A 57,671-nucleotide genomic window follows, 5' to 3' on the forward strand; every position below is an offset into this window, starting at 1 on the left:
CGCAGATAGTGCAGAAGGTGAAAGAAAGTGGCAAGATAGGCAATCTGCGCTGAGCAACGCCGATTGCGGCGTCATTTACACGGCTTTATACACGTCGGGGTAGTTGCGCCCCAGTCCGTCGTAATCAAGGCCGTAGCCTACAATAAAATCGTTAGGAATCGATAGCCCTACGTATTCCACTGCCAACTCATGCTCTAAGCACTCGGGCTTCATGAACAGCGTAGCCACCTCCAACGACGCCGGTTTTTTGGCCGCTATAGTATCCAGCAGCATCCGCATGGTGTGGCCCGTATCCACAATATCTTCCAGGATAATCACATGTCGGTCAGCAAGTTCCTCATACAACCCCAGTACCTCTTTCACGCTACCTGTGCTGGCCGTACCGGCATAGGATGCCACCCGGATGAACGTCACTTCGCAGTCGATGGTCATGTTTTTCAGCAGGTCGGCTGTGAACATGAACGCGCCATTGAGCACCGACAGGAACAGGGGCTGCTTGCCGGCGTAATCTTGATTGAGGCGGGTGGCAAGCTGCTGAATGGCCTGGGCCAGTTCGGCGGCCGACAAATACGGAGCGAACTGCTTGTTGTGCAGTGAAATTGTGGACGTAGCCATCCAGAAAGAGTTGAATACTGTGCAAATGCGCCAGCAAAGGTAGGGGGTGAAACGTTGAGTGTTGAGTTTTAACCGTTGAATTGAAACTGATTACTCCACTGACCGAGATCGAAATCCCGCTGTCGATCCATTGAACTATAGCCGTTACGAAGCGGCAGTGCGATTTCAACCTCGACCAGTACGACACCTGCTTTTGTGGTTAAAACTTAGTATTCAGCCCTTCTTTCACTGGGGTATAGCTCGCGAAGCGTACACCTTGATGAGCGCCTAGTTCGGTTTTTGGTACCGAGAGAGCCGGTGTCAGGCTGCGAGTTGCACCGCCGGGTGCGGCAATGTGTGGGGCAATCACCAGCGACACAATGCTCATGAGCTTGATGAGGATGTTCATGCTGGGGCCCGACGTGTCTTTGAACGGGTCGCCTACTGTGTCGCCCGTCACGGAGGCTTTATGTTGTTCGGAGCCTTTGTAGACCATCACGCCATCAATCAGCACGCCTTTCTCGAAGGACTTCTTGGCGTTATCCCAGGCACCGCCAGCGTTGCTCTGAAACATGGCCATCAGCACCCCGCTCACCGTGACGCCGGCCAGCGTGCCGCCCAATACTTCCGGTCCCAGCGTGAAGCCGATGAGGACGGGCACGATGAGGGCAATAGCACCCGGCAGCATCATTTCCCGAATAGCAGCCGAGGTAGAAATAGCCACGCACTTTTCGTACTCAGGTCGGCCAGTGCCTTCCATAATGCCTGGAATTTCGCGGAACTGCCGCCGCACTTCCTGCACCATGGCCATAGCCGCCCTACCCACCGCTGAAATAGCCAGGGCCGAGAAGATAAACGGAATCATGGCGCCCACAAACAAGCCCGCCAGCACGCGGGCATTGCTGATATCAATAACCGAAATATTGGCCGTACCCATAAACGCCGCAAACAGCGCCAGCGAGGTAAGCGCAGCGGAGGCAATGGCGAAGCCTTTGCCGGTGGCAGCGGTAGTATTGCCCACAGCATCCAGAATATCGGTCCGTTCGCGTACTTCCTTGGGTAGCTCACTCATTTCGGCAATACCGCCGGCATTATCAGCAATAGGCCCAAAGGCGTCGATGGCGAGCTGCATGGCGGTGGTAGCCATCATGCCCGCGGCAGCAATGGCTACCCCATAGAGGCCGGCAAACTGATATGACAGGATGATGCCAGCGGCCAGCACAATAATGGGTAGTACGGTGGACTCCATGCCTACTGCCAGCCCGCCAATAACGGTGGTGGCGTGCCCGGTGCTACTCTGCTGCACGATACTATTGACGGGCCGCTTGCCCATGGCCGTGTAATATTCGGTGATGATGCTCATCAGCGTGCCCACTACCAGCCCTACCACCACAGCGTAGAACACATCGGTGGCAGTGAAGGGCGCGGCGCCCGGCCGGCCAATGACGAGCGTACCCACGGGCAGCATCCAACGGATGATAAAGAACGAGGCAATGCCCGACACGATGACCGAAGCATAGTTGCCAAAATTGAGCGCCGCCTGCACGTTGCCGCCTTCCTGTACGCGCACCAGCAAGATACCCACCAGCGAGGCCACAATCCCTACCCCGGCAATAACCATGGGCAGCAGAATGGGCGACAGGCCGTTGAATTGATCATTGGTCGCCACTACCTCGCGGCCCAGCACCATGGTAGCTAGGATGGTCGCCACGTAAGAGCCGAATAGGTCGGCGCCCATACCGGCCACGTCGCCTACGTTGTCGCCTACGTTATCGGCAATGGTGGCGGGGTTGCGGGGGTCGTCCTCAGGAATGCCGGCTTCCACTTTACCCACGAGGTCGGCGCCCACATCGGCGGCTTTAGTGTAGATGCCGCCCCCTACCCTAGCAAACAGCGCGATGCTCTCGGCCCCCAGCGAAAAGCCAGTAAGCACCTCCAGCGCAGTTTCCATCTCGATGCCGTTGGCCCCGCCCCCTTTGCTCACCACAAACAGCTGATAGAACACAATAAACAACGACCCCAGCCCCAACACCGCCAAGCCTGCTACCCCCATACCCATCACCGACCCACCCGAAAACGACACGCTCAAGGCCTTACTGAGGCTGGTACGTGCTGCCTGGGCCGTGCGTACGTTGGCTTTCGTGGCAATCTTCATCCCGATAAACCCCGCTAATGCTGAGAATACTGCTCCAATGATGAACGCCAGCACAATTACGGGACTGGACTTCTCGCCGGTGCTACCTAAGTAGAATAGAAAAGCAGAGGCAATCAGCCCAAATAACGTCAAGACGCGGTACTCAGCTTTCAGAAAAGCAATGGCACCATCGGCAATGTAGCTAGCTATGGTCCGCATACGCTCGTCGCCGGCGTCTTGCCGGCTCACCCAGCCCGAACGCAACCAGGTGTACAGTAAAGCCAACAGCCCGAGGCTGGGCACTAGGTAGAGAAACAGCATAGTAGGTGGGATGAGAGGGTAGGAAGAAAAGAACAACCCGCCGGCTGAAAGCCAAACGGGTTGTTAAAATACCTTTTATCCCTTAATAATCAAGGCTTCACATCCGTTTTGACCCCTACTCTACAATTCCCGCATCAGCACCTATTTACGGGTTCTAATATCGATTATATCCTTCACGGTATCCGAACACTTGTCAAATCTAATATAGACCACTCATAAACTTCTTGATTTTAATTTTCTACCCTATGCCTTACGGGAGTAATTGACGCTAATTCGTTCCGAAACCCAATATAGCACATAGCTAGCTACAGTCACTAACGGCACGGCCAGCCAATAATAGCGAACATAAAAAACGGTTTCGCCAGTAAAATATACAAGCCCTGCATAACACAGGAATAATAGTGGAAAGTGGTATAGATATAGCGAGAAGCTGAACACACCCAACTTATGTAATATGCGCACTAATAAGTTATCGTGCCGCACTCTACCAGCCAGCATCAGCGAAATACTAATTACTGCTAAAATTGTTGCTACTAATCCGGACAAAATTTTAAACTTAAGTATTGCCAGCCCCAGCAGACTAGCAAATAGCAGAAGTACTAATATAGTTAACCCCCATCCTGATATACGCCCGAACCAAGTTAGCCAAGCCGTCCGAGTAACTATATCGTATAGTATCGCTCCAATAGCGAAATAAAAGTTATAAATAAATAGATAATCGATAAGCGGGCTAACAGAATTTAGATCCCAAACTGCCCCCGATGCATATAAGAATACGGAAATAGCATAATAAAAATGCGCCCGCCAGAAAGCTAGTGGCACTAAGAGATAAAATAGAGCTTCAGGTAGTAGCGACCAGTAAACACCATTGTATCCGATAAAAATCTCGCGGACAGGCATAAAACCTAGTGTGCGGATCAGACCGATTATATCGAATGTATGCAACTCCTGCCAGGCAAGTGCCAGCTTAATATTTAACTCTCGCCCATTCGCGAAATCTAATGCCTCTGGAGCTACCCGCGCAACACCCCATAAACATATAGCTGCCAGCATGCTGGCAAATAAGTAAGGCGGATAAATACGGACAATGCGGTTGACATAGAAGGCTCGCAACTTACGGTATTTTCTTGACTGAGCGTACCGGATAAAAAAGCCTGATAATACAAAGAAAAATATCACCATCTCATAGCCAGCCGAACTTAACATATCAAACAGAAAAGCTCCGTAATCAAGTGGCGACCAACCAGTCCGCGGAAAAACTGCTAAAAATTCGCGGCCGCCCGACCACAAAATATACTTTGCATGGTAGATGACAACGTAGAATGCACAGAAACCTCGTAAAGCATGTAAAATATCAAGTTCCTTATACGAGAGGGGGACGCCTGATTCTTGACGTAAGTATTTGGCGATAGGTGATGTAGAGGAAAGCAACAGTAGAGATGTTAAATATTACGCTGCAAATATCCTGTAATTTATGTTTACAATTCCCTCATCAGCACCTGATACAGCGCCAGCATGCTTTCGATATCGCGCTTATCCACGATTTCGTCGGGTGAGTGTACGTTGTCTTCCGGGGCGCCCACGAAGCACCAGTCCCAGGGCGCATCAGCGCGTTGTAGCTCTTTGGCGTCGGAGCCGCCGGCACCTTCTACTTCCAACTGATGCGGTATGCCGGATTTCGCCGCAATCTGCCGGATACGGTCCACGTAGGCACGGCGCGGAATCAAGGAGTCGCGCAGCGAAATGGCTGCGCCCTCGCCCGGTCGCACGCCTTCCGTAACCCAGGTGATGTCCGAAATCAGGGCTTGGCGCACGCCGTAGGTTTCGTAGATGTACTTGGCCAGGTAGGCCACCGAGCCACCGTCGTGCTCCTCCCAGCAGCTAAACGCCACAATGCCGTGCTCCAGCGTCTCGCACAGGCGCAGGGCATTCCACACACCCAGGCGGTTGTCGAGGTAGCAGCTTTGCACGGTGGTATCCGTCTCGCGAAAGTCACACTGAAAGGTCAGCTCCGTACCGCGCTCAATATCACGGGTGAACTCATAGCCCAGCGCGCCGGTTTCTTCATCAACTGTAAGCGTGCATTCGATAGGTCCCTGGGTATCCTCGCCTACCAGCTGGTAGCCGGTTTCGGCATCGGGGCCGCCAATGCGCACTAGTTGCCGGCCGTAGCGCACCGTGAAGCCGATGCTGTCGAGGTGGGCAAAAACTGCCGTGCGTGGCTGCCCGAATACCAGGACAATACAATCCTGAAATTGCTCACCGGCAAGCACTTGTGGGGTAGCGCGCCAGTTTTTTTGCTCGGTGGCAATGTAATGGAGCAAAAATTTGGTCAGGCGTGTTTCGTGGCCAGAAGGTGCCTGTATGTGGCACAGAGTTCGTAGAAGTTGCATAGAGAGTACGTTCTTACTTCGAAACTAGGGCAAAAGATATACTTTAGCTTATTCGTTGAATACTGACTGACTGGTTTGCCGTACCCATTGTCTGTGTTCGTATCCGTGCCCATGACCCACCAACGCTGTTTTCTGCTGTTGCTGCTACTGTTGCCCTTCCTGGCCTCGGCGCAGCGCCCCGACACTTCCCGCGTACCAAATCCTATCCGCAACATCCAGGTAGAAAACGTGGACGTGCTACCCGGCGCCGTGGATACCAAAGGCTGGCTGTTGCTGGACCGCGACATCCAGTTGGAGCTGGAGGGGGCCATCCAGAATATGTACAACTTCAAGTACGATAAGGCCGAAAAGCAATTCCGCTCGCTACGGCGGCGCTACCCCAACCATCCCATGCCCTATTTTTTGATGGGCCTGAGCACATGGTGGAAGATAGTGCCCACCAACGTGCAGAGCACGCAGTACGATAAGCTATTCTTCGCCTACATGGACTCAGCTATTACGGTAGGCGAGAAAATGTACGAGGCTGATAAAAAAAATTACGAGGCCTGCTTTTTCCTGTCGGCTGCCTACGGCTTCAATGCCCGCCTGCATGCCGAGCGCAAGGACTGGCGCAAGGCCACCTTCAGCAGCAAACACGCGCTGGACTACCTGCAAATTAGCAAAGAAGCCAACGGCCTCAGTCCCGAGTTTTTGTTCGGACAGGCTTTATTTAACTACTACGCCGTCTGGATTGCGGAGGAGTATAAGCTGTTGCGTCCCGTTTTACTGTTCTTTCCAAAGGGCGACCGGGCGCTGGGCCTGAAGCAGCTGCGTAGCGTAGCTGACAACGGTTTCTATACGGGCACCGAAGCGAAGTTTTTCCTCATGAAGATTCTCTACAATGAGGAAAACAGCCCCAAAGAAGCCCTACCCCTCTCCCGCTACCTCGCCACCAACTACCCCGACAACGGCTATTTCCAGCGATTCTATGCGCTCAATTGCTTTAATCAGGGCGAGTTTGTGGAAAGTGAGCGGGTAAGCCGGGAGATTCTGAATAAGATAAACCGCGGCTTTCCAGGCTATGAATTTATCAGTGGCCGATACGCCACGTATTTTCTAGGCTATCTGATGCAGAACAAGTACAACGACCCAACAAAGGCCAAGGACTATTACCAGCGCTGCATTGTATTCGCGGAAGGTACCGGCGAAACTTCGGGCGGCTTCTACATCTATTCGCATATCAATCTGGCCCGCATGGCTGACAAAGCCAAGGATGTGACTGCAGCCAAAAAATACTACGGAGTGGTAGTAGACAAGGCCAGTCGTAAATCAGATCAGTACCGCGAGGCCAAGGCCTACCTGAAAAAGCACAAATAATCTTGTTGGTATGGAGCTGAAGGATTTATTGCTTACCCCCATCTACCTGGCTATTTTCTACGGCATTGCCTTTTCAATGCGTAAGAAATACACCAATGCACTGACAAAAAAGTATTTTATTCCAGCACTGTCGTTGAAATTCCTAGGAGCTATTGCACTAGGACTTATTTATCAGTTCTATTACGGTGGGGGCGACACATTTAATTATCATTACCACACGAAGATTATTCACCAGGCTTTCAGCGACTCATTTCCGTTAGGCTGGAAGATTATTATGGCTAATGGTGAACGGCTACCGGAAATCAGCCGGTATACGGCTGGAATGTTCTGGTGGCAGCCGAACAACACCGAAATGTTTGTTGTTAAAATTGCTAGTATAATAAGCTTATTTTGTTTTAACACCTACAGTATAATCAGTTTAGTATTTGCCGCTATAAGTTTTTGTGGCATATGGGCTATGTATATAACGTTTGTAAACTTATATCCATTGGCCTATAAAAAAATAGCTATTGCCGTATTTTTCCTACCCTCCGTATTCTTTTGGGGCTCTGGCCTTGGGAAGGACTCTCTTTGCATTGGAGCACTAGGATGGTGCTTCTATGGCTTTTACCATGTATTTATTGCTCGAAAGAATATAGTGCAAGCGGGTATATTGGGTGCACTGGGCGCTTATATTCTTATCTCAGCCAAAGTATATATTTTATTATCCTTTATGCCGCCGGCCCTTTTTTGGGTTTTTAACGAAAATAGCAGCCGCATCAAATCAGATTTACTGCGCTTGTCATTAAAACCCCTTTTTATTATAGCAGGAGCTGCAATTGCCTTTTTTGGAGCCACTAATCTTACTGCTGGTGATGAGCGCTTCGACGTAGAGAAAATCGGGGAACGCAGCCGAATAACGCAAACATACCTTACCGAGTATGTGGCGAGTGGCTCTGTATATCATATTGGGAAGCTAGACGGCTCGCTAGCATCCATTGTAGCGGTTGCACCGCAAGCTGTCATTGTATCGTTGTTCCGCCCGTTTTTATTTGAGGCTCGCAACCCGGTAATGCTGCTATCAGCAATGGAGGCCACTTTATTCCTTTGGCTCACCATTACGTTATTCTATCGCACAGGTTTATTCAAAGGACTGCTTTTAATTGCCAGAACTCCTGTGCTATTATTCAGTTTTCTATTCACTATAATCTTCGCCATTGGTGTAGGCGTCAACAGTGGCAACTTCGGCACTTTGGTACGTTATAAGATTCCTCTGATGCCCTTCTATTTATCTGCGCTGTATATTATGCAATCGATGGCGCAGTCCCGGCGGCGCTCCAAGGTCTCTGCTCAATCGAATAGAGCAAGAAAAGTAGGCCGATTAGCTGTCACAGAATAACGTTGCTCTACGGTCTGCCGAGCGGCTTGCCCCATACGAGTACGTAAGTCCGGATCTTGTAATAAGCGGCGCAGGGCCACTTCCCATTCAGCGGGTGTTGCACAGATATTGCCATTTAAGCCATCTGTCACTACTTCCGTGTTCATACCTACCGGCGACACCAGGGCTGGCTCGCCTAAAGCCATGTATTGCAAGGCTTTGAAGGCGCACTTTCCCTGTGCCCACTTATCATCTTCCAGCGGCATCAAGCCCACGTGAAACGCGAGCAGATCCGCAATTTCCGCTTCCTTACGCCAGGGTTGATATACCAAACTACGCAGCGGTAGAGTGGGTGGCTGATTTGATATCACCCGAAATTCAAAGTCGAATTCCTTTTCCAGCTTCGCCAACACAGGCACCACCTGCCAAATGTATTTCAGCGTGGAGTGTGTACCCGTCCAGCCGATAACTAGCCTACCCTCTGCCTCTTGGTTGCGCACCCGATTATGCAGATGCACTGTATCAATGGTTGTGGGATTGATAATGGCATTCGGATTGAATTGCTGCGCATACTCGCGCAGGTAGGCATTGCCACAGCTTACCTTGTAGGCCCAGCGGCAGATACTACCCACCTTGTGGTGCCATTTGATACCTGCCACCACTTTATTGGCTGCCGATGTATTGGGTATCCAAATGGCATCATCAAAATCGTAGATGATTTTTTTCTTCCACACCTTCGCCAGCAGCCATTCAAATAACGGTGGCCCAATAGGAGACGCTTCTCGGTGAACAAACACATAGTCATATCTATGCGCCGTGAATAATTGAATTGCGCGTCGTAAAAATCCTTTTAGTATTCCCCAAGCCTTTTGTACATGATGGCCAGGCAAGTACAAAATATTCCAGGTGGTTTCTGAGATAAAGGGTGCTACCCGATACTGATAGCCAGCGGCCGCAAGGGTCTCAAAATATTGCTCGAAGCGAAAACGCTGTGAAGGAGCCCGGCCCAGTGGATAAGGAACGAGAAAAAGAATGTTCAAGAGTCAGTAGCTGATTGCGTGAGGCGACTTTTATATTTTTGCCAATGGTATACTGCAACGGTTGGAAAAGGCCTACCCTGGCTAAACCGTTGCTTGGTTTCCTACCTTCCATCATGCAAGCAAACGAGAAGCTAGCGGTTGCCTACCCGTCTAATTTATGCAGTTTTCTTGCTTATGTGCTGAGCAGCATAGTGTAGGCTTGACGGGCGCGCTCGAGACTCCGGTAACGCGCAGCCAGCTCCCGAATCCGAATCCGGAGATTCGGTTCGGTTAGCAGCTGCCTCAGATGTTGCACGCTTTGCCTGACACTTTCCGGTTTGCGCAGATCAAATACGGCCCCGCCTGCTTCAGCTTCAATAATGGCCGAATCATCACCCACACCGGGTGTCACCAATACGGGTAAACCGCTTGCCCAATACTCGCCAATCTTAATAGCGGAGCAAAACAACCGGCACGGCGCAGGTTTGATGGTAGCAAACGCAAAGTCAGCGGCCGACAAGTAGTCGGGCACCTCAGCATGGGGCGCTTTGGTGACGAAGAACGAATCCGACGGCAATCCGGCAGCAGTCAACTTACACTGTACTTCCTGCTCAGGATCAGGCGTGAGGATAATTAGTCTGAAACCAGAGCCAAACTGATCAGCAGCAGCCCGAAATACCTGAAAAGCCTCCTCATCGTAATAGATGCCACCAAATTTCCCTACATAGATGCCCACTAGAGCAGTAGAAGCGAATCCTAAACGCTGCCGGATGCGTTGTCTGGCTTCGTCCTCGAAAGCAAACTGAGTGATGTCGACCGAGCAGGGTACGGTAGCAATGCGAGCAGCCGGCACCCCTTCCTTGATGAGTTGCCGACGATAATTTTCGGCTACCGGCATTAGTCCGCTGGCTAGCCGTTTCTGTTTTTTTTCCCAGTGTCGCTGAAACAGATAGCGCGGATCGTAGCGCCGCCATACGCCCGACTCGAGCATATAGTCAGCATGCGGCTCAAACGACTCAACGTAAAATGGCAGCTTTATTTTCTTCCATACTAAGTATGCCAATGCACCAGCTGGGGCGCCACGCGCTAAGATAAAATCAGGTCGAAATTCAGCAGCCTGCCGCACAAGCTCGTCTGGAAACCGCGTGAAATCCTCAATTTTCGTAAGAATAACATTTTGGCCAGGCTTTGATCGAAGCGGCAAGAAGGTGATTTTGGGGGTAAGGTAGCCTGGCGCAAATGTTAATTCGGCTTGCGCCATTGCACCCCGCTCAATCGTAACGAGCCGGATAGCTTCTACATCGGAGCGCTCCTGCAACACGCGCAAATGGGGAAACACCGTGCTGGTGGTTAGGCCATCATTCAGGCTCCAATATCCTAAGAATAAGATTCGCATAGGGCTCTTCAGCAGGAAGCCAGTATATATAATTGGATAGGCAGCTTATCTTTTGAGTAAGCTTATCAACTGTGGGCCGGCCAACACCCGCAGCAGAAGTATCACAGCTGCTTTACGACTCAACCCTGGGGCAGCGCGACGAGCAAAGCGCCAGGCCTGCGCCCGGTAGCCATCGGCATAGGCATGAATAGCACAAAGGTAGTACACTCGCCCGAGCAGGCGCCGCTGCTGATCGGGGGTAAGCGCTAAGTGCCGTTGCATCCAGCCAGCGGCCAGGTCAAGCCGGCGGATCAGTCCCTGATTATCGGCTCGCATGGAGCGTTGGTCGTGGTCGTTCATCGTGAGCGTTACAGCATCTACTAGCTGCACTGCCTCACCGTGCTGGGTATTCTGCAGCAGAAACAGCCAGTCCTCCACGGCTGCGTAGCGGCGGTCTTCCTCAAAAAGATAAAGCTTGTCGTTTTTCCGCCGCACGCAAACATTACAGGCCAGTGCATTGCCTGTGATAAACGTTTCAAACCCTAACGGCCCGGCAGGTATTGAAGCCAGGTCGCTCGGCCGGCGCTGACCATCCCGGTCAAAATCGTACTTGGTAGCAATGAAATTTGGTTGGCTCAGTCCCTGAATTTTTTCGTGTAACGTAGCGAGGTGCTCAGGATGAAGTAAGTCATCAGAGTCTAAAAACAACACGTAATCCCCCTTGGCGAGGGCAAAACCGTAGTTGCGAGCTGCGCCTCGCTCACCATTATTTTTTGGCAGATACTGAATGCGCGGGTCAGTGAATTGCGCTACTACCGCTGCTGTATCGTCGGTACTACCATCGTCAACTACCAGCACCTCATACGCCGTAAAGGTTTGATTGAGTACTGAATACAACGTACTTGCGATAAAAGTAGCGCGGTTGTACGTTGGGATGACAATGCTAAAAAACGGAGCAAACATGCAGACAGGATGAAAAGCGAAGTGAGTTGCTCATGACGCTGCACAATTCTACGCACGTCGCTGGGCATTACTAGCCGGCCTTCAAAGATAATGGGCTGTTGGTTACCGGAACCAAGCAGAGTTTCCAGCGGTCAGCAGTATAGAGGGTACGTCAGATACGCTTGTCTAGTACTCATCAAGTACGTCCCGCAACGCGCCATTATACAGGCCACAACGATGGCACGCATGATCATACCTAGGCTGGTCAAGAGACGCAGCCCAGTTTGATCAACCGGCCTATACCGTGGGCAGCCAAATGAGTGGAGGTATAAGAGCCATAGATGCTTATGATTCGCAAGCAACGTACAGAGCTTCATTGGCTATTGAGCTCTACTCGAGGCGCATTAAGGCCTGGGCGGTCGCAAGACGGCTACGGGCCAATGCTTGTGGAAGGCCCTACTACGTCGCGCCTAGTACCGCACTACTGTATAAAAGCTCTACTGGCACGTCCTACCCCATACCATCCACCGGGTTAGGCACACCAGTGCTGCGTCGTTCGCGCGCTTTGCTCCTCTAACCGCTCCTTAGTCATGCACTACGTACCCATTTAACTGCTTAAGCAAGCACAGCCTACGATGCCCTATCGTCCAGACTGCTACCCTATTGTACATCTCTATTTCACTGCTGCTAAATCAGCAAGCATTACCACTGCTATTCGCTTGGCATTTGCTTCCGAGCCGAACTTGGCCTGCTCTACTCCTTGTACAAAATCACCGATGGCCTCGATATGGTTCATGTAAGCGGCGTAGGACATATTTTTAATAAACTCATACACCTGCGCGTCAGAAGCAAAATTTCTTCTGTCAATAAAGCATTGAGCTGGTATAAACCGCTCTATCTCCGCTTCGCCCAGATAGATAGGCACGCAGGATGCGGCAAAGCAGTCGAATATTTTTTCGGAGATGTACCCGGCCAGCACGGTATTTTCGTAGCAAATGGCAAACCGGTAGTTGCGGAAAGTCAGGATTTTATCATTCGGGGGCACTGGTCCTCTGCCTACTGCCTGGAAGTGCCGCTGCCGCCGCTTGACAACCACATCAACCACTTGGTTGACCAATGGTGCCGGCAGGAATTGCTGCAATACGCCCAGGCCCCGGAAGCTCTGCAACAACCGGGGATTGATGCCGCGGCTATACAATGAGAAATCCTCCGGGTGGTGATGGGCAAACCACTTCACCGTTTGGTAGCGCGTGTACAGCAACGACGAGGAGCCTGCCTTGGGCTTGGTCATCTGAAACATGCCGGCCATAAGCACGCACAGCTTCCGGCGCTGAAACTCTTCCTCGGAAACTGAGGTGAAAGCAGGCAGCCCTTCCAGGTCAATGGCGAAATAGTGATGAATGTATTTGTTGCCGTCGGCCAGCGTGTAATCGTAGGTGAATATCCGGTCGAACACTGTATGATTCTCCTTTTTCCACACTTCAGGATAATAGGTAGCGGGCTCGTTCAGCAGCAGATACACTAGCTGCTTGGGCTGGCGTTGGTAGGTTTGAAAAAAATCCACCACATCCAGCCCAATTACCATGGTTGAATTCTCGGGTGGGTGAATATCCTGGGTTGCCAGGTCAATGCCTTGTGCGGCCAGCTGTCGGCGAAGCTCGGCAAACATGTAGCCGTAATTTTTGATACCGTTGATAGGCAAATCAGAAAAAATTCTATTTTGCAAAAAATCAGGCTCATTAAGAACAACTAAAGTGGCTTTCATTGTACAGCTTAATAAATTACTGCGTCTGATACGATTTTTTCTACCGCGCTTCTTTTACCAGAAAATCCTTCAGGTGGCTCACTTCAACGGTTACATCGTAATTATTTCGGTGAACCTGAGCGGCGTGTAGCGGCGCACAGGGAATAACCCGGTAGTCTATTCCAAGATTCGCGCACATATTGAAATAGCAGAGGTTCGGATTTTCCGCGTCCATTAACTCAACAACCTGCGCATGCTCCGGCAAAAACAGCAGGTTGGTCATATTCGCGCCGTGCAGGCCTACGAAAATACTCGTGGCCTGCATCAGCTGAATTTGCTGCTCCAAGGTGTATTCTTCGAAGTAAACCACCTCAAATCCGTTGGCCAGCAACAGCGGTAGCAGCTCCTCTTCGTTTAGAAGCCGCCGCGTTTTTTGCCGACTTCGCGACGCATACACGCGGCGACTGGCAGCAACCGGGGGCTGTGGGGCTAGGGCCGCCAGCAGGCGGCGGCGCACCTCCAGCAGCAGCGCCTGGTCCTGGCGGCCAACGGGGGCCGTGTGCCCCGGCATAACTAGGTCCATCCCGCGCGCGAAGGCCAGCTTCTCAACAAACTGAAACCGGGAAAACCCCAGGGCCCGAGCCGTTGTCAGCAGATACTCCGGCGCGGCGGCTGGCAGCAGCAGCGCACAGTTGGGGCTTGTTTCCCGGAGCAGCAGCAAGCGGGGCAGGGCATCGGCCAGCCAATGGTAGTAGTTGTTTACCGACCAGTAGTCGTGTACCAGGCCAAAGCGGCCGCTGAGCCTTACCACCGGGTTACCTACCCACTGCCGCAAGCCATACGCCCCCGTAAACTCGGCGGCGCTTTCATGGTAGGGCAGGCTGGGCACAAACACCTGTAGCCCGCGCAGCACCACCCCGTGCCAGGATACGGCGGCTCGTGGCAGCGTATACACCACCTTCGCCGGGCTGGCTACCGCCTCGTTGAACAGCGCCCGAAAAGCCGGGGACAGCTCCGCAGCGTTGCAGGGAGGCCGGGGCACGTAATCGGGGCCGGCTGGCCCTACTACCTGCTGCGTGAAGGCCGGCGGCCGCACCACCGCGGTGCCTACCCACCCCACTACCCGATTTAAGGCCTGCCGCACAAATGACTTCACCATACTCAGCGAGATTGGGAAAGCAGCCGGGTTTTCAGCCAGTACGGAATGCTTTTCAGGTAGTAGCCGTAGCGCCCGGTCTGGCGCGCCAGCTTCCAATAGCCTCTGATGCCGGCTGGTATGCTGCCTGTGGTCAGATTGTGCCGGGCCAGATTGGCAGCACTACGAACAATGGCGATTTCGTTGATGTCCACGGCGCGGGCAGCCCCAATGGCCTGTAGCTGCGGCGTCAGCTGCCGCCGCACCTGCACTTCCTTTTCGTGCATGCGGTAGGCATTGTGGCTGGTGCTGGTGGGGTGCACGCGCACCAGGGCCCAGGCTTCGGGGCGTGGGTCGAAGAGGAAGTGTGCCCCGGCCATGGCGCACCGAATCCAGTATTGCCAGTCTTCCACCCAGCGCAACTCCTCGTCGAACACGCCTACCTTTTTGAGCAGCTTCATGCGTAGCAGCGGCGCGTTGGATACCATAATATTGCCTTCCAGCAGGGCATTCAGCAGCTCTTCGCCCTGGCCCTGCACCCCGTGCACCCACGCTTCGTCCTGCATATTGGCTGAGCGGCTGAGCGTATCCGGCGCGCCGTGCCGGAAGTAGCGCATGTCGCCGTACACCAGATCAGCTTCCCGATGGCTTTCCAGCAAGGCTACCTGGGTTTGCAGCTTGCCGGGAGCCAGCAGGTCGTCGGAGTCCAGGAATTGCAGGTAGGTGCCCCGCGCCTCCCGGATGCCGTGGTTGCGGGCCGCCGACATGCCTTTATTGTCTTGGTAAATATAGCGAAACCTGGCATCTCGGGCCTGGTACTCCTCGCCTATTGCCCGCGAATTATCGGTCGAGCCGTCGTCGATGAGGAGACACTCCCAGTGCGGATACGTTTGAGCCAGCACCGAATCCAGGGTTTCGGGCAGCAGCCAGCCGTAGTTATAGCAAGGGATGATGATGCTTACCAGATTCATGCGCTTAACGAGAAATAAACAGCCTAACGCCGCAGCAATCCTTGCGGCAGCACATACAGCCGAAGCAGCTGCTTGAGCACGACCCAGTTGAGCGGCAACCCGTGTTGGCGGGCAACAGCCAGGCAGGCCTGCGCCGCGGCGTACCGGCCGGCCGCGCTGTGGCGGTGTACCGCCAGCCACGCCTGATGGCGCACGAAGGCAGTTAGCTCCTGCGCAGGAATCTGCACCGGGTAGCGGGTCGGCACAAAAGGCGTGGCCTTCTCTACGATAAGCTGCCGTACGGCGTCCAGCAACATGGGTGGCTGATTGGCGCTGTAGAGCACGTTGTAGAAAACCCGCTGAATGTCCTGCTCGAAATGACTGCCTTCCGCCACCGTCTTGGAGGCCTCATGCAGCCGGAAATACGTGAGCATGCTCTCTGAAAGCAGCACCCTGCTTTGGCCGGCTTGCAGCAAATAGCGGAACCACAGATCTAAATCCATGGTGTAGCGGAACTGCTCGTCAACGCCCAGCTGCCTGAAAACACTGGCTTTGAAAAAGGTGGACGGCTGGTTGATTTGGTGTCGGTTCAGCGTGTCGCCGACGGTGGCCTCCAGGCCCATGCGCATGCCGCGCGTATCCAGTTGGCTGATGTCGCCCAGGAAATAGTCGCAGCGGCCGCACAGCACATCGTAGCGCGTCAGGTCGAACTCGCGGGCCAGGCTGTAGAAAGCCCCCGGCGCCAGCAAATCGTCGCTGTTAATCCAATTGACGATGTCGCCCGTCACCTGAGCTAGTCCTTTCTGAATGGCGTGGCTCTGGCCCCGGTCTTTCTCACTCACCCAGTACGTTATCCAGGGCTCGTACTTCCGGATTACGTCCAGCGTATTGTCGGTGCTGCCCGCGTCAATAATAATCAGCTCGTAGCGGGGGTAGTTCTGCGCAATAACCGAGCGGATGGTTTCCTCCAAGTACTGCCCCTGGTTGTAGCTGGGCGTGATAATAGAAATTAGCGGCAGCGGACCATCTGGCAGCACAGGAGCCGGCAGCTCGCCAGCTCGCCAGGGCCACTGCGTTTTTTCGGCCGGCGTCGGCGACATGGGGGCAAGGTCAGACATAGGCGTTGCTCGTTGACTACTTAATAAACGGAGTCCAGAACGCCGGATCGTACTTTTCCCAGGCGTGGGTACCCATCGGCAGCTGCTGCTTGTTGAGGGCATACAACACGCTGGGGTTCACCTCGAAAGCAAAGGCCGTGGCATCTTCTACGCTGGCCACCCTGAACCAGGGAAAGAACTGCGGCACCATAATTCCCCAGTAACCGTCTTCGTACAGGGGCGTATCCCAGGGCAGGGCAGCCTCATAAGCGCGGGTGCGCCGGGCCCGCTCGTGTTTGGCTACGCGCAGCACATCCACGAAGTGCCGCGCGGCTGCACTGAGCACCGGCCAGGTACGCCGCCGCCCGCTGAACAGTTCCAACGCGTACAGCACATTCAGAAAGGATTTCACCTTGCGGAGCGAAAAGCCGCCGTTGCCCACGCCGGTTATGCGGCTGGTGGTGGTAGCCGCGTCGAAATTCTCGAACCAGGGCGCGCCAATATAGTCGTAGCCTTTGCTGGTGAAGTACGCCAGCTGGTCAGTGAAGACATACACATCCAGTTGGCAAACCAGAAGGTAGTCGTAGCGGGTGAAGCACTGATAGAACTCTAGGCTAAGCATCAGCTTGCTGTAGCTCACCAGGCCCGTGAAGTACGACCGGGCAAAGCGGAGGGTAGTAACGCTGCCCCCACCCTCGCGCTGCGGATAATACGTAGTGGCATCTAGTTCGTCGTGCGTTACAAATACAATATCGTATTCCCCGAGAACCTCATACGTTCTGCGAAGCGACTTCCGCTCGGAAGCACTCAGCGCGGCATACGGCTTGTAAATCGGAATAACAACGGCGAGGTTAGGGTGCATTTGAACAGGAGTCTACCCTTTAAAGGATTTTTTGGCTAGCAATAAGTTCATAACCAAAAACTTCTTTACTCCCACCAAAGACAAGATGTTGGCTTTCCAAATTTCCTTTAATACTGCCATACATAGATCCTTCTTCCCTACCAACCGGGGCAAAATGGCATGAAACGCTTTAAACTCTTCGCGGGTTACTGCCGCCGCGGGCAATTGCTCCAGATTTATCGGCAGAATAGCCCGCCACTTGTCGTGCAGCTTAATGGTTTCGGTTATCCAGCTGTCATTAAAGCTGCCCTCCGAGAAATGATTAATCAACACTTCAAACGTAACGGCTACCTCGTGGTGCTGCAATACCGCCAAGGAAAAATCTACATCGTAGCAGTGAAAACCGGAGAAGGTTTTTTCATCGAATTGCACCTTCTCGGCAATGGCTCTGGTTGTGCAAAACCACACGCCATCAACAGACACCACGTTGGAAATTGTTTGCTTTTTGGGATTACTATAGATTTTGTTTTTGTCGCTTCGGCCTTTGTAATACTGTACAATGTTCATGTACGTCGTATCGTCGCAGGCTGAGTCAAACGACCAACCGGAAGGCACAGCCGGCTTGTAGCTACTACCAGCTACCCCGAGCAGGCCTAGGCGGCTATTTTCACGAAAAGCCCGCTGCACTACCTGCCCCCAGTCCTGAGTTTCAAAGCTGATGTCTTCGTGCATAAAACAGAGCAGGTCGCCCGTACTCTGCGCAATGCCCCAGTTATATGCCTGAAAAATGGAGTAACGCCCCTGACTGTTGTCAATGGCCACTACCTCGTAGGGAGCACCAATGGTGGCGGCCACGTTGTATTTCACCTGCGCTAGCTGGTCTTGGCTACGAGAGCAGATAATAATGGATACCATACGCGAAAATCAGTTCGAGGAAACCTGGCAGCGCTTATTGAATCTTGTAGCCGAGTGCCAGCTTCACTAAGCTACGCAGCTTGTGGTCTTCAATGTATTTGCGGTCGGCATCGGTCTTGGCAAGTTGTTTCAGCAGCCATTCTACTATTCGCAGACTGTGTTTGCGATAAATATACTCCTTGTTCAACTGGTGCTTGGCTTCTGTGTTAGTACCTAGCATTGAGTCCGCCAGCACACGATAGTGGAAGCCTACCTCATCCATAAAATGGAATTTGCTACCCAACAGAAAAAGGTTGATCCACATTTCCCAGTCTTCGTGTCCCATAGCGGGCATCTGCCCATCGTATCCGCCGGTTTGGCTCCAGGCCGATTTGCGAATCAGGGCGCAGGCATCAATGTAGTTGGCAAACAACATTTTAGGGAAATCAAACTGGCCAACCTCGCGTAGCCCAATCTTTCGAATTTCGTCGCCATCGCCAAAAAACAGCACCTTACCATATACCACGTCGATGGTGGCATCCTGCTCCAGCAGGTCTACAGCTGTGGTCAGGTAATGCTTATTCACCTTATTGTCGCTGTCGAGCGGCAGAATGTAGCGACCCTGCGCCAGCGCAATACCATTGTTACGGGCGGCTGCTAGGCCCTGGTTGGGCTGCTGCACCACTTGGTAGCCGCGCTGCTGCAGGCTAGCCATTACGTCCAGCGTCAGCGGGTCGGTCGAGCCATCATCCACGATGATAAGCTCGTAGGGGTGCGGCCCTGCGTTTTGCTCCACACTTCGAAGTGTTTCCTCAATATAAGCGCCATGATTGTAACACGGAATAACAATTGAAACAGTACAGCTCATACAATTCTGGGATTAGCCCCGGCGGGCAAGACGGTCCTAACGGCCAGCCAGCTCGGCGTAGTGCGCCTCCATCAGGTTACCGATTACTTCGCTGTTGTAGGCTGCCACCACCTTCTGGCGGGCCGCTGTGCCCAGGTCGTAGCGCAACTGCGGATTCTGGAGCAGCCGCACCACGGCATGGGCTATTTCTTTGGGGCGGCGCGGGTTCACGAGCAGGCCCGCTGGGGGACTGTGCAGCATGTCGTACATTCCGCCCTCGCGGCTACCCACAATGGCGCGACCGGCGCTCATTGCTTCTAGGCACACATTGGGAAAGTTTTCCCAAAGGCTAGGAAACACGCACACAGCAGTTTGGGCCAGAATGCCCGGAATCTGGTCCGGCGTGGCTTCCAGAAAATCTATCCGGTCGAGGTAGGGGCGCAGCTCCCGTTGCACGTACTCCTTCATGGTCAGGCCTGGCTCTGTCGATTGGGCCGTTCGGCCCACTATCCGAAACCGGGCATTGGGCACGGCCTGAAAAATGGCTGGTACCGCTTTTACCAGCTCCACAATGCCTTTCCTGATTTCCAGACGGCCCAGGTACATAAACGTCTGGTTGTCGTGGTCGGCAGTGATAGGAATTTCCAGAAATTTCTGATTGGCGCTGAACGGATAGGGCACGTTCAGGATGCGGCGCCGGTCAATATCCCAGGCCTGAGCCACGATGTCGCCTAGCGAAATGGAAGGCGTATGAATCTGGTCAGCCAACTTAGCGGTCAGATAGTCGATATCCTGGCTACGCTTACGCCACTTCCAGAACGGGTGGCGCTGCTGCCGACGCACAATGCCGCCCACCACGTATTTGAGTTTGGTTTTGAAGGGAACGTAGGAGTTATTTAGCTCGTGAATAAAGTATGAGGGAGTGTGCAGCTTCACCACCATGGGTAGTCTAGGAAACTGCTTCTTTATTTCGTAGCCATCGCCGGAATACTCCGGCGACTCAATCAAATCGAATGGTTGCGTCTGTTGCCGTGCTTGGAATACCGGCAGAATTTTCTTCGGAAAACCCGGCACGTCGGCTACAATGCGGTGCACCAGAATGCCCTCAAACTCTTCCGAAACGTTCCGGGTAAACGACGCGCAGAATACCTCCACGTCGTGTCCCCGGCTTTTCATCATTTGCGAAACCTGGTAAACGTAGGTTGCAATGCCGCCCACGGCTGTGTCAGGTGGGTATTCGAAACTGATGTAAGCTATTCTCATTACTATCTACCGAGATTGACAAGAATTCTTTTTATTAAATTCATTACGCGCCTTACGTAAGAATCAGATTTAATATATTCATAATCTAACAGCAAAGGATATTTTTCCACTTGTTTCATAGAAATTTCATCTATATCTTTTTTTTCTAACCTTAACTCCAAAATTTTATTTGGAAACTCTTCAAAAAGACTTTCCTTAATTCTTTTAAATTCCTCATACGTACTTACCTTATCTTCAATAAGAATATTATTACTCGAATGCACTCTGTAATTCACAAGAATTTCATTTATATAATATACATCGCTAAACAAACAGATTCTCATCCACATCTCTAAATCCATAGCAAATTTCATCTTTGCATTAAAATATGCTCCTGCTTTTTCTAATACTGAACTACGCACCATAACTGAAGGCATTGATATGACATTCCAGTGATAATACAATATTTTAAAATAATCTATCCCCAAAAGTAGAGAATCTATGGAATGGATGTCTTTCCACTTGTCATAGTAAGAATGGCCCCAATGACCAGAAATTATAACATCTTCTTCATTAATAATATTTATATTCGAGTGAACTAACCCAACATTTATATATTTATCTAATATAGCAACTTTCTTTGAAATACTATTTTGACACATAGTATCATCATCACTAAAAATATGAATATATTCTCCTTTAATTAAGGAAAGAGCCCGGTTATGATTACCAATCATCCCGATATTTTCCTTATTCTTACAATAAATAATCTTATTAGAACCTATTTCTTTAATTATTTCTTCAGTGTTATCAGTTGATGCATTATCTACGATTATGATTTCATAATCATCAAAATTTTGAAATAAAATACTTTCAACAGCCTTCTTAAGGTATGAGGCTCTGTTATAAGTAGGAATTATTATAGATACTTTTGGCATATCACTTTATTACTACGATTTCTCTTTGATGTAAGTGCTAATTACTTGTACTATATAATCGTAATGCTGCTCTTCCAACCCGGGCCACACGCCCAGCCAGAACGAGCGGTTCATGATGGTGTCGGTATTGGTCAGGTCGCCTACCACGCGGTGCTCGATGCCCACGTAGGCGGGCTGGCGCAGCAGGTTGCCGGCAAACAGCAGGCGGGTGCCAATCTTGTGGTCTTCGAGATGCTGCACCAGCTCCGAGCGGTCGATGGGGCTGTTTTCGCGCAAGGTCAGCAGGAAGCCAAACCAACTTGGGTCGGAGTTGAGCGTAGGCTCAGGCAGAATGAAGTGGTCTTCGAACTGCTTCATTTTAGAGAGCAGCATAGCGTGGTTTTCGCGGCGGCGCTGCACAAAATGGTCGGCCTTGTTGAGCTGGCTCAGGCCAATAGCGGCCTGCATATCCGTCACCTTCAGGTTGAAGCCGATGTGCGAATACGTGTATTTATGGTCGTAGCCGTAGGGTAGCTCGCCCAACTGCCAGCAGAAGCGCTTGTTGCAGGTGTTGTCTTTGCCCGGCTCGCAGTAGCAGTCCCGGCCCCAGTCGCGGAAGCTCTCTGCAATCATCTTCAGCCGGATGTTGTTGATGAGCACCGCGCCGCCCTCACCCATAGTGATGTGGTGGGCCGGGTAGAACGACAAGGTAGCCAAGTCACCAAAGGTGCCGGTTTTCTTGCCATTGTAAGTAGCACCTAGCGAGTCACAATCATCCTCTATCACCCACAGGTTGTATTTCTTGGCTACGCGCATCACCTCATCTAGGTTGAAGGGGTTACCCAGCGTGTGGGCAATCATGATAGCCTTGGTTTTGGGCGATACGGCTTGCTCAATCAGTTCGGGCTTGATGTTGTAAGTCGGAATGTCGACATCCACAAACACAGGCACACATCCAAACTGAACCATGGGGTTGACAGTGGTAGGGAAGCCCGCCGCCACGGTAATTACTTCATCACCGGGTTTGATGGCTCGGTCACCGAGCTTGGGCGAGGTGAGCGTGTAGAACGCTACCAGATTAGCCGAAGAGCCCGAGTTAACCAAGATGGACGATTTGCAGCCGAACCACTTGGCCAGCTTTTGCTCGAACTTGGGTCCAAAGCGGCCGGTAGTTAGCCAGCCGTCGAGGGTAGCATCTACGCCGGCCAGCAGGTCGTCGGCATCCAGCACTTTGCCCGTTACGGGCAGGTAGTCCTGGCCGGGCACAAAGGTTTTGGTGGTATTGCTGGTAGCTATCTGCGTTAGGTTTTCTACTAAGGCAGGGTCGGAGAAATTTTTATACATTCTAAACTTACTTTAAGATGCTGCAATCTGTTTGCCAGCGATGAACTTTGTCACCCCTGACTGTATCACTGTAGCGGGTACCCAGCCAAAATGAGCTATCAATTTAGCAATCGGGGCTACCGAATACATGGTATCGCGCGGCCGATAAGGCAGGGCGCCCCAGTTTATGTTTTCCGGCAAGCCTAGCTGTGCTTGAAATAATTGCGCCAGCTGCCTTAGTGTATGCCCTTTTCCAGTACCCAGATGGTAGTCCTCCCAAGGATTGACGAGTGAGTCTATTTTGTCAATCAACAGCGCATAGAAAGCTACTACATCATCAATATGCACAAAATCCAGCGTTTGCTCGCCGCCCGACATATTGATAGCGTCTTTCTGTAAGAAGCTGTTGTATATTATATCCATAATCTTGGGCTGCGTATCGACCTGTCCGTACACAGTGTATGGAATTACGTTGATGACCTTAAAGCCTATTAATTGCTGGTAGTATCTAATCATGGCATGGAAAGCCGTTTTAGTCGCCGAGTACAGGTAGGAAGAGTTATACTGTCCATCGCCGTACAGGTATTCGGCGAAGGTTCCGGTGTTGATAAATACTTCGACAGGCGTCTGCCTCAAGGTTTGCAACAGCTGAGTTCCAAACAGGATATTGCTTTCTATCAGGCTCGGGATGATATCTAAATCATCTCTGCTGGTGAGCAACGCCGCCAAATGAATAACTGCTTGGGGGCAAAAGCAACAACTTTAGCTGGCCAGTCAGCTCCCTCAAGGTCGATGACGGTTACCATTCCATCACCGAATAGCTCGTTGGCTTTTGCAGAATTCCGGGCCACAATGGCCAACGTATGCCTCTTTGCGCCTAAGACGCCAGTAAGCACCTTGCCGATAGAGCCCGTAGCACCGGTGATGAGTATATTCATTGCTAAAATTCTGAATCGAAATCTTCCAAATTGACAAAACTATTGTCCCGGCCTGACACAATGGGTTCCGTCACTGGCCAGTCGAAGCCGATGGAATCCCACCGAATGCCGGCATCGGCGCTGGGCTCATACACGCTGGTTACGTTGTATACCACCGTAGCCGTGTCGCTGAGCGTGAGGAAGCCGTGCGCGCAACCACGCGGGATGTACACCGAGCTAATGTGCTCATTGAGCTGAATGGCGACGTGCTGTAGATAAGAAGGCGAATCCGGCCGCAAATCCACTATTACATCCAAGATGCTACCCTGCGTTACGTACACCAGCTTGTCGTGCTCGTGCGGCGGCCGCTGAAAGTGCATGCCCCGGATTACGTCTTTGTGCGACACCGAGTAATAACTCTCGCGGAAGTCCACGGTTAGCTGCTCAGCGCCGAAAGAATTGGCGTGGAATGTTTTGATGAATGTTCCGCGCTTATCGTGGCTAACGAAGTTCTCTAGCAGCAGCACGCCGGCCAGCGCCGTTGGATTAGCTTTCATGGCGGGCAAATGCGTTGATTTGTTGAACGGTAAACTGCTGTATAGCAGCCCGCTGCTCGTGGAAAGCCTTGTACCACTCCAGGGTCTTCGCAATGGCTTGCTCGGCCAGATACTGTGGCTTCCACCCCAGCCCACCAACGGCCTTGCTGATGTCCAGCTTCAGTAAGCCGGCTTCGTGGGGCTGGTTGGTAAGCACCGGCTTGTTGTAGGTGCCGCTGCCCCATATCTGCAGGGCGGTCTGCACCAGCTCTTCCACCACTTTGTTGTCTTCGGCATACGGCCCGAAATTCCAGCTACCCCCGTAGCGCAGCGGCTCGACAGCCAGTTTGGCCCCCAGCAGCAGATAGCCGCCCAGAGGCTCCAGTACGTGCTGCCACGGCCGCACCGCCTGCGGGTTACGCACGGTTACGGGCTGCGCGCTTCGCAAAGCCCGAACGATGTCGGGAATAATCCGGTCCTTGGCCCAGTCGCCGCCCCCAATAACGTTGCCGGCACGGGCACTAGCAATACCTTTCTGATGCTCGGCAAAAGCCGCCGGATTGAAAAACGACTGCGTGTACGAATTGATAACCACCTCGGCGCAGGTCTTGCTGGCACTATATGGGTCATAACCGCCCAGCCGGTCAGTTTCGCGGTATGGGTACAGCCACTCCTTGTTCTCATACACCTTATCGGTGGTGATAAGAACAACGGTGCAGGGCATTGGCAGCTTACGCACGGCATCCAGCACGTAAGCTGTACCAATGGCGTTGACCATAAAGGTTTCAGCCGGAATGGCGTACGAAAGCCGTACCAATGGCTGCGCGGCCAGATGGAAGATGAAATCCGGCTGAAACGCCACTATCTCCTGCTCCAGGCGGGCGGCATCGCGCAGGTCAGCGATTACCGACTCGCACAACGTATCCCCTTCTATCAGGTTATACAGGTCGTCGGCCTGTTCGGGAGCCAGAGCGTAGCCTTTCACCTGGGCGCCCAGCAAGTGCAGCCACTGAAGCATCCAGCTGCCTTTAAAGCCGGTGTGCCCGGTGAGAAATACCCTTTTGCCTTGATAAGCTGTCCGCAAATCCGTTTGTCCAGCTACCATGTTTTCCATTTAGCCTGGCCTTGCTGCCATTCGGTTTCCAATTCTACCTTATCGCGCAACGTGTCCATTGGCTTCCAGAAGCCATGGTGCTTGTAGGCCTGCATTTGGTTAGCGGCGGCAATCTGTTCTAACGGCTCTCGCTCCCAGATGGTGGCATCGTCTTCGATGTAGTCGATTACCGCTGGTTCGCACACAAAATAGCCTCCATTAATCCAGGCACCATCACCTTTAGGCTTTTCCGTGAAGGAAGTTACTTCGTCCTGTTCACTGAAGTTGAGGGCGCCAAACCGGCCACTAGGTTGCACCGCCGTCACGGTGCACAACTTGCCATTTTTTTGGTGGTAGGCCACCGCGTCCGTGATGTTGACATCCGACACCCCGTCGCCGTAGGTCAGTAAAAACGTCTCGTTGCCAATATGCTGCTTTACCCGCTTGATGCGCCCCCCGGTCATGGTATTCAGGCCAGTATCAACTAGAGTGATATTCCACGGCTCAGCGAAACTATCGTGCACCTGCATACTATTTTCTTTCAGGTTAATAGTCACATCCGATTTGTGCAGAAAGTAGTTAGCAAAGTATTCCTTTATAACATAGCCCTTGTAGCCTAGGCAAATCACAAAATCGTTGAAGCCGTGCGACGAATATATTTTCATGATATGCCACAAAATAGGCATATCACCAATCTCTACCATCGGCTTCGGTTTAAGCACCGTTTCCTCGGAAAGCCGCGTACCTAGGCCACCTGCCAGAATAACTACTTTCATATTACAAAGACTTTATTTCAACGTTCTTAAAGTTTACATAGCCCCACTCCGAGTGCCACAAGGTCATCATCTGGGTTTTAAGCAAATCTTTGTAAGCTATTTCGAAGAACAAGGTTTTCAGCACGATATCGTACTCCGTAGTCCCCGTCAACTCGTTACCGATACCGGTTGACATACTGATGTAATACTGCCCTTTGGCCAGTTGATGATTTTTGATGCGGACGATAAAGTTTTTTTCCTCGTTTTTGCGGATAGACAGCTCTTCTCCCGAAAAGAATGTGCCCACTGGGCTTTCGTCGAGCTTATTGATGGAGAACCCCAGCCGGAAAGCGTCACGGTCAACTTTACTTTTTAGAGTCACCAGCAGCACAATGTCTTCACCGGTTGAGTACATGTTGTTCTCAACCGGCTCCAGAAACTCAATGGATTTAAATTCGATGGTTCGGGACAGGTCGTACTCACGGGGCGCTCCCAGCAAATCTACCTTGGTATCGCTATTGAATTGTAGGAAGTTTGTGATATAATAGTCCACTACTTCATCGGCTGTGCCTTGAAAAGCCAACTGCCCGTTCTTCATTAAAATCCCGGTCGTGCAGATGTTTTTTACGGCCGCCATGCTGTGGCTTACAAATAAAATGGTGCGCCCATCATTACGGCTCACGTCCTTCATCCGACCCAGGCACTTCTTCTGAAACTCTGCATCACCGACGGCCAAAACCTCATCTACAATCAAAATTTCAGGTTCCAGAAACGCCGACACAGCAAAGGCTAGCCGCACGTACATGCCGGACGAATAGCGCTTCACGGGCGTGTCGATGTAGCGCTCCACCCCGGAAAAGTCTACTATCTCATCAAACTTGCGATTAATCTCGCCTTTCGACATGCCTAGAATGGCCCCGTTCAGGTACACGTTTTCCCGGCCGGTCAAGTCAGGATGAAACCCGGTGCCTACTTCCAGCAAAGAGGCGATGCGACCTTGAATTTTTATTTTGCCGGTAGAAGGGGCCGTTACTTTCGACAAAATCTTAAGCATGGTAGATTTGCCCGCACCGTTGCGACCCACAATGCCTAGCACCTCACCTGCTTTTACGTCAAAACTAATATCACGCAGGGCCCATACATAGTCACTGTTGCCTTTGACAGTGCGGTCATTTACCTCCCCAATTTTGGCAAACGGGTCTTCTTTCCCCCGCATACGTGACCACCATCGGTTCAAGTCGTTACTGATCGTCCCGGTGCCAATCTCACCGAGTCGGTACTGCTTGCCTAACCCTTCTACTTTTATGGCAATATTGCTCATGTACAGCGCTAATCGAGATAAATGAGCTTATACCGTATCGGTAAAACTCTTCTCTACTTTGTTGAAGATGATAGTACCCAAAAACAGGGCAATAGCCGTGAAGCAGGCACTGTATGCCAGATAACCCCAGTGGAAAGAGCCAGAGCCCAGAAACGCATACCGGAAGGTTTCCACAACCGCGCTCATCGGGTTGGCCAGGATCAGCCATTTATACTTCTCCGGAATGCTGGACAGCGGATAGATAACCGGCGTGGCGTACATAAGCAGCTGCATACCAAACGTGAGTAGCAGCGACAAGTCCCGATACTTGGTGGTTAGCGAGCTGAAGATCATGCCTAGCCCCAGTGACAGCAGTCCCATCATAAGAAGCAATACGGGCGTGAGAGCAATCAGCCAGTTAGGATGAATAGAACTCTCACCACGTAACAGATAGTACAGCCAGATAGCAACGAATAGCCCGAATTGAATCAGGAACCGGACAATGTTAGACACTACAATCGACACCGGCATCGTCAGCCTCGGAAAATAGACCTTACCGAAAATGGCTGCGTTGGAAATAAATACTGTAGACGTTGCCGTGAGTGTCTGGGAGAAATAGCTCCACACCGTAACACCAGCCAGATAGAATATCACGGGCGGCAACCCATCCGTGGATAGCTTAGCTACCCGACCGAAGATGATGATGAAGGTGATGGTAGTGAGCAGGGGCTGGATGAAAAACCAAATAGGCCCGAGGATGGTTTGCTTATACGTGGACACAAAGTCGCGCCGCACAAACATCATCACTAAATCCCGGTAGCGCCACACGTCGCCCAGGCGCAAATCCAACAGGCTGGTTCGGGGCTCAATGACTTCCGTCCAACTCTCCTTAGACTGCATATCGGCTACTACGTAATTAGCCGGTATTATTTCTTTTGGTACAGACACTTTGCTAAAAAAACAGTCAGAACTAAATTCTTACGTTAGCCATCTAGAAGGAGCAGATCACTACACAGAGTGAGGCAAAGATACGCCCTAGTCCTCGAATGCACTTGCAATTGCAGTAATGCATCCTGCATTCAAACTTCAGCCAACAGAAGATGGCCTTGTTTAAATCAACTCTTTAGTTTCGCCACCAGCTCAAATCTATTGCTGCAGGAGCTGTCGATGCAGCAGTAGGCCGTAGCGCTTTCAATACGCTGGTAGGTACCAGACGCTTAACCAAAGGAGTGACAGAAGCGCCCAAAATTGTCCGTTGCGTACGCGGGCTGTAGGTTAATAAGCCGGGCAGTTTGCGAAAAGCAATGGGCCTTGCTTCGGTAGGGCTGCGCTTATTTGTCCAATTGATTTCCCAATAGGTATACAAATTTCGTCTCTCTTCCTCTGTGAGACGAAACTTGGAGCCGTAGGCGGGAATCTGCTCACAGCTTTCTACCATCTTCACCAGGTTTGGAAACCATTTTGGCGAGGTAGCCGTGCGCTGATCGGGGTGCAGCTGGTAAGCGGCTAGCATATCCGGAATGGCATAGCCGGGCGCGAAATGAGCCACCCGGTACCATAAATCAATATCAGCGCACATATCTACCTCTACACGCATGCCCTCCGTTTTGTCTAAGACTTCCCGTCGTACGAATGTAGCGTGTTGAGCTGGTACAAACCGAAAGAGGATGGAATGAGGTGTAATGGGCCCTGTAAAAGAGTTTGCGTACTCTATCTGGTCCTGTAGATCAATGCCATACTCGCCTCCCGAGATGAAGCCTGCTTCCGGATGCTGCTGAAAGGCTTCTGCCATACGACGAAAAGCACCGGGCAGATAGTAGTCATCACTGCTCTGAATAGCAATAAGCTCCCCCGTAGCCTGCGCCAGCCCTTTTGTTACAGCATCCACAAATCCTTTGTCGCGGGCAGACCACCAGGTTATTTTATCCTCATATTTCTTTAGCACTTCTACCGTTTCATCTGTTGACCCCCCATCAGAAACGATTATTTGCACGTCACCAGGGTAATCCTGCTTTAGGATGCTTAGGAGTGTGCGCTCAATGAATCGACCTTGATTCCAGGAGGGAATGACGACAGAAAGCGAAGGGTAAGGCTGCACTAGAGAAGGACGTATTAGATGAAGCTGATGAGGGAGTGTTTAACTCCCGGAGCATTTTCCAAGCCAGAAGGCGTATAGAAGCAATAGGCTGTAGCCTAGTGGATGGGCTGGAACTGCTATTCAGTAGCTCTTGCTGCCGAAAATTTCACGCCTACCCTCTCATTTAGAAGGTAGTGAGAGTAGGCGTGCGTGTTGACAAACTTCTTTTAGAATCCAAGCTTCTTTAAGTCAGCGAGCCAAAGCTTAAGCAATTCTATTTCATTGCTCGTAACGATTTGCTCACGTTCCAGAGCCTCGTAGGCACGCAGCAGATTCTCACCTACTGTGGCTTGTTTATCAATAGCACCTTCTACGGCGGCTATTACTTTATTGGGGTGTAGATAGCAGGGAATCTCCGATTCAAAATCCTTAACGTAGTCGTGCGGATTACGCTCCTGAATAACGGTAGCTTCCGTAAAGCCTAACCGATAACCGTGCGCCCATAAAATAGGCTGAGCAACTAACCCCCGCAGAATATCGGTGAATCGGAACGTAACATAAGCAGGTAGGTACAGCAACGGGAACAGTTCACGCCGTACAGCAGTGTTTTGCGAGTTAAAAGGGCAAAGTGTACCTTCTGCCAACACAATAGGAGCGCGCTTGTCGAAGTATACCTCCGTATTATCAACCAAGCGGTAGATAGCATCTACGTCTGGATCACTATCTGCTAGCCCCTGCCAGATGCCAATAGTAGCAGCCTGCTTAGACAGCTCCTCTTCTTTCAGGTTGTGGTCCTGGTTTAGAATAAGATCCAACGGATAGCCTCTGGGCCAGATATGATGACTAGTGAAATTCTTATAAATATTTACAAATCCCTTATTGCCAGGTGAAGTAGCAAATTCTCCTTCCATGGCGGGAAACTGCCAGCCCTCGTATGGGATATTGTCATCATCGGTGTCTACAATCACCTCTGCGCCTTGCTGTATTGCATGCAAGTACCCTATCATTTTGCGGCCATAGTGATTGTAAGGCAACTTAGTCGCCATTTCAAAACCGCCGGCCTCCTGGTCCTGTACGGAAAGGTAAGTCACATTCGCCTCCGACCAATCTGAGGGCGATTTTTTATCACCGGCCACTATCAACTTATAATTGGGTAGAGAAGCGAACTTTTTTACTGCTTTTGTTGGTGCAAAAATAGAGGTGATTACAATGCTCGCAGATGTGACAGCCATAAGGGATGGAAAGAAGTGATGTCGTAGGGTATTTTGCAGGGCAAAGATATAATGGTTTTCCGGCTTGCGAATCCGCGCAGCTGCGTGCGGACAGCAAACTCAGGATCATCGGCACCCACTTTGCACGAGCAGTGTGAAGCGTAGGGCACTTTTCTTTGCCGGATTCGGCTTAATAAGTCAACCAAAATACCTGACTTCTGTCTTGTTCGCGCCTACATACGCTAGCTGGTGAAGCTGTAGACACACCACTACTACATCCAACGAACCGGCTGGTCCTTAAAATTTATGCCCTCGCCTATAACGGATTCATGAACGGTGTGGAGACGCATACTTGCGTCTCGTCGTCCGCTTCATTGGGGTGGTGCCATTCAACTAAGAGACGCAAATATGCGTCTCTACACTACATCGTTCGTGAATTTGCTATAGTATACACGAGCCCTGCACCTTTTCCTACCCATTCGCTTACCAAACGAGGTACGCACGAAGGTCAGGGTCGACGTAGCTTTATTTCAGATTTGCTTTTTCGGATTGGTATACATCCTTCACTACATATAAAGGGCGTTTGCGAGTTGCATCCAGTCCGCGCCATACGTATTCGCCAATGATACCAAGGGCAATCATTTGGAAGGCTGAAACAAAAAGCAAGACGAGCATTAGCGTAGTCCAGCCTTCTACCTCAATATCCCCTACTATTTTCAGACCGATGATGTAGAATGCGTAGAACAGGGCTCCTATTCCTAATAATATTCCCATCACGGATATTGCCCGAATAGGAAAGAAGGAAAAAGCCAGAATTGAATCGATTAGAAGCTTTATTTTTTTCTTCAGCGTCCATCGCGATTTACCAATTTCGCGTTTTCGACGCACATAAGGAATATTTACATATGGATATCCCAGCCACACCATGAGGTAGAACAGGTTACTGTTCCGTTCCTGCAAACCTACTACGTGTTCACATACCTGACGGTCGAAGAATACGAAGTCGAACCCGCCATCCGGAATATTCGGCAACGCAATACTCTTCATCGTTTTGTGAAACACCTCCGCAAACCACTTCTGTAGCCCAGTTTCCTCTCTATCCTGACGGTTGCCAATAATCAACTTTATTCCCTGCTTCCAATAGCCATACATCTGCACCATCAACTCAGGAGGGTCTTGCATGTCAGCTGTAATAATGGCCATGCAATCACCAGTGGCATACTCCATACCAGCTACAATGGCATTATAAGAACCTACATTCCCGGCTAGCTCCAGTATTCTAACTTTATCAGGGTAGGCATCCCGAAATGCTAGTAAAGTCTGTAACGTTTTATCTTTAGAGCCATCATCCACCAGTACATACTCAAATGTCACTTCTGGTGGAAATAAGGTTTCGTTTGCAATCAGTTCGCGGGTTGTAACAGGTATATTCTCTTCGTTGTAATAGCAAGGAATGATAATGGAAAGCTTAGGCATGCAGGTAGTGGTGCGATGGAGTTCAGATGGAAGGGTGAAGAGCGAAAATCCCTACCTATCGGAAAGCATAGAAGAGTTCCGTGGTATGTACTCTATTCACTGGTAGGGCGCTTCTCCCGAAACGGAAATATCGGGAGAAAGAACGGTGCGAGTTGTTAGAACGCGCGTATAGCGGCACTTACATACTGTACCTCTTCTTCTGTCATGCCCGGCCATAAAGGCAAGCTTAGACAAGTAGCGGCTATTTCCTGTGCCAGCGGGAATGCGTCTGGCTTGAAGTCTAACGCCGCATAGGCTTGTTGCAGGTGAGGAGGAATAGGGTAGTGAATAAGTGTACCAATACCCTGTGCTGTTAAATGAGCCTGCAGAGCATCACGGCGTGGACTGCGCACTACATATAGATGATACACGTGGCTGGCCCCAGCAGCCGTAACAGGCAGCACTACATCTGGAATGCCAGCTAGGTATTGATCGTACCAGGCAGCTATCTGCTGCCGCTGCCGCGTCCACTCATCTAAATAGGGTAGCTTCGCGCTTAATATCGCGGCCTGTAACTCGTCGAGGCGAGAATTATACCCGATAACTTCGTTGTAATATTTTCTCTGTGAACCGTAGTTACGTAGCGTCGCCAGATGAAGAGCAAGTGCAGGATCGTTAGTCGTAATGGCCCCAGCATCGCCTAAGGCGCCCAAATTTTTACCAGGGTAGAAACTTGTGCCATTAGCACTACCGAAACTACCGGTCTTCTTGCCATTGAAAGTAGCACCCTGGGCCTGTGCGTTGTCTTCTACCACATGGAGCTCGTGCTGCTGCGCCAGCTCCATAATACGGTCCATCTCGCAGGCCTGTCCGTAGAGGTGAACCGGCATAATAACACGGGTACGAGGCGTAATAGCCGCTGCCACGCCAGCCGGATCAAGATTATAGGTATGTATATTGGGTTCTACAGGTACAATAGTGGCGCCTACATAAGACACAGCTAACCAGGTAGCGATATAAGTATTGGATGGTACGATTACCTCATCCCCCTCCTTAACACCCAGCGCTTTTAGTGCTAAGTGTAGCGCATCCAATCCATTCGCAACTCCGATACAATGACGAGCATCCGAATAGGTAGCGTATTCTGCTTCAAACGTCTTCACCGACTCGCCCAGCACATACCATTGCGAGTCGAAGACCCGTGCTACGGCATCTAAAACCTGCGTGCGGATAGATGTATTCTGAGGAGAAAAAGAAAGAAAGGGAATTTTCATACGCAAGCAACCAATATATTAAATTGGTAGTCTAAAAAGGTCTTTTGAAGCTCGTATAACTGTTCAGCCACAGTTCGAGCGAGTGCTCTGCGCAAGAACGGGCACAGAAAGGGTAAACCCAAATGGACCATTAGGCAACGTGCGATTGTGAGACTATACAATCCAGGTGAAGAACGGTATTATCAGAGGGCGACTTTCTAGTGAACTTGTTAGATACGGTAGATACTATTGAACACTACTGATCAGGTTATTTGCATAAGATAAAATACAGCTAGTGCTTCCCAGCTTAAATCCTAATTTTTCGCAGGTCCGAAATACAGCTCTGTTCGTAGCCTGCGTTGTCATTAGCACATAATTAGCCTGCATCTCCCGGGCCCTGTGTATGGTTGCGGCAGCAAGCTTCAGATGCCAGCCACGATTTGCTGGTCCTACTGCCGTTAACACAATACGAGAGGCCCGAAACCCTAATTTGGCTGCGTGTATAGGTGCATCATCGATAGCCAAAAAGGAGTCAATTACCAGATCAGGCTCGTTAGGCACCAACACAGTATCGCAATAACCTTCTACCGCTGCCGTGGCATACCGGTGCAGAAAAGCATCAGCTCTCGTATTGCCAAACCATTCGTCTGCATGAAAGCGGTCGTATTCGTTGCGAGCAGTTGCGGATATATGGCCAATTAACTCTGCTTCTTCGGGTGCGGCTTTGCGAGTTGGAAATTGTGCGTACTTAAAATCCGAAATTGTATCGTAATAGAAATTTAATCGGCTTTCTACCATTCGCCAGCCAGCTATGCCTAGCGCTTGTATTAACAGGGTATCTTCTATCGGAATATCTATAAAAAGGTAGGCGCAATTTATTTCCTTTGTATACAATAGAAATGCTTTAACTGCTATTGCTACTTCTTGCGCCGTACTATTCGCCGTGTATATCACTGTGAATAGCTTATATATAGAAGCTCCAAAAAAATCAGAATCCCACGGAAGGAAGGAGTATAAAAACTGTACTCCGTTTACAGTGAAGATTTTTTGTTGAGAATTTTCACCAAAACTAGCTGCTAGCCCTTTGCCAAATAGCTTCTGCTGCGTTATGGCAGAGACATTACGCAAAAAATTGTAGGGGGAATAATACAACAGCTTCTCAGCTCGCGCATCAACTAAAGCAGAGTCTACCCCCATACCCGTTGAAAATCTGCGTAGCTTCTAATATAATCAGCTTCATCGTAGATGGAAGAAGCAAAGACCAGTTGCACAGCAGTATGAGAGTACTGCATGGTATGCCACGTGTTCGGTGGAATGTATACGCCCTTATTAGGATCTTCTAATCGAAACAGCTCAATTGTACCATCCGCCATTTCGGTTGTAACAATTATTCGTCCTGTGACGGCAATAAGTACTTGCTCAGTTTGATAATGCGCGTGGCGTCCCCTCACAATACTTTCAGGGGTGAAGTACGTCCAAAAACTGCGCTTTACTTCGAAGGGAATTAAAGTATTCTGCTCACTTACTGAGATATACCCTTCTGCTGGGTTTCCCAGCTTCGGAAATTCAATTAGTCTAGGCTTACCCCAGGTCTGCACAGTGCTCATAAACTTAGAAAGAAGACTTAGGGCAAAGCTACATCAAAAGCTGTTTTTATCGGACGAAAGCAACGCACTTGCCTTGCACCAGCATTTTCCTTCTAAAACCACTTTGTCTTGTGCTCTAGCTAACTATGATGTACTGCACTTATAATATATGTTCATTATCAGCCAGATAGAATAAAAGGGATAATAAGTGGCTTTCGTGAATAGATCAGCCCACTTATTATCCCTTTGCCGTAGCATACGTAGAAGATTTATACTGCCGGAACAGCTTGAAATGCTTCTTTATATACCTCACGGATACCTTCCGGTAGCGAAATTTTATACTTCCATCCAGCTTCTGCTAGCTTCGATACGTCGAGTAGTTTGCGGGGCGTACCGTCAGGCTTATCAGTGTTAAAGCGAATGTTGCCTTTGTAGCCTACCGTATCGCGCACCAGCTCTACCAGTTCGCGTATGGTCAGGTCTTCACCCGTACCTACATTCACGGGTTCTTTGCCGTTGTAGTGTAGCATTAAGTGGAGGCAGGCGTCGGCTAGGTCGTCTACGTGCAGAAACTCACGGCGCGGAGTGCCTGTACCCCACACTTCTACTTCTGGTGCGTCGCTTTCCTTAGCTTCGTGAAACTTGCGTAGCAAGGCCGGTAGGACGTGCGAGTTTTGCAAGTCGTAGTTATCGCCGGGACCATATAGGTTGGTCGGCATGGCCGAGATATAGTTGCTACCATGCTGGTCGCGAAAGGCTTCGCAGAGTTTCAGACCAGCGATTTTGGCCAGGGCGTATGGCTCATTGGTAGCCTCCAGGGTCCCGGTTAGTAAATACTCTTCCTTGATAGGCTGAGGCGCCATTTTGGGATAGATGCACGACGAACCCAAGAACAGTAGCTTCTTTACGCTTTGATCGAAGCTGGCCTGAATGACATTGTTCTGAATCTGCAGGTTGTCCAGCAGAAAATCGGCGCGGTAGGTATTGTTAGCCAGAATGCCGCCTACTTTGGCAGCGGCCAAAAACACATACTCTGGTTTTTCTTCGGCAAAGAAAGTATCTACTGCTTGTTTATTGCGCAGATCCAGTTCCTTGGAAGTGCGAGTCACAATGTTCTGATAGCCGGCTTGTTGCAATCTGCGCACCAAGGCACCGCCTACCATGCCGCGGTGACCAGCCACATATATTTTGGCGTTTTTTTCCATTACGAAGTTTTTTATAAGGCTAGAAAATCAGCTCCCCTCCTTTCTGCAGGGAATTAGAGGCCGTTGAACTTTAGCCTTGGAAGACCAAGTTACTTATCGTTTCATGGAAAAAACGACCACAACCTTTCCTACAAAAAGCAGGGGAGCTAATTACCAGAAAGTTAACAGCAAACTACTCGGCGTAGTTTTTCAGGATGGAGTGACCACCTTCGCGCAGGTATTCGTCGCGGCGTGACTCATCCAGATCCGACTGCATCATTTCTTTTACCAAGCCTTGCAAATCATACTTGGGTTCCCAGCCAAGCTTTGTTTTCGCTTTGGTTGGATCACCAATCAACAGTTCTACTTCTGTGGGGCGGAAGTAACGCTCGTCTACTTTTGTTACAACCGAGCCAATTGCTAACTGGTAGTCGGGGTTATTGCAGGCTACTACCCGGGCTATTTCTTTTTCGTCTTCGCCCTCGAAAGCCAGTTCCACGCCTACCTCGGCAAATGCTAAGCGCACGAAGTCACGCACGGTGGTAGTTACGCCAGTCGCAATTACAAAGTCTTCAGCCTTGTCTTGCTGCAGCATACGCCACATCGCTTCCACGTAGTCTTTGGCGTGGCCCCAGTCGCGCTTGGCGCCCAGATTACCCAAATAGAGACAGTCCTGCAAGCCCAGGGCAATACGTGATACGGCACGGGTAATCTTACGCGTTACAAATGTCTCGCCACGCAGGGGGCTTTCGTGGTTGAACAGAATACCGTTGCAGGCATACATGTCGTAGGCCTCGCGGTAATTCACCGTAATCCAGAAGCCATACATTTTAGCTACGGCATAGGGCGAACGAGGGTAGAAGGGTGTCGTTTCGCGCTGAGGCACTTCCTGTACCAAACCATATAGCTCCGAGGTAGAGGCCTGGTAGATGCGCGTTTTCTTGGTCATGCCCAGGATGCGAATAGCCTCCAGCAGACGTAACGTACCAATACCATCTACATCAGCAGTATACTCAGGCGTATCAAACGACACTTTCACGTGCGACATAGCACCGAGGTTGTAAATTTCGTCGGGCTGCACTTCCTGAATGATGCGGATCAGGTTCGTAGAGTCTGTCAGGTCGCCGTAATGCAGAGTAAAGCGTACATCCTTCTCGTGCGGATCTTGGTACAGGTGGTCAATACGGTTAGTATTAAACAGGGAAGCGCGGCGCTTGATACCGTGTACCGTATAGCCTTTGCTTAACAGTAGCTCAGCCAGGTAAGTACCATCCTGTCCCGTAATACCTGTGATGAGTGCACATTTTGCCATGTGTCGTGTGATTGAAAGTGATGATTATATAGTAATCAGAGTGAGAAACAGTAGGGTGCGGAGCAGCAGACAGGTGGGTAAATAACTGCAAAGAAGTATAAAAGTAGTATTTTTTCCAATAACTTATTGTACTGAAACCCGAAATTAAATGATAGTGTCTTTATTAATACACTCGGATAGTTATTATATTATGCCTTGCCTAGGCCGTAGCAGCTAGCTATTCTTCAATGGGTCGCAACTATTTTTAAATTCTGGTACGCCAGCGGTTAGCGTGGCAAACGGGGCAATGATATCATAGTGACAGTTAAGCAACACTAAAGGGCATTGCAATAGACAGTATAAAAGCGCAAATGTGCGTAGCGTAGTATCAGACTGAGCTGCTGACAGACGCAGAATAGAATATTGGTCAACCAGAAATTTACTAAATTACCCGTTATTGATATTACGTAATGCAGTCTACAAGAAAGGGCAAGTTTGACTGCAAAACGCCCGTTCACAGTTCGTTTAGCTGCGAATTATGGCCCAGTACGTTACGGTGCTTTTTTTGTTGCAAATTACAGTTATAGAATAGGCAGATTTTATGTACCGCCTACGAGTTGATTGGTTGCTATGGCTAATTAAAAAGCTGTAGCATAGTGGGAGGGGCCATCATCGTCTCCAGCCAACCTATTGCACACAACAGAAGCACCTTTACCGCTTTTACTTAGCATGGCAAAGGTGCTTCCGTCGTGAATAAGCAGCATTTATTTCCGGCTTAGAATACTTAAAGTTAGTGTCCTATGAAGCTACCCTTAGTTAGTATAAGCCAGTCTTAGTACAATTCTAAAAACTGCGCGGTGTGTTATCAACTTTACCAGCCATTACCTCGCTTACGTGCTCGTTGAAATACTCCAACGTGCGACGCAGGCCTTCGGAGCGGTCTACCTTCGGTTCCCAGCCCAGAATTTCTTTGGCTTTAGTGATATCCGGACGGCGTTTCATAGGGTCGTTTTCGGGAAGCGGACGGTAGTCGGGCTTAAACTCGACGCCCGTCAACCGGGCGATTTCCTCGCCGAACTCCTTGATAGTAATCTCCGACGGGTTGCCGATGTTGACGGGTAGGGCATAATCTGATAGCAGCAGCCGGTAGATCCCCTCAATGAGGTCGTCGACATAGCAGAACGAGCGGGTCTGCGAACCGTCGCCAAAAACCGTTAGGCTCTCGCCGCGCAGGGCTTGCGACAAGAATGCGGGTAGTACGCGGCCATCGTTGAGACGCATGCGGGGGCCGTAGGTATTGAAGATGCGTACGATGCGGGTTTCCAGACCGTGGTGGTTGTGGTAGGCCATCGTGATGGCCTCTTGGAAGCGCTTGGCTTCATCGTAGCAACCGCGGGGCCCTACGGGATTTACGTTACCGAAATACTCTTCTACCTGTGGGTGAATCTCCGGGTCGCCGTATACCTCCGAGGTACTGGCAATAAGCATACGGGCACCTTTCACGCGGGCCAGCCCCAACAGATTGTGCGTACCTAGAGAGCCTACTTTCAGGGTCTGAATCGGAATCTTGAGATAATCGATGGGCGACGCGGGCGAGGCGAAATGCAGGATGTAATCTAGCTTGCCAGGCACGAAGACGAACTTCGACACATCGTGGTGATGAAATTCGAAGTCCTCTTTCCCAAACAGGTGCTCGATGTTCTGAAGGTCGCCGGTTACCAGGTTATCCATGGCAATTACGTGGTAGCCTTCCGCCAGGAACCGGTCGCAGAGGTGAGAGCCCAGAAAACCGGCTCCGCCCGTAATCAATACGCGTTTTTTGTCGGACATAATTATTGGTTGTTGGTTCTTCGTTTTTGGTTCTTGGCAAAGGCAAAAATGCGTTTAAGCCTGAGCCCAAAAACTACACATCACGAATTGAAAACTAAGCTGGCTCTTTATGGGCAGTCTTCACGCCAATGCAGTGGTAGGCAAAACCTAGTGCGCGTAGTTCGGCTGGATCGTAGATGTTGCGGCCATCGAAAATAACTTTGTCCTTCAACAGCTTACCTACCACCTCGAAGCTAGGCGAACGGAACTCTGGCCACTCCGTTACTACCAGCAGAGCGTCGGCGTCTACCAGTGCTTCGAAGGGGTCTTTGGCGTAGGTGATACGGTCGCCGAGCGAGTGTTTGGCTTCTTCCATCGCTACTGGATCGTAGGCCGATACAGTGCTGCCTTCGGCCAGCAGCTTTTCAATAATAACCAGCGAAGGCGCCTCGCGCATGTCGTCGGTTTTGGGCTTGAAGGACAGGCCCCACACAGCAAATTTTTTACCGGCTAGCTCTCCTCCAAAGTGCTTGCTTACTTTATCGAACAACACCTCTTTCTGGGCGTCGTTCACGCTTTCCACCGCCTTTAGCACCTGCATCTCGTAGCCGTTCTCAGAAGCGGTCTTGATCAGGGCCTTCACGTCTTTGGGAAAGCAAGAGCCGCCATAGCCAATGCCAGGATAGATAAACTTAGTGCCGATACGTGCATCGGAGCCAATGCCTTTGCGCACCATGTTCACATCAGCACCCATGATTTCGCACAAGTTGGCAATGTCGTTCATAAACGAAATCTTGGTGGCCAGCATAGAGTTGGCGGCGTATTTTGTCATTTCCGCCGACGGAATATCCATAAAGATAATGGGGTGTCCATTGAGCAGGAATGGCTTGTACAGGCGACTCATTACCTCTTCGGCCCGCTCCGACGAAATACCTACCACAATCCGATCGGGCTTCAGGAAGTCATCAATGGCAGCACCCTCTTTTAGGAACTCGGGGTTGGAAGCTACATCAAACTCAATGGCAGCGCCGCGCTTGGCCAGCGCATCGTCCAGCTCTTTACGCACTTTAGCCGCTGTACCTACTGGTACTGTGCTCTTGGTTACTACCACACAGTAGTTGTTCATGCTCTCGCCAATGCCCCGGGCCACGGCCAGCACATATTTCAGGTCGGCAGAGCCATCCTCGCCGGGAGGAGTGCCCACCGCAATAAAAGCCACGTCGCAGTCCTGAATGGCTTCTTTCAAATTAGTGGAAAAGTGCAGGCGGCCGGCCGATACGTTGCGGCTTACCATTTCCTCCAGGCCCGGCTCGTAGATGGGCAGAATGCCTTTGTGTAGGTTATCTATTTTCTTTTGGTCGATGTCGATGCAGGTTACATCAATGCCTACCTCGGCAAAGCATGTACCCGTTACAAGGCCCACATAGCCTGTACCTACTACTGCAATTTTCATAATTATTGGGGAAAAGTCCGGTATAACTTCAATGCAAAGGTGAAACAAAAAGGAGTAAGAGTCAGGGATTATCTCAATAATCCATACCGAATAATGCAACAAATAGCCCACACGCCATCTCGCCAGCTTATTTTTTTGCCTTCGGCGTACGTGCGGCCGTAGTAGCTAATGCCTACTTCATAGATGCGTATATGAGGCACGCGGGCTACTTTAAGAGTTACTTCTGGCTCGAAGCCAAAGCGCTTTTCTGTCAGCGTCAGGCCCTGTACGATGTCGCGCCGAAAAAGTTTGTAGCACGTCTCCATGTCCGTCAGGTTGAGGTTGGCAAAGAGGTTGGTCAGCATCGTGAGCCACCGATTGCCGATGCTGTGCCAGAAGAACAGCACCCGATGCGGCCTCCCACCCATGAAGCGGGAACCGTATACCACGTCGGCTACCCCGCGCAACACAGGCCGCAATAGCAGGTTGTACTCCGCGGGGTCATACTCCAGATCAGCATCCTGCACCACCAGGTAGTCGCCGGTAGCGACGCGAATGCCCGTGTGCAGCGCGGCCCCTTTCCCCTCATTAACAGTGTGCTTATAGTAATGCAAAGGCAAGTCTGGATGCGCCGCCTGATACTGCTGCACTACGTACGCCGTATCATCTATAGAGCAATCATCCACCACAATAATCTCTTTTGTCAGATTACCTATTAGCTCTACCTCTCCTATCTGCTCTAGCACCTTGCCAATCGTTGCACCTTCGTTATAAGCAGGAATCACAATAGACAGCTTACCTACCGACGCAACGGAACTCATGCAATAAAGATAAAGTCAGGGATACTGTGGATTCGTTAGGCCTGCATCCACTTTTTCCACCACCACTGAAACACAATCAGTGCCCAGATACGGGCGTGCACGTCGCCGGGGCTGCGGGAGAATAGCTGGGTTTTCAGCGCCCGAATGGCTTCTACGTCGAAAACACCCTGGGCTTCGATGAAGGCATCGGAGAGCAAGTCATCCTCAATCAAAGGACGTAGCTCGCCGCGGAACCACTTAAGCAGAGGCACTTCAAAACCGTGTTTGGGGCGTTTATACAACTCCTCGGGCAGCATAGGCCGAAAAGCGTCCTGCACAATTTTCTTCTTCAGGTTCGCGTCAATTTTGCTCGATACGGGTAAGGAGAAGGCAAAATTAACCACGTTGTGATCCAGAAATGGCGGGCGCACTTCCAACGAGCAGGCCATACTCATTAGGTCTACCTTGGCCAGCATGTCGTAGGGTAGTACCAACTGCACGTCGGTAAGCAACACTTCATTCAGGTCGCCATCGGCGTGCAGGTGTTGCAGAATATCCTTGCGGCGCTTCTCGGCTAGCTTCTTGTTGATTTTCTGCCGGGCAGCAGGACTCAGTAAGTTGCGCGCATCGGTAGCCGAGGCAAAGGTAGCCCAGTCCCAGTACCGATCTTTGGGGCCGCTGAGCATGCCCCGCGAGAAGCGTTGAAACTGCCGCACGCGGTTGCCGAAGAAGGAGTTGCGTGATTTGGGCAGTACGTCCCACAACAGGTTCAGGCTCGTGACGGCTTCTGCTTTAAAACCGCCCTGCCGCACCTGAAATTCACCCATGTGCTTGTTGTAGCCCGAAAACAGCTCGTCGGCGCCGTCGCCGGATAGGGCTACGGTCACTTTCTCGCGGGTGCGCTTGCTCAGGATATACACGGCCAGTGCCGAGGAATCGGCAAACGGCTCATCGAGGTAGTTCAGCACATCGAAGATGTGGTCGTACAGGTCCTGGTTGGTGAGCGAGAAAACCGTATGGTTGGTCTTGTAGCGGTCAGCTACCAGCTTGGCATACTTGGTTTCATCAAAAAATGGCTCGTCGCGGTAGCCGATGCTGAAGGTATTTAGGTGCTGGGTATGGCGCGAGGCCAGCGCTACTACCACCGACGAGTCGATGCCCCCACTCAGGAAAGCCCCCAGCGGCACATCAGCCACCAAGCGGCGGGAGGTAGCATCGTCGAGTAAATCAATCAGCTTTTTCTGCTGCTGCTCGTAGCTAAGCTTGTTCTTCTGGACCTTCTTAGGATCGTAGGGCACTTTGTACCAGCGCTTGCGCACTACCTTTTTGCCTTTGATATAGAGGTAGTGGCCGGGTAGCAATTTCTTGACCCCCTTGAAGATGGTGGCCGGACCGGGGATATAATTCAGCTGCAAGTAGTGGCTCAACGAGGTGTAGTCCAGCTTGCGCGGTACGCCCAACGCCAGCAGGGACTTCATCTCGGAGCCAAACAGCAGCTTATCTTCGTCGCGGTACACCAAAATGGGCTTCTCCCCCATCCGGTCGCGAGCAATGAACAGGGAGTTTTCTTCCTTGTCGTAAATCGCCAGACCGAAGAAGCCATTGAGCTTTTTCAGAAAGTTGCGCCCTTCGGTGATGTATAGCTGCAGAATGACCTCGGTATCAGTCTGAGAATGAAAACGACAGCCTTTGGCTATCAGCTTCTGCCGCAGCTCTTTAAAGTTGAATATCTCTCCATTGAATACAATAGTATAGCGCTCCGACTCATCGGTCATAGGCTGGTTGCCATCGGCCGAGAGGTCCAGAATGGCCAAACGGCGGAAGCCCAGCCCGACACAGTCGTAGACGTATTGCCCCCGCGAATCGGGTCCCCGACTCTCTATGGCGTCGGTAGCGGCAGGTAGGGCGGCCAGCGTCGTGCGGCCCGCATCGGTAAAGGCGAATGTTCCGGTGATTCCACACATAGCAGGCGGTAAAAGTACGAAGTCTGCGGACTACCCCGTAAATAAAGTGCCAGATAACGCCGCAACCAAAGCTTGGTTGGTTTAGTACACCTTGGTACCTGCTCACTCTCAGCCCTTGTAACTTATGAATCTGCAAGAACAAATAAACCTGCAAACACAATTTGAAACCGCCATTACCCGCGTAGACAGCCTACCTGCCGAGAAAGGCGCCGAATACATGACCGACCTTTACGGTCTCTACAAGCAAGCCACGGACGGTGACCACGACACTAAACACGACGAGGTAGACCCCGACGACCACGATAACCCCAACGGTCCGGCCGGTCTCTCGCAGGCGCAGTGGGACTCGTGGAGTAAGTATAAAGGCCTGCCCGAGGAGGAAGCCAAGCGGCAGTACATAGATCTGGTCAACAAAATTGCCGGCCCGATAGGCGAAGCAGCTAACATCATCACTGGCAACGGTCAGCCCGCTACGGCTACGCAGGTGAATCCCGCCGGCACCGCCACCGTCGACGATCCGCAACCAGGGCAGTCAGCACCCGGTGGCCTACGGGGCAACCTGGATGGTGGCGCGCCCTACGGCGGCGAGGACGAATTGAAGCTAAAACAGTAGTCTGAACCACGGATTCGCTCGGATTTGTCGGATGACACGGATTTTGTAGGCGACTAAAACAAAAGCAGCTGCCCAATTTGGGCAGCTGCTTTTGTTTATAACACTATATCACACAGATGGATTTTAGAGGCAGCGCAAATCGTCCACAAAATCCGTGTCATCCAACAAATCCGAGCGAATCCGTGGTTCAGATAACCTGCATTATCTGTGCGTCGAAAATTTTACCTGGGTTCATGATACCGTGCGGGTCAAACACTTGCTTGATGCCACGCATCAGATTCAGGTTGGCTTCTTTCAGAGCGATGCCTACGTAGCCTTTTTGTACCAGCCCGATGCCGTGCTCCCCGCTGATGGTGCCGCCCAACTTCACGCACAGTTCAAAGATTTCGGAAATAGGCTTACGCAGACCCACATTCCATTTTTCGTCGTCTAAGTTACCGCGGATGATGTTGACGTGCAGGTTGCCGTCGCCGGCGTGGCCATAGCACACGCTCTTGAAGCCGTAGCGCGCTCCTATCTCCTTCACGCCCCGTAGCAGGGTAGGCAGTTCGGCGCGTGGAACCACGGTATCCTCCTCTTTATATACTGAGTTGTAGCGCACCGAATTACCAATGTTGCGCCGGATTTTCCACAACTCGTCTTTCTGCGTGGCATTGTCGGCCAGCAGAATTTCGCCCACGTCGTAGTTTTCGAGCACAGTATATACTTGCTCTGCCTCTTTGTACAACTCATCCAAATCCTGCCCGTCGAGTTCGATAAGCAAGTGGGCGGTGATATCCTCCGGCAACGTAAGCGGAATATTAAGATAGTCGGAAGACCAGGCAATGGCTTCGCGCTCCATAAACTCCATACCCGACGGAATGATACCGGCCCGGAATACAGCAGATACTGCCTCTGCTGCCTGCGCCTCCTGCCGGAAAGGCACCAGCATCAGAATATTATGCCTGGGGTAGGGCAACAGCCGGAATACCACTTTGGTGATGATGCCGAGCGTGCCCTCAGAGCCCACCATCAGTTGGGTGAGGTTGTAGCCCGTGGAGTTTTTGAGCGTATTCGCCGCCGTCCAGATGATGTCGCCGGTAGGCAGTACTACTTGCAGGTTTAACACGTAATCGCGGGTGGTACCGTACTTCACGGCCTTGGGGCCGCCGCTACTGTGGGCTAGGTTGCCCCCCAGAAAGCAGCTACCCTTGCTGGCCGGATCGGGGGGATAGAATAGCCCTACGGCCTGCACAGCCTGCTGAAAGGCTTCGTTTACCACACCTGGCTCAACCGTAGCCTGCAAGTTACGCTCATCAATTTCGATGATTTTGTTGAGGCGGTCGGTGCTGAGCACTACCCCGTTGTGTATGGGTAGGGCGCCGCCGCTCAGGCCGGTACCTGCACCGCGGGGCGTGACGGGAATATGGTGTTCATGGCACAGCCGTACAATCCGGCTGATTTCTTCAGCGTTAGCAGGGCGGAGTACCACATCGGGGGCATAGTGCAAGTCCTCGGTATGGTCGCGGCCATAGTCGGCGTAGGCATCCACCTCGGCGTGTTGAGCAGTTAGAATGTACGCCGGGCCTACTATTTGCTCGAAAGCAGCAATCAGCTCGGGAGTGAGAGACTGGAAATTCATGGTAGAAAAAGAACAAATGACCGATTCACCTATCTTTGTGCCGATGCAGGCATCCATCGCGAAGGTACAGTATTCGAAGCAGGCGCGGCGGCTTTTCACTATTTTCTTACTCGGGATAGTGCTGTGGCTCAGCGCCTGCAATGGCACCCGTAAGGTAAACTACCGCAACGGCCGCTACTATTCGGCGCGCGATATGGCCCGCATGAAAGCCGAGGACCGGCGCCGGGGCACCAGCCGCGGCCGCCCGGTAGCACGCACCAAAACCCGAAAAGCTCTACCCGCTGGTCGCACCAAAATTGTGGTGAAGCGTAGCTCTCTACCCGCCAATGTGCCGCGCGAGATGGCGACGGTCATTGCCACAGCCCGCTCCTACCAAGGTACTCCCTACAAGTTTGGCGGCACCTCACGCCTGGGTATGGATTGCTCGGGACTTCTCTACAATTCTTTCGCAGCCATCAACGTGGACATTCCGCGCTCCTCTAACGAGCAGGCTGTCTGGGGCGCCCCCGTGAAACCGCAGAATTTACAGGTAGGCGACTTGCTATTTTTTGGCGCTAATCCTGGAAGTGGCACAATTACGCACGTGGGTATGGTTACGGAAGCGACTACCGAAGGAGTACAATTCATCCACGCCTCAAGCTCATTAGGCGTTACGGAGAATAGTCTGGAGACGGATTATTATCTCAGCCGGTTTATCAAAGCGGTGCGTCCTAGATTATAAATATCTGATATTTAATATAATAGACAGAGACATATTGGTTGACTACTGCATAAGGTAACAATTTCTTAACATTACCAACACCGGCGTAAACGTTACTTTTGCGGCGTTTTTCCGGTGCTTATCAGGCATTTTTTCACCTATTTCTTCTCTTTATGAGACAAACACTTTTACGCAACTTACTTGTGCTAGTGCTGACAATAATATCAGTACAGCTTGGTTGGTCGCAGGGTGCCACTACGGCAGCCATGAACGGTACTATTACCGATCAAACAGGCAGTGGCCTACCTGGTGCTACCATCATTGCGGTGCATACACCTACTAATACGCAGTATGTAGCGCCTACTAACTCTGATGGTCGCTATAACATTCAGGGTATGCGTGTGGGTGGTCCCTACTCGGTGCGTGTAACATTTGTTGGCTATCAGGATGTAACTCGCGATGGCATTTTCCTGACTTTAGGTCAGAACCTACGCCTAGATGTTAACTTGAACGAATCAACGCAGCAGCTAGGTGAGGTTGTAGTATCAGGACGTCGCGACCCAGTTATTAACTCGGGTCGGACAGGAGCCGAAACAAACGTAGGACGTGCACAAATTCAAAACTTACCTACCCTCAACCGCTCACTCAACGATTTCACTCGACTCACACCCCAGGCTAATGGCGGGGGTAGCAGCTCCATTGGTGGAGCTAATAATCGGTATAATAATATTACTATCGATGGTGCCGTCAACAACGACATCTTTGGTTTGGCTGCCAGTGGTACCCCCGGTGGCCAAGCAGGTACCAACCCTATCGCTCTTGACGCTATTGATCAAATTCAGGTAGTAGTAGCGCCCTATGACATTACATTAGGCAACTTCGCTGGTGGCGGCATCAACGCTGTAACCCGTTCAGGCTCTAATGATTTATCGGCTTCTATTTATGGTTTTGGCCGTAATCAGAACACCATTGGCAAAAGCGTAACTAAGAACGCAGATGGCAAACGGACACGCGTAGATGAGTTCTATAATTACCAGACTGGTTTTCGAGTAGGCGGCGCTGTAGTAAAGGATAAAGTATTCTTTTTCTTAAATGCCGAAATAGCACGCAATAGCACGCCTCTCACATTTTTACCAGGTACTGCGGGCTCCACTCTGGACCCAGCCGTTATCAACGAAATTGGTTCACTGGCTCTCTCTCGCTACGGGTACGACGCAGGCGCGACGGGCGAAATCAATCGTCGCACACAGAGTAATAAAATCTTCGCTCGCTTAGATTTCAACCTGTCGGAAAATAATACGCTGACCTTGCGTCACAATTATATTGATGCGTTTGATGATAACATTACTCGCACCTCTAATCTGTTTCGATTTGGCAACAACGGCTACCGCTTTGACAACTCGACAAATACCACGGTAGCAGAATTGAACAGCCGCTTGGGTCGCTACTCCAACAAGCTGATTTTGAGCTACAACCGTATCCGCGATAAGCGTAGCACGCTTGGCACATTGTTTCCACAGTTCCAAATCACCGAAAATGGCAACAACTACGTGCTTGGTACGGAGCGCAGTTCAGCTGCTAATAGCCTTGATCAGGATATTGTAGAATTGACAGATAACCTGACAGCTGGCTTTGGTAAGCATACGCTTACGGTAGGTACGCATAACGAATTCTACAAATTCCGTAACCTGTTTCTCAACAACGGCAACGGATACTATACATTCCGTTCGCTAGCCGATTTTCGGAATAACCGGTCAAACCGAATTCAAGCCGCCTACCCTACTGCTGACAATGGAGAAGCTGCCTTCTCAGCTTTACAGTTGGGTTTCTACGCACAAGATCAGTACGCACCGATAGAAAATCTACGTCTGACTTTAGGTGTTCGTCTTGATGTTCCTGTATTTTTTGACAAGCCTGGTTTCAATCAAGGCGTAACCACTCAGTTTGGTAGCGATTTGCGCACCGATAATGTTCCGAGCGGCCAACTATTATGGGCTCCGCGTCTAGGCTTTAACTGGGATGTGAACAACGACTCGAAAGTACAGGTGCGTGGTGGTACCGGTATCTTTACAGGCCGAGTACCATTTGTTTGGATTTCAAACAGCTACACAAACAGTGGCCTAATTCAGGGTGCCGTTGATGTGACAAACCCACCAGCTACCCAGAATGATAATGGTCAAGTAGGAGTACTAACTGACATTTCGCGTTTCCCAAGCTACTACAGTGATAATGTTGTTGCTACTTCACAGATTAACTTGCTAGGTAAGGATTTTAAGCTTCCTCAAGTATGGCGCACTAACTTGGCAGTTGATTTCCGCCTACCCGGCGATGTGGTAGCTACTGTTGAGGGTATTTACTCTAAAACCATCAACGATATTTATTATCAAGATATCAACTTAACAGCTCCAGTTGGTCGTCTAGCCGGTCCGGATCAACGGCCTGTATATGCTGCTGAGACGAGAGATAGGCGCGTTAATCGTGACTATACCAACGTTTATTTGTTGCAGAATACTAGCCGCGGCTATCGTTATAATGCAACGGCTCAATTGCAGAAGCAGTTTGTGAGCGGTTTGAATGCTTCGTTAGCTTATACCTATGGTGTTGCTAAGGATATTAATAGTGGCAGCAGCAGCACGGCATCATCTAACTTCCAGTTCAACCAGATTGTAGCCGACCCAAATAATCCGGAACTAGGTTATTCTCGCAACGACCAACGCCACCGCGTATTAGCCACTGCTGGCTATAAGTTCATCTACGCTGGCGAGAAGCTTGCTACCACCGTTTCTGCAGTGTATGAAGGCTATGCTGGGGCACCTCTCACATACATATATGGCAACAATACAGACTTAAACCGAGATAACAACTTCGGCAATGACCTACTATATGTTCCACGCGATGTACGTGATGCTAACGAGATAATCTTGGTGCAGACTGCTGCTGACCGCACTGCTAACCGTTCCTTGGCACAAATCCAGAGTGAGTTTGATACTTTTATTGAAAACGACCCTTACCTACGCAGCCATCGTGGTCAATACGTAGAGCGTTTTGGCGCACGTTTACCTTGGACGCATCAAGTGGATTTGCGCGTTGCGCAAGACTTCAACTTTATGGCTGGAGGCAAACGTAATACGATTCAGATTACTCTTGATATCATCAATGCTGGTAATCTACTGAATAGAGAGTGGGGTCGTCAGTACTTTGTAAACAACAACGCTGCTGAAATCCTACGTGTAGAATCAACGGGACCTAATGTGCAACCCACTTTCTCCTTCCCCAGCTCTTACGTAAGCAATGGCAACAGAGCATACTCAATTGCACCTCTAGCTTCACGCTGGCAGAGCCAATTAGGCATACGTTATATCTTCAACTAATTACGTAGTACTTATAAAAAAAGGGCGGAGAGTTCTCCGCCCTTTTTTTATGCTCGTTTGTGTGCTAAGTATTGGAGTGAACAGCTAGACGACACTGACCCATAACTCATTCATTAATTGATGTATACATACCTAACTTATTGCTATTAGAGCAAGAGCTTAACCATAACAATTTAGTAATACTATAGCTGCTCAGCGGCCCATTACATTTGTGCCGTTTTTCATTTAACCCTCTGTATGAAACACACTTTTACACGTTACTTAGTGGTAGCGTTGCTATTGCTACTTGCCCACGTCGGTTGGACGCAGGGCGTAACTACTTCCGCCATGAACGGTGTTATTACCGATCAGACAGGAGGCGGGCTACCTGGCGCTACCGTTATTGCGGTGCACACGCCCACCAATACCCAATACGTAGCGCCCACCAACTCTGATGGCCGCTTCAACATTCAGAATATGCGCGTGGGTGGCCCATACACAGTGCGCGTAACGTTTGTAGGCTACCAGGATTTCTTGCGTGAAGGCGTATACCTGACGCTGGGCCAAAACCTGCGTTTAGACGTGAACCTGAGCGAGGCAGCTCAGCAACTAGGCGAGGTAGTAGTATCCGGCCGCCAGGACCCTATTATTAACTCCAACCGCACGGGCGCTGCTACCACGGTACAGCGCGAGCAGATTGAGCGTTTGCCTACCCTAAACCGCTCTCTCAACGACTTTACCCGTCTTACGCCGCAGGCCAATGGCCAGAGCTTTGGCGGCCGCAATAGTGGCTACAATAACATTACCATCGACGGTGCCATCTTCAACAATGCTTTTGGCCTCAACTCAACGGTAGGTGGTCAGGCTGGTGCCCAACCTATTTCGCTGGACGCTATCGACCAGATTCAGGTGGCTATTGCGCCATATGATGTACGTCAGGGCTCTTTCACAGGCGCCGGTATCAACGTAGTAACTCGCTCGGGTACCAACAAATTTTCGGGCTCAGTGTATGGCTTCTACCGCAACCAGGATTTAGTAGGCGATAAGGTAGGCGACATAAAAAACCAGTATCCAAGCTTCAACCTGAAAAACTACGGTTTTCGGGCAGGCGGCCCTATCATCAAGGATAAGCTGTTCTTCTTCATCAACGCGGAGCAGGAGCGCCGCACCGACCCGCCGACGGGCAACTTCACGGCCAATCGTTCTGCCACTGCACCAGCGGCTGGCTCGCAGACTTCTCAGGCCAATGCCAATGACCTTGATTTCCTGAGCAACTTTCTGCAACAGCAGTATGGCTACAATCCTGGCCCCTACGAGGGATATAACCAGCGCGCCAATAGCGACAAGGCCACGATTAAGATTGACTGGAACATCAACCAGAACAACCGCTTCAACATCAAGTACAACTATCTAAAGTCGTACGCTGATATCAACCCCAGCACTTCGGGCGCTATTGGGGGCAACCGTGCGCAGTCGCAGTTCGGCCTACCCTTCTTCTCGTCGTACTATACCATCAACAACAACCTGAACTCGTTCATTGCTGAATTGAACAGCACCATCGGCGGGGGTAAGTTCTCAAACAACCTGACGGCGGGCTATTCCGCATTCCGCGACTTCCGCCAGAGCCCCGGTGGCACCATCTTCCCGCTCGTAGATATCGGAAACAACTCAGGTCGTAGTACTTCTACTGCCGCTATCAACGGTATTCAGGCTTCTAACACCTTGACTTCGTTCGGCTATGAGCCCTTTACGGCCTTTAACCTGCTGAACTCGGACGTGTATCAATTGGGTGACAACTTCACGGCCTACCTTGGCAAACACAACGTGACGGTGGGTACTTACAACGAGTACTACAAGTTCCGCAACGGCTTCGCGCCTAACTACTATGGCAACTACTCCTTCAACTCCCTGGAGGATTTCTATGCCTCGGCTGGCTATAACTACACCCGTAGCAACGGCACGAGCACGCCATCAATTGAGCCTCTGGCCGCTGGTGTTAGCCGCCCAGGTGCGGCGCGCTACAACCTGCAATACTCGGCCCTACCCGGTGGTGAGTTTCCGTATGCCGACATTCAGGCTATGCAATTGGGCTTGTATGTGCAGGACGAATGGTCGCCACGCAGCAACTTCAAGCTGACCTACGGCCTGCGCGCCGACCTACCCTTTGTAACGTCGGATTTGCAGCAGAACACCAACGCAGCCAACCTGACTTTCCGTGATGGGGTGAAAATCAATACCTCCGCCACGCCGAAGGAGCGCGTGCTGTTCTCGCCACGCGTGGGCTTCAACTGGGATGCCAACGATGACAAGAAAACGCAGGTGCGCGGTGGTACGGGTATTTTCACGGGCCGCGTGCCTTTCGTGTGGCTCTCCAACCAGGCAAGCAACAATGGGGTGCAGTTTGGCTCCTATAGCCTGAGTGGATCCAATACGGCTAACCCCGTATCGAGCACTCCCTCTTACTTTGATGGTGACGTGAATGCCTACCGTCCGGAAAATGCTACCGCTAATACGGCGTACAACCTGGCCGTAACGGACAAAGACTTCAAGTTTCCACAGGTGTGGCGTTCTAACCTGGCCATCGACCAGCAGCTGCCCGGCGGCATTATTGCTACCCTGGAAGGTTTCTACACAAAGGATTTAAATGCCGTATACCACCAGAACGTGAACCTGCCTCAGACGCAGACGTACGCGGTAGGCGCAACGGAAAACAACCGCATCTATGCCGGCGACCGGCGGCCTATTTTTTACACTTTAGGCGCGGCCCAAGCGGGTGCTAATGCGGGCTTAGTGAGCATCACCCGCAACGAACGAATCTACGGTGGGCAGGGTACGGCCTCGGCATCCAACCCCAACATCAGCGACGCCATCCTGATGAAGAATACCAACAAAGGCTACTCGTATGCTGTGACAGCGCAGTTGCAAAAGTCGTTTGTGAGCGGCTTCTACGTAAGTGCTGCATACACCTACTCAGATTCACGTTCAGTAAACGACGGTGGCTCGATTGCTCAGTCTATCTGGCGCGACCGGCAGGTGTCCGGCGACCCGAACGCCGACGTACTGAGCTACTCGCAGTTTTTGCAGAAGCACCGCATAATTGCTTCCGGCTCTTACCGCAAGGAGTATCTGGGCCACCTCGGCACTACCATCTCTCTGTTCTATGAAGCTGCTCCACAAAGCCGTTTCTCCTACGTGTATGCAGGTGACATGAACGGCGACAACCAGAACGCCAACGACCTGATGTACATCCCGCGCAATGCCAGCGAAGTGAACCTACGTGACATTATATATTCTTACCAGAACCAAGCAAACCAACCGATAGAATTTGCCCGCTACACTGCTGCTCAGCAGTACGCTGATTTGAATGCCTATATTCAGCAAGATGACTACCTGAGCAAGAACCGCGGGAAGTATGCTGAGCGTAATGGCGGCGTGCGCCCCTGGCAAAACCGGTTGGATGCTCGTCTGTTGCAGGACATCTTCACCAACATCGGCGAAAACCGCAACACGCTTCAGCTCAGCATCGATATCTTCAACATCGGCAACCTGATCAACAGCGACTGGGGCGTATTTCAGACGCCAAACAAGGTAAACCCTCTGTCGTTCTCTGGCTATAATGCACAAGGACAACCGGTGTACACCTTCCCCAATCTGACTAATCCTACCCGCAACGCTACCACAGGTGCTGTTACACCGGGCATTCCGCTGACCAAAACCTTCCGCAACGACACGGGTGGTATTGGTTCGCGCTGGCAGGGCCAGATTGGTCTGCGCTACATCTTCAACTAAACCAGAAGATTAGCTTTACATAATGGGGCTGGCACAAATGCTAGCCCCGTTTTTTTGAAAAATATTTTAGCGCCCACCTTGTGGATATCGAAATCTACCCTACTTTTGCATCACCAAAACGCAATTGGCGGCTTGGTTCACTGAAACGGGGGATTAGCTCAGCTGGCTAGAGCGCTTGCATGGCATGCAAGAGGTCATCGGTTCGACTCCGATATTCTCCACTCCCGTTGCAAAAGCCTGACTCCATGAGTCAGGCTTTTTTGTTGTTGCTAACAATTAGCACGGCCCTGCTTTCATATGAAAGCAGGGCCGTGCTGTTGAAAAACAAGCGTGTAGGGGCGCTACACAAACAGGCCGTCTACCGAGAGGTACCGCTCGCCGGTGTCGTAGCAGAAGGTGAGCACGCGGCTGCCTTGCGGCATTTCATCGAGCTTTTTGGCCACGGCGGCCAAGGACGCTCCAGAGGAAATGCCACCTAGTACGCCCTCTTCGCGAGCCGAACGACGCGTCATGTCAAAAGCCTCCTGCTGGCTAACCTGGATGGTACCATCCAGCACGTTGGTGTGGAGGTTTTCGGGAATGAAGCCGGCACCGATACCTTGAATGGGGTGCGGACCGGGTGCGCCGCCGCCGATAACGGGCGAGGCTTCGGGCTCTACGGCAAACACCTGCATATTTGGAAATTTCGGCTTCAGCACCTCGGCCACGCCGGTGATGTGGCCGCCAGTGCCTACCCCCGTAATGTAGTAGTCGAAGCCCTCGGGCGCATCCTCCAGAATTTCCTGGGCTGTGGCCTCTATATGCACCTGAATATTGGCGGGGTTGTCGAACTGCATGGGCATCCAAGCCTTGGGGTTTTCGGCTACCATTTCTTTGGCTTTTTCAATGGCGCCCTTCATGCCTTTCTCGCGAGGCGTGAGCTCCAATTGAGCACCGTAGGCCGACATCAGCCGGCGCCGCTCGATAGACATCGACTCGGGCATGACCAGCGTAATCTGGTAACCTTTCACGGCAGCCACCATAGCCAGCCCTACCCCTGTGTTGCCCGAGGTGGGTTCAATAATTACGCTATCCGGAGTGAGGATGCCGTCTTTTTCGGCTTGCTCAATCATGGAGAGAGCAATGCGGTCTTTGATACTGCCGCCGGGGTTGGTACGCTCCGTTTTCACCCATACTTCTACGTCAGGGCGATGGGCAAACAGGCGGTTGACACGCACCAGCGGTGCGCGACCGATGGTGTCCAGAATGGAATTAGCTTTCATGTAATGGGAATATGGTTGAGTGAGTTACTACGGGCAGCTTGTCAGACAGCATCTTATTCGCTAGCGGCTGTTGGGGTGGGTGCTTACTTCCCTTTTCAGTCAGCAAGAAAAACAATCTTACCAAGCACTTGCTATGCAACAAGTACGTTTTTAAATCGAAAATGAAATATCGGCTGTTGGGTCTTCGGTGCGGGTTACCTGTATCTGTGCTTGGTGGTAGACGCGCGAATGCGATGGTACACTTTCGGTCAGCCACACATTGCCCCCAATAATACTATGGCGCCCGATAACCGTGCTACCCCCTAGGATAGTGGCACCGGCATATATCACCACGTTATCCTCGATAGTAGGATGGCGCTTGGTGTGCGCCAAATGCTTGGCTACGCTCAGAGCACCCAGGGTAACCCCCTGAAATATTTTTACGTGGGCGCCAATAACAGTGGTTTCGCCGATGACAATGCCCGTGCCGTGGTCGATGCAGAAGGAAGGCCCGATTTGCGCACCGGGGTGTATGTCGACGCCGGTGCGGGTGTGGGCAAACTCGCTGAGCAGGCGCGGCACGCGGGGCACGGCCAAGCGGTGCAATGCATGAGCCAGCCGGTGCAACGCAATGGCATAGAAGCCTGGGTAGGTGGCAATGACCTCTAACATCCCTTCGGCGGCCGGATCGGCGGCGACAATGGCGGACGCATCCAGCAGCAGCAGTTCGCGCAGTTGCGGCAGCTGCGCAGTGAAGTCGGCGGCTACGGTGGGAGCCGGCTCAGCGAGTGGCACTACACTGAGCAGTACTGCCAGATCGGCGCGGAGCTGACTGATGGTAGCCGCTACGGCATCGGTCGTAGACAAAGGGCGGTCGGCACGCTCCGGAAACAGGAGTTGCAGTACTTGCTCGGCCCAATGGCAGAAAGCAGGCCCTGGCAGCGGCACGGCGGCCTGTTGGTGAGCGTGTGTGAGAGCGTGCAGAAAATCGTCGGACATGGAGGCAAATGAAAGTAGCGGCAGCTGGCTGTTGCACTACACAAAATAGGAGCCGCTGAACGGTTTTCAACCAGCGGGCCGACCGGAAGGTTTAGCGCGACCCGTACAACCACCGTCCCCTACCCTGCGTTAGCTACCGTAATTCTCTCATCCACTCCATTTATACTTCCAAACACCATGGCCGATACCACCATCACCAAAGTTGATTCCAAGCACTCTCCTACCGGCCCCGAGGGCGAAAAATACCTAGCATCCGGTGTCCACGTTTCGATGCGTATGTGGGAAAACGAGCAGCCATCTGAGGCTAAAGAACCGTCTACCCGCCCTTACGAAACCGTAGGATATGTTATCAGCGGCCGGGCTGAATTGCATCTGGAAGGCCAGAAGGTAATTCTGGAACCCGGCAACTCGTGGGTAGTTCCTAAGGGTGCTTCGCATACCTACAACATTCTGGAAGCTTTCACGGCGGTAGAAGCTACTTCGCCTCCAGCACAAGTACACGGCCGCGAGGAAAAATAGCCTCCGGTTTTTATTCTGAATGCTATAACAGCTCGCTTTTTCTGTAGTGGAAAAGCGAGCTGTTATATAATATACCTTCTTATCTTAATATACAGAAGCACTACCGGCAGTTCCGATAATGGGATTTTTCTCCTTTGTATGCTTGGACCTCCTATTACAGAACAGTCCTGTATATTATACAAGTATTTATAATATGTATTTTACTATAAATAACTGTCAATCTATCAAATACATCTTTTATTAGGATGTATTCAAGATATATTTTTACCCAGTAAACTTATCTTGTATTTCCTTTATTTCGGGTAGCATACCTGCTTCATTTTTGTAGAAAAGATGGTGACACTATTCTTTTCCTTTCTGCATTCTCACTATGAAGCACTTTCTACATATTCCTACTCTCTTTCTAATAAGTGGCCTAAGCCTAGCAACCAAGCCGACACTGGGGCAGCAAACCGCTCCGACGGCTTTGTATGTGAACGATGCGATTACTACCAACGACGTATATACACAGGCGGCAGGCAATGACTTAACTGGGGATGGCACGCCCACAGCACCGTTTGCAACGGTAGGCCGTGCCTTGCAAGCGGCCTTGGCTGGTAACACTATTTATATAGATGCAGGTACCTACACCGAGCGTATTGCTTTAAACAAAACAGTGCATCTTCGTGGGGCAGGCACTGCCACGAATCGACCTAATGGGGCTACGGTTTTCAATGCGGGCTTACCCCAATCGGGCGCGCGGAGCCGTGAGGTAGGCTTACTCCTGACCGCGTCCGGCGGTACAGTGGCAGCGCCATTGGTTATTGCTGGCCTTACCATTCAGGCCTATGACTTTGGGATAGAAGCCGACGGCAGTGCCCGCGCTAACGTGGTGCTGGAAGACATAGAAATCCTGGATCAGCGGCAGTATGGAATTTTCTGGAATAGCATAGGCGGGGCCGACAACCTGACGTTTCGGCGGGTGCACATTGCCCGCACGGCCGTCGATCCGGCCAACGTGCGCACCAACTACAACGGCAGCAGTAGTCCGGCCGGTCGCGGCTTATTTATTGTCAACGGCACCAAGCAACATATCCTGATTGAGGGCGGCACCTACGAGCAAAACCGTCGGGCTGGCATTGACATCAATGACGGTAGCGTGAGCGATTTGATTATTCGCGACGTGCTGTTCTCGCAAAATGGTGGCGGCGCTATTGCGTTGCTGGGAGCCGGCGGCCAGCGCGATGCGGCCGGCAACTTCCTCACCCCGGCCGCGCTGATTGAGCGCAACACCATTCGTAATAACGGCTCCAACGGGATGGAGTTGAAATCGGTGACGGGCAACGGACAGGCTAGTGGGCCGGGCAGCTTTGTGGTGAGAGAGAATGTGATTACGCGTCTCACTACCCGCCCCGATCCGTTACCCAACGGGCTGCCCGAAGATATTCCGACCAATTTGCTGGACGACAACGCAGCCATTGCCTTCATCGACCGTGACCGAGGCGTTATTCAGGCGGGCGGCGGCGTAACCGGCGACTTGGTAACGGGCGGCGCCTACCTCGCCAACAATACGCTGGAAGGCTACATCGCCAGTGAACAGCAAAGCAACGTCAGCTCGGGCATCAACGGGTTCGGCATTGTGCTCGAGGGTAGCCACAACCGGGTTATCGGCAACCAGATTACGCAGTGCCAGATTGGTGTTCAGGTGCAAGAGCG

Annotated in this window: 47 protein-coding genes and 1 tRNA gene (1 of these 48 cut by a window edge); 9 read left to right on the forward strand and 39 right to left on the reverse strand. The window is 51.3% G+C overall.

What is annotated here, in order from left to right; genetic code table 11:
• Positions 1 to 75: 75 nt before the first annotated feature.
• From hpt to MUN82_RS13375, 4 genes are all read right to left on the reverse strand, one after another.
• A complete protein-coding gene (gene hpt, locus MUN82_RS13360) occupies positions 76 to 615 on the reverse strand; it encodes a hypoxanthine phosphoribosyltransferase (RefSeq protein WP_245091163.1) in 540 nt (179 codons plus the stop codon).
• A 199-nt stretch (positions 616 to 814) separates the two neighbouring features.
• Positions 815 to 3,049 carry a sodium-translocating pyrophosphatase gene (locus tag MUN82_RS13365; protein WP_245091165.1) on the reverse strand — a complete coding sequence of 745 codons (2,235 nt, stop codon included), beginning with the start codon at positions 3,047 to 3,049 and terminating at the stop codon, positions 815 to 817.
• Between the two features lie 243 nt (positions 3,050 to 3,292).
• Entirely contained in the window at positions 3,293 to 4,480 is a 1,188-nt protein-coding gene (locus MUN82_RS13370) for an acyltransferase family protein (RefSeq protein WP_245091167.1), read from the reverse strand.
• 47 nt (positions 4,481 to 4,527) lie between these two features.
• Positions 4,528 to 5,442, reverse strand: a complete 915-nt coding sequence (locus tag MUN82_RS13375) for a M20/M25/M40 family metallo-hydrolase (protein WP_245091175.1) — start codon at positions 5,440 to 5,442, stop codon at positions 4,528 to 4,530.
• Positions 5,443 to 5,553: 111 nt separating this feature from the next.
• Between MUN82_RS13375 and MUN82_RS13380 the strand changes: the two genes are divergently transcribed.
• Entirely contained in the window at positions 5,554 to 6,798 is a 1,245-nt protein-coding gene (locus MUN82_RS13380; RefSeq protein WP_245091177.1) for a tetratricopeptide repeat protein, read from the forward strand.
• A gap of 10 nt (positions 6,799 to 6,808) precedes the next feature.
• On the forward strand, positions 6,809 to 8,176 hold the full coding sequence (locus tag MUN82_RS13385; RefSeq protein ID WP_245091179.1) for a hypothetical protein: 1,368 nt from the start codon (positions 6,809 to 6,811) through the stop codon (positions 8,174 to 8,176).
• Here MUN82_RS13385 and MUN82_RS13390 read toward each other — a convergent pair.
• From MUN82_RS13390 to asnB, 32 genes are all read right to left on the reverse strand, one after another.
• A complete protein-coding gene (locus tag MUN82_RS13390; RefSeq protein ID WP_245091181.1) occupies positions 8,128 to 9,195 on the reverse strand; it encodes a glycosyltransferase in 1,068 nt (355 codons plus the stop codon). The two genes, MUN82_RS13385 and MUN82_RS13390, sit on opposite strands and share 49 nt — an antisense overlap.
• A 172-nt stretch (positions 9,196 to 9,367) precedes the next feature.
• Positions 9,368 to 10,570, reverse strand: a complete 1,203-nt coding sequence (locus tag MUN82_RS13395) for a glycosyltransferase (RefSeq protein WP_245091183.1) — start codon at positions 10,568 to 10,570, stop codon at positions 9,368 to 9,370.
• A 45-nt stretch (positions 10,571 to 10,615) separates the two neighbouring features.
• Positions 10,616 to 11,512, reverse strand: coding sequence for a glycosyltransferase family 2 protein (locus MUN82_RS13400; protein ID WP_245091184.1), 897 nt, complete (start codon positions 11,510 to 11,512; stop codon positions 10,616 to 10,618).
• Between the two features lie 652 nt (positions 11,513 to 12,164).
• A complete protein-coding gene (locus MUN82_RS13405; RefSeq protein WP_245091186.1) occupies positions 12,165 to 13,193 on the reverse strand; it encodes a glycosyltransferase family 10 domain-containing protein in 1,029 nt (342 codons plus the stop codon).
• 103 nt (positions 13,194 to 13,296) lie between these two features.
• The gene (locus MUN82_RS13410) at positions 13,297 to 14,394 is read right to left on the reverse strand and encodes a glycosyltransferase family 61 protein (RefSeq protein ID WP_245091189.1); all 1,098 of its coding nucleotides are present in this window, start codon (positions 14,392 to 14,394) and stop codon (positions 13,297 to 13,299) included.
• 2 nt (positions 14,395 to 14,396) lie between these two features.
• The gene (locus tag MUN82_RS13415; protein WP_245091191.1) at positions 14,397 to 15,341 is read right to left on the reverse strand and encodes a glycosyltransferase family 2 protein; all 945 of its coding nucleotides are present in this window, start codon (positions 15,339 to 15,341) and stop codon (positions 14,397 to 14,399) included.
• A gap of 23 nt (positions 15,342 to 15,364) precedes the next feature.
• Positions 15,365 to 16,438 (reverse strand): glycosyltransferase family 2 protein, encoded by a 1,074-nt coding sequence (locus MUN82_RS13420; RefSeq protein WP_245091192.1) that lies wholly within the window; start codon positions 16,436 to 16,438, stop codon positions 15,365 to 15,367.
• 16 nt (positions 16,439 to 16,454) lie between these two features.
• Positions 16,455 to 17,279 (reverse strand): DUF5672 family protein, encoded by an 825-nt coding sequence (locus MUN82_RS13425; RefSeq protein WP_245091193.1) that lies wholly within the window; start codon positions 17,277 to 17,279, stop codon positions 16,455 to 16,457.
• 12 nt (positions 17,280 to 17,291) lie between these two features.
• Complete coding sequence (locus MUN82_RS13430; RefSeq protein ID WP_245091194.1) at positions 17,292 to 18,173, reverse strand: glycosyltransferase; 882 nt, start codon at positions 18,171 to 18,173, stop codon at positions 17,292 to 17,294.
• Positions 18,174 to 18,207: 34 nt separating this feature from the next.
• On the reverse strand, positions 18,208 to 19,020 hold the full coding sequence (locus MUN82_RS13435) for a glycosyltransferase family 2 protein (RefSeq protein ID WP_245091195.1): 813 nt from the start codon (positions 19,018 to 19,020) through the stop codon (positions 18,208 to 18,210).
• A 36-nt stretch (positions 19,021 to 19,056) separates the two neighbouring features.
• Positions 19,057 to 20,262: a glycosyltransferase family 4 protein gene (locus tag MUN82_RS13440; RefSeq protein WP_245091196.1), complete on the reverse strand. Its 1,206-nt coding sequence runs from the start codon at positions 20,260 to 20,262 to the stop codon at positions 19,057 to 19,059.
• A 2-nt stretch (positions 20,263 to 20,264) separates the two neighbouring features.
• Positions 20,265 to 21,179 carry a glycosyltransferase gene (locus tag MUN82_RS13445; protein WP_245091197.1) on the reverse strand — a complete coding sequence of 305 codons (915 nt, stop codon included), beginning with the start codon at positions 21,177 to 21,179 and terminating at the stop codon, positions 20,265 to 20,267.
• A gap of 12 nt (positions 21,180 to 21,191) precedes the next feature.
• Positions 21,192 to 22,502 carry a lipopolysaccharide biosynthesis protein RfbH gene (gene rfbH, locus MUN82_RS13450; RefSeq protein ID WP_245091198.1) on the reverse strand — a complete coding sequence of 437 codons (1,311 nt, stop codon included), beginning with the start codon at positions 22,500 to 22,502 and terminating at the stop codon, positions 21,192 to 21,194.
• A 12-nt stretch (positions 22,503 to 22,514) separates the two neighbouring features.
• Positions 22,515 to 23,210: an NAD-dependent epimerase/dehydratase family protein gene (locus tag MUN82_RS13455; protein ID WP_245091199.1), complete on the reverse strand. Its 696-nt coding sequence runs from the start codon at positions 23,208 to 23,210 to the stop codon at positions 22,515 to 22,517.
• Entirely contained in the window at positions 23,177 to 23,419 is a 243-nt protein-coding gene (locus MUN82_RS13460) for an NAD-dependent epimerase/dehydratase family protein (RefSeq protein ID WP_245091200.1), read from the reverse strand. The genes MUN82_RS13455 and MUN82_RS13460 overlap by 34 nt, the downstream gene beginning before the upstream one ends.
• 2 nt (positions 23,420 to 23,421) lie before the next feature.
• Positions 23,422 to 23,955 carry a dTDP-4-dehydrorhamnose 3,5-epimerase gene (gene rfbC, locus MUN82_RS13465; protein WP_245091201.1) on the reverse strand — a complete coding sequence of 178 codons (534 nt, stop codon included), beginning with the start codon at positions 23,953 to 23,955 and terminating at the stop codon, positions 23,422 to 23,424.
• The gene (rfbG, locus tag MUN82_RS13470) at positions 23,945 to 25,039 is read right to left on the reverse strand and encodes a CDP-glucose 4,6-dehydratase (RefSeq protein ID WP_245091203.1); all 1,095 of its coding nucleotides are present in this window, start codon (positions 25,037 to 25,039) and stop codon (positions 23,945 to 23,947) included. The genes rfbC and rfbG overlap by 11 nt, the downstream gene beginning before the upstream one ends.
• On the reverse strand, positions 25,033 to 25,803 hold the full coding sequence (gene rfbF / locus MUN82_RS13475) for a glucose-1-phosphate cytidylyltransferase (RefSeq protein ID WP_245091205.1): 771 nt from the start codon (positions 25,801 to 25,803) through the stop codon (positions 25,033 to 25,035). The genes rfbG and rfbF overlap by 7 nt, the downstream gene beginning before the upstream one ends.
• Before the next feature lies 1 nt (position 25,804).
• Positions 25,805 to 27,103 (reverse strand): ABC transporter ATP-binding protein, encoded by a 1,299-nt coding sequence (locus tag MUN82_RS13480; protein ID WP_245091207.1) that lies wholly within the window; start codon positions 27,101 to 27,103, stop codon positions 25,805 to 25,807.
• A gap of 27 nt (positions 27,104 to 27,130) precedes the next feature.
• Positions 27,131 to 28,030 carry an ABC transporter permease gene (locus MUN82_RS13485; protein WP_245091209.1) on the reverse strand — a complete coding sequence of 300 codons (900 nt, stop codon included), beginning with the start codon at positions 28,028 to 28,030 and terminating at the stop codon, positions 27,131 to 27,133.
• A 175-nt stretch (positions 28,031 to 28,205) separates the two neighbouring features.
• Positions 28,206 to 29,180: a glycosyltransferase family 2 protein gene (locus MUN82_RS13490; protein ID WP_245091211.1), complete on the reverse strand. Its 975-nt coding sequence runs from the start codon at positions 29,178 to 29,180 to the stop codon at positions 28,206 to 28,208.
• A gap of 206 nt (positions 29,181 to 29,386) precedes the next feature.
• Positions 29,387 to 30,391 (reverse strand): STELLO glycosyltransferase family protein, encoded by a 1,005-nt coding sequence (locus MUN82_RS13495; protein WP_245091213.1) that lies wholly within the window; start codon positions 30,389 to 30,391, stop codon positions 29,387 to 29,389.
• A gap of 504 nt (positions 30,392 to 30,895) precedes the next feature.
• Complete coding sequence (locus tag MUN82_RS13500; protein ID WP_245091215.1) at positions 30,896 to 31,846, reverse strand: glycosyltransferase family 2 protein; 951 nt, start codon at positions 31,844 to 31,846, stop codon at positions 30,896 to 30,898.
• A 155-nt stretch (positions 31,847 to 32,001) separates the two neighbouring features.
• Entirely contained in the window at positions 32,002 to 33,099 is a 1,098-nt protein-coding gene (locus MUN82_RS13505) for a DegT/DnrJ/EryC1/StrS family aminotransferase (protein WP_245091217.1), read from the reverse strand.
• A 225-nt stretch (positions 33,100 to 33,324) separates the two neighbouring features.
• Positions 33,325 to 34,275, reverse strand: a complete 951-nt coding sequence (locus tag MUN82_RS13510) for a hypothetical protein (RefSeq protein ID WP_245091219.1) — start codon at positions 34,273 to 34,275, stop codon at positions 33,325 to 33,327.
• The gene (locus MUN82_RS13515; RefSeq protein ID WP_245091221.1) at positions 34,266 to 34,685 is read right to left on the reverse strand and encodes a sugar 3,4-ketoisomerase; all 420 of its coding nucleotides are present in this window, start codon (positions 34,683 to 34,685) and stop codon (positions 34,266 to 34,268) included. Before MUN82_RS13515 ends, MUN82_RS13510 begins: the two co-directional genes overlap by 10 nt.
• Positions 34,686 to 34,933: 248 nt before the next feature.
• Positions 34,934 to 35,869, reverse strand: a complete 936-nt coding sequence (locus MUN82_RS13520; RefSeq protein WP_245091223.1) for a GDP-L-fucose synthase family protein — start codon at positions 35,867 to 35,869, stop codon at positions 34,934 to 34,936.
• A gap of 172 nt (positions 35,870 to 36,041) precedes the next feature.
• Entirely contained in the window at positions 36,042 to 37,160 is a 1,119-nt protein-coding gene (gmd, locus tag MUN82_RS13525; RefSeq protein WP_245091225.1) for a GDP-mannose 4,6-dehydratase, read from the reverse strand.
• 822 nt (positions 37,161 to 37,982) lie between these two features.
• Entirely contained in the window at positions 37,983 to 38,969 is a 987-nt protein-coding gene (locus MUN82_RS13530; protein WP_245091227.1) for a UDP-glucuronic acid decarboxylase family protein, read from the reverse strand.
• A 94-nt stretch (positions 38,970 to 39,063) separates the two neighbouring features.
• On the reverse strand, positions 39,064 to 40,401 hold the full coding sequence (locus tag MUN82_RS13535) for a UDP-glucose dehydrogenase family protein (protein WP_245091228.1): 1,338 nt from the start codon (positions 40,399 to 40,401) through the stop codon (positions 39,064 to 39,066).
• Positions 40,402 to 40,469: 68 nt separating this feature from the next.
• Positions 40,470 to 41,201: a glycosyltransferase family 2 protein gene (locus tag MUN82_RS13540; protein WP_245091229.1), complete on the reverse strand. Its 732-nt coding sequence runs from the start codon at positions 41,199 to 41,201 to the stop codon at positions 40,470 to 40,472.
• A 35-nt stretch (positions 41,202 to 41,236) separates the two neighbouring features.
• The gene (asnB, locus tag MUN82_RS13545) at positions 41,237 to 43,144 is read right to left on the reverse strand and encodes an asparagine synthase (glutamine-hydrolyzing) (protein ID WP_245091230.1); all 1,908 of its coding nucleotides are present in this window, start codon (positions 43,142 to 43,144) and stop codon (positions 41,237 to 41,239) included.
• A 124-nt stretch (positions 43,145 to 43,268) separates the two neighbouring features.
• Here asnB and MUN82_RS13550 point away from each other — a divergent pair, with 124 nt between their 5' ends.
• Positions 43,269 to 43,757 (forward strand): acyl-CoA-binding protein, encoded by a 489-nt coding sequence (locus MUN82_RS13550; RefSeq protein WP_245091231.1) that lies wholly within the window; start codon positions 43,269 to 43,271, stop codon positions 43,755 to 43,757.
• Positions 43,758 to 43,944: 187 nt separating this feature from the next.
• Here MUN82_RS13550 and MUN82_RS13555 read toward each other — a convergent pair whose 3' ends face one another.
• Complete coding sequence (locus MUN82_RS13555; protein WP_245091232.1) at positions 43,945 to 45,378, reverse strand: FAD-binding oxidoreductase; 1,434 nt, start codon at positions 45,376 to 45,378, stop codon at positions 43,945 to 43,947.
• On the opposite strand from MUN82_RS13555, the gene MUN82_RS13560 reads away from it, so the two are divergent.
• The 4 genes from MUN82_RS13560 to MUN82_RS13575 all read left to right on the forward strand — a co-directional run bounded on the left by MUN82_RS13560 (position 45,377) and on the right by MUN82_RS13575 (position 53,438).
• Positions 45,377 to 46,099, forward strand: coding sequence for a C40 family peptidase (locus tag MUN82_RS13560; protein WP_245091233.1), 723 nt, complete (start codon positions 45,377 to 45,379; stop codon positions 46,097 to 46,099). The genes MUN82_RS13555 and MUN82_RS13560 overlap by 2 nt on opposite strands.
• A gap of 152 nt (positions 46,100 to 46,251) precedes the next feature.
• Positions 46,252 to 49,449, forward strand: a complete 3,198-nt coding sequence (locus MUN82_RS13565) for a TonB-dependent receptor (RefSeq protein ID WP_245091235.1) — start codon at positions 46,252 to 46,254, stop codon at positions 49,447 to 49,449.
• Between the two features lie 237 nt (positions 49,450 to 49,686).
• Positions 49,687 to 53,217 carry a TonB-dependent receptor gene (locus MUN82_RS13570; RefSeq protein ID WP_245091237.1) on the forward strand — a complete coding sequence of 1,177 codons (3,531 nt, stop codon included), beginning with the start codon at positions 49,687 to 49,689 and terminating at the stop codon, positions 53,215 to 53,217.
• Between the two features lie 147 nt (positions 53,218 to 53,364).
• A tRNA-Ala gene (locus MUN82_RS13575) sits at positions 53,365 to 53,438 on the forward strand.
• A gap of 120 nt (positions 53,439 to 53,558) precedes the next feature.
• On the opposite strand, the gene cysK is transcribed toward MUN82_RS13575, so the two are convergent.
• Positions 53,559 to 54,479 carry a cysteine synthase A gene (gene cysK / locus MUN82_RS13580; protein ID WP_245091239.1) on the reverse strand — a complete coding sequence of 307 codons (921 nt, stop codon included), beginning with the start codon at positions 54,477 to 54,479 and terminating at the stop codon, positions 53,559 to 53,561.
• 150 nt (positions 54,480 to 54,629) lie between these two features.
• Positions 54,630 to 55,457 (reverse strand): serine O-acetyltransferase, encoded by an 828-nt coding sequence (locus tag MUN82_RS13585; protein ID WP_245091241.1) that lies wholly within the window; start codon positions 55,455 to 55,457, stop codon positions 54,630 to 54,632.
• Between the two features lie 177 nt (positions 55,458 to 55,634).
• On the opposite strand from MUN82_RS13585, the gene MUN82_RS13590 reads away from it, so the two are divergent.
• Entirely contained in the window at positions 55,635 to 55,976 is a 342-nt protein-coding gene (locus MUN82_RS13590) for a cupin domain-containing protein (RefSeq protein WP_245091243.1), read from the forward strand.
• A gap of 370 nt (positions 55,977 to 56,346) precedes the next feature.
• Positions 56,347 to 57,671, forward strand: partial view of a T9SS type A sorting domain-containing protein gene (locus MUN82_RS13595; protein ID WP_245091245.1) — the start only. It continues 1,714 nt past the right edge of the window; the window shows 1,325 of its 3,039 coding nt (coding positions 1–1,325); the start codon lies at positions 56,347 to 56,349; its stop codon lies beyond the right edge, outside the window.

It is taken from the genome of Hymenobacter aerilatus, assembly GCF_022921095.1.
Classification (GTDB): Bacteria; Bacteroidota; Bacteroidia; order Cytophagales; family Hymenobacteraceae; genus Hymenobacter; species Hymenobacter aerilatus.

Coding starts and splice junctions, on each gene's coding strand:
- MUN82_RS13420 (WP_245091192.1), bottom strand. CDS start 16,438: ATGTCTGACCTTGCCCCCATGTCGCCGACGCCGGCCGAAAAAACGCAG.
- MUN82_RS13520 (WP_245091223.1), bottom strand. CDS start 35,869: ATGGAAAAAAACGCCAAAATATATGTGGCTGGTCACCGCGGCATGGTA.
- MUN82_RS13410 (WP_245091189.1), bottom strand. CDS start 14,394: ATGGTGAAGTCATTTGTGCGGCAGGCCTTAAATCGGGTAGTGGGGTGG.
- MUN82_RS13505 (WP_245091217.1), bottom strand. CDS start 33,099: ATGAAAATTCCCTTTCTTTCTTTTTCTCCTCAGAATACATCTATCCGC.
- rfbF (WP_245091205.1), bottom strand. CDS start 25,803: ATGAAAGTAGTTATTCTGGCAGGTGGCCTAGGTACGCGGCTTTCCGAG.
- MUN82_RS13570 (WP_245091237.1), top strand. CDS start 49,687: ATGAAACACACTTTTACACGTTACTTAGTGGTAGCGTTGCTATTGCTA.
- MUN82_RS13395 (WP_245091183.1), bottom strand. CDS start 10,570: ATGCGAATCTTATTCTTAGGATATTGGAGCCTGAATGATGGCCTAACC.
- MUN82_RS13535 (WP_245091228.1), bottom strand. CDS start 40,401: ATGAAAATTGCAGTAGTAGGTACAGGCTATGTGGGCCTTGTAACGGGT.
- MUN82_RS13480 (WP_245091207.1), bottom strand. CDS start 27,103: ATGAGCAATATTGCCATAAAAGTAGAAGGGTTAGGCAAGCAGTACCGA.
- MUN82_RS13540 (WP_245091229.1), bottom strand. CDS start 41,201: ATGAGTTCCGTTGCGTCGGTAGGTAAGCTGTCTATTGTGATTCCTGCT.
- MUN82_RS13495 (WP_245091213.1), bottom strand. CDS start 30,391: ATGGCTGTCACATCTGCGAGCATTGTAATCACCTCTATTTTTGCACCA.
- MUN82_RS13585 (WP_245091241.1), bottom strand. CDS start 55,457: ATGTCCGACGATTTTCTGCACGCTCTCACACACGCTCACCAACAGGCC.
- MUN82_RS13385 (WP_245091179.1), top strand. CDS start 6,809: ATGGAGCTGAAGGATTTATTGCTTACCCCCATCTACCTGGCTATTTTC.
- asnB (WP_245091230.1), bottom strand. CDS start 43,144: ATGTGTGGAATCACCGGAACATTCGCCTTTACCGATGCGGGCCGCACG.
- rfbC (WP_245091201.1), bottom strand. CDS start 23,955: ATGAAAGCTAATCCAACGGCGCTGGCCGGCGTGCTGCTGCTAGAGAAC.
- MUN82_RS13590 (WP_245091243.1), top strand. CDS start 55,635: ATGGCCGATACCACCATCACCAAAGTTGATTCCAAGCACTCTCCTACC.
- MUN82_RS13440 (WP_245091196.1), bottom strand. CDS start 20,262: ATGAGAATAGCTTACATCAGTTTCGAATACCCACCTGACACAGCCGTG.
- MUN82_RS13430 (WP_245091194.1), bottom strand. CDS start 18,173: ATGGTATCCATTATTATCTGCTCTCGTAGCCAAGACCAGCTAGCGCAG.
- hpt (WP_245091163.1), bottom strand. CDS start 615: ATGGCTACGTCCACAATTTCACTGCACAACAAGCAGTTCGCTCCGTAT.
- MUN82_RS13400 (WP_245091184.1), bottom strand. CDS start 11,512: ATGTTTGCTCCGTTTTTTAGCATTGTCATCCCAACGTACAACCGCGCT.
- cysK (WP_245091239.1), bottom strand. CDS start 54,479: ATGAAAGCTAATTCCATTCTGGACACCATCGGTCGCGCACCGCTGGTG.
- MUN82_RS13550 (WP_245091231.1), top strand. CDS start 43,269: ATGAATCTGCAAGAACAAATAAACCTGCAAACACAATTTGAAACCGCC.
- MUN82_RS13515 (WP_245091221.1), bottom strand. CDS start 34,685: ATGAGCACTGTGCAGACCTGGGGTAAGCCTAGACTAATTGAATTTCCG.
- MUN82_RS13500 (WP_245091215.1), bottom strand. CDS start 31,846: ATGCCTAAGCTTTCCATTATCATTCCTTGCTATTACAACGAAGAGAAT.
- MUN82_RS13555 (WP_245091232.1), bottom strand. CDS start 45,378: ATGAATTTCCAGTCTCTCACTCCCGAGCTGATTGCTGCTTTCGAGCAA.
- MUN82_RS13425 (WP_245091193.1), bottom strand. CDS start 17,279: ATGCACCCTAACCTCGCCGTTGTTATTCCGATTTACAAGCCGTATGCC.
- MUN82_RS13530 (WP_245091227.1), bottom strand. CDS start 38,969: ATGTCCGACAAAAAACGCGTATTGATTACGGGCGGAGCCGGTTTTCTG.
- gmd (WP_245091225.1), bottom strand. CDS start 37,160: ATGGCAAAATGTGCACTCATCACAGGTATTACGGGACAGGATGGTACT.
- rfbH (WP_245091198.1), bottom strand. CDS start 22,502: ATGTATAAAAATTTCTCCGACCCTGCCTTAGTAGAAAACCTAACGCAG.
- MUN82_RS13560 (WP_245091233.1), top strand. CDS start 45,377: ATGGTAGAAAAAGAACAAATGACCGATTCACCTATCTTTGTGCCGATG.
- MUN82_RS13460 (WP_245091200.1), bottom strand. CDS start 23,419: ATGAATATACTCATCACCGGTGCTACGGGCTCTATCGGCAAGGTGCTT.
- MUN82_RS13565 (WP_245091235.1), top strand. CDS start 46,252: ATGAGACAAACACTTTTACGCAACTTACTTGTGCTAGTGCTGACAATA.
- MUN82_RS13415 (WP_245091191.1), bottom strand. CDS start 15,341: ATGAATCTGGTAAGCATCATCATCCCTTGCTATAACTACGGCTGGCTG.
- MUN82_RS13375 (WP_245091175.1), bottom strand. CDS start 5,442: ATGCAACTTCTACGAACTCTGTGCCACATACAGGCACCTTCTGGCCAC.
- MUN82_RS13435 (WP_245091195.1), bottom strand. CDS start 19,020: ATGAGCTGTACTGTTTCAATTGTTATTCCGTGTTACAATCATGGCGCT.
- MUN82_RS13380 (WP_245091177.1), top strand. CDS start 5,554: ATGACCCACCAACGCTGTTTTCTGCTGTTGCTGCTACTGTTGCCCTTC.
- MUN82_RS13365 (WP_245091165.1), bottom strand. CDS start 3,049: ATGCTGTTTCTCTACCTAGTGCCCAGCCTCGGGCTGTTGGCTTTACTG.
- MUN82_RS13510 (WP_245091219.1), bottom strand. CDS start 34,275: ATGGGGGTAGACTCTGCTTTAGTTGATGCGCGAGCTGAGAAGCTGTTG.
- rfbG (WP_245091203.1), bottom strand. CDS start 25,039: ATGGTAGCTGGACAAACGGATTTGCGGACAGCTTATCAAGGCAAAAGG.
- MUN82_RS13445 (WP_245091197.1), bottom strand. CDS start 21,179: ATGCCAAAAGTATCTATAATAATTCCTACTTATAACAGAGCCTCATAC.